This window comes from Limosilactobacillus gastricus DSM 16045, assembly GCF_001434365.1.
Lineage (GTDB): Bacteria > Bacillota > Bacilli > Lactobacillales > Lactobacillaceae > Limosilactobacillus > Limosilactobacillus gastricus.
The window spans coordinates 1-57671 of sequence record NZ_AZFN01000011.1 but is presented as its reverse complement, the minus strand read 5'-3'; the positions used below and the strand labels follow the sequence as shown (position 1 = coordinate 57671).

General features: G+C 42.5%; 67 protein-coding genes (1 of these 67 running past the window's edge). 5 read left to right on the top strand and 62 right to left on the bottom strand.

Annotated elements, in window-relative coordinates; all coding sequences use genetic code 11:
* A protein-coding gene (locus FC60_RS04950) for an NADPH-dependent F420 reductase (RefSeq protein ID WP_056937335.1) crosses the window boundary here: on the top strand, window positions 1-322 show its 3' portion. 248 nt of this gene lie to the left of the window's left edge; only the last 322 of its 570 coding nucleotides appear in the window; its start codon lies off the left edge, out of view; its stop codon occupies window positions 320-322.
* Window positions 323-377: 55 nt separating this feature from the next.
* On the opposite strand, the gene FC60_RS04945 is transcribed toward FC60_RS04950, so the two are convergent.
* The 3 genes from FC60_RS04945 to FC60_RS04935 all read right to left on the bottom strand — a co-directional run bounded on the left by FC60_RS04945 (window position 378) and on the right by FC60_RS04935 (window position 2701).
* Window positions 378-1073, bottom strand: a complete 696-nt coding sequence (locus FC60_RS04945; RefSeq protein ID WP_056937334.1) for a GNAT family N-acetyltransferase — start codon at window positions 1071-1073, stop codon at window positions 378-380.
* Between the two features lie 25 nt (window positions 1074-1098).
* Entirely contained in the window at window positions 1099-1755 is a 657-nt protein-coding gene (locus FC60_RS04940) for a cupin domain-containing protein (protein WP_056937333.1), read from the bottom strand.
* Window positions 1756-1891: 136 nt separating this feature from the next.
* Window positions 1892-2701 (bottom strand): Cof-type HAD-IIB family hydrolase, encoded by an 810-nt coding sequence (locus FC60_RS04935; protein WP_056937332.1) that lies wholly within the window; start codon window positions 2699-2701, stop codon window positions 1892-1894.
* 190 nt (window positions 2702-2891) lie between these two features.
* Here FC60_RS04935 and FC60_RS04930 point away from each other — a divergent pair, with 190 nt between their 5' ends.
* Complete coding sequence (locus FC60_RS04930; RefSeq protein WP_056937331.1) at window positions 2892-3743, top strand: NAD(P)H-binding protein; 852 nt, start codon at window positions 2892-2894, stop codon at window positions 3741-3743.
* Between the two features lies 1 nt (window position 3744).
* Window positions 3745-4158, top strand: coding sequence for an Rrf2 family transcriptional regulator (locus FC60_RS04925; protein WP_056937330.1), 414 nt, complete (start codon window positions 3745-3747; stop codon window positions 4156-4158).
* Between the two features lie 48 nt (window positions 4159-4206).
* Here FC60_RS04925 and FC60_RS04920 read toward each other — a convergent pair whose 3' ends face one another.
* From FC60_RS04920 to rpsL, 52 genes are all read right to left on the bottom strand, one after another.
* Entirely contained in the window at window positions 4207-5061 is an 855-nt protein-coding gene (locus FC60_RS04920) for a CPBP family intramembrane glutamic endopeptidase (protein ID WP_056937329.1), read from the bottom strand.
* 33 nt (window positions 5062-5094) lie between these two features.
* On the bottom strand, window positions 5095-5982 hold the full coding sequence (locus FC60_RS04915) for a restriction endonuclease (protein ID WP_056937328.1): 888 nt from the start codon (window positions 5980-5982) through the stop codon (window positions 5095-5097).
* A gap of 197 nt (window positions 5983-6179) precedes the next feature.
* Window positions 6180-7547, bottom strand: coding sequence for a 23S rRNA (uracil(1939)-C(5))-methyltransferase RlmD (gene rlmD / locus FC60_RS04910; RefSeq protein WP_056937327.1), 1368 nt, complete (start codon window positions 7545-7547; stop codon window positions 6180-6182).
* 77 nt (window positions 7548-7624) lie between these two features.
* Complete coding sequence (locus FC60_RS04905; RefSeq protein ID WP_056937326.1) at window positions 7625-8641, bottom strand: diacylglycerol kinase; 1017 nt, start codon at window positions 8639-8641, stop codon at window positions 7625-7627.
* A gap of 9 nt (window positions 8642-8650) precedes the next feature.
* Entirely contained in the window at window positions 8651-10075 is a 1425-nt protein-coding gene (gatB, locus tag FC60_RS04900; RefSeq protein WP_056937325.1) for an Asp-tRNA(Asn)/Glu-tRNA(Gln) amidotransferase subunit GatB, read from the bottom strand.
* Window position 10076: 1 nt separating this feature from the next.
* Window positions 10077-11549, bottom strand: a complete 1473-nt coding sequence (gene gatA, locus FC60_RS04895) for an Asp-tRNA(Asn)/Glu-tRNA(Gln) amidotransferase subunit GatA (protein WP_056937324.1) — start codon at window positions 11547-11549, stop codon at window positions 10077-10079.
* On the bottom strand, window positions 11549-11866 hold the full coding sequence (gatC, locus tag FC60_RS04890) for an Asp-tRNA(Asn)/Glu-tRNA(Gln) amidotransferase subunit GatC (RefSeq protein ID WP_056937323.1): 318 nt from the start codon (window positions 11864-11866) through the stop codon (window positions 11549-11551). Before gatC ends, gatA begins: the two co-directional genes overlap by 1 nt.
* Before the next feature lie 131 nt (window positions 11867-11997).
* Window positions 11998-13107: a CamS family sex pheromone protein gene (locus tag FC60_RS04885; protein WP_007122444.1), complete on the bottom strand. Its 1110-nt coding sequence runs from the start codon at window positions 13105-13107 to the stop codon at window positions 11998-12000.
* Window positions 13104-15143, bottom strand: a complete 2040-nt coding sequence (gene ligA / locus FC60_RS04880) for an NAD-dependent DNA ligase LigA (RefSeq protein WP_056937322.1) — start codon at window positions 15141-15143, stop codon at window positions 13104-13106. The genes FC60_RS04885 and ligA overlap by 4 nt, the downstream gene beginning before the upstream one ends.
* A 4-nt stretch (window positions 15144-15147) precedes the next feature.
* Entirely contained in the window at window positions 15148-17436 is a 2289-nt protein-coding gene (pcrA, locus tag FC60_RS04875) for a DNA helicase PcrA (protein WP_056937350.1), read from the bottom strand.
* 85 nt (window positions 17437-17521) lie between these two features.
* Window positions 17522-18649: an ATP-grasp domain-containing protein gene (locus tag FC60_RS04870; protein WP_162252176.1), complete on the bottom strand. Its 1128-nt coding sequence runs from the start codon at window positions 18647-18649 to the stop codon at window positions 17522-17524.
* Window positions 18650-18668: 19 nt separating this feature from the next.
* Window positions 18669-19301, bottom strand: coding sequence for a glycoside hydrolase family 73 protein (locus FC60_RS04865; protein WP_056937320.1), 633 nt, complete (start codon window positions 19299-19301; stop codon window positions 18669-18671).
* Between the two features lie 149 nt (window positions 19302-19450).
* A complete protein-coding gene (locus FC60_RS04860) occupies window positions 19451-20224 on the bottom strand; it encodes a (S)-acetoin forming diacetyl reductase (RefSeq protein WP_007121960.1) in 774 nt (257 codons plus the stop codon).
* A gap of 100 nt (window positions 20225-20324) precedes the next feature.
* Window positions 20325-21239, bottom strand: coding sequence for a prenyltransferase (locus FC60_RS04855; protein ID WP_056937319.1), 915 nt, complete (start codon window positions 21237-21239; stop codon window positions 20325-20327).
* 148 nt (window positions 21240-21387) lie between these two features.
* Complete coding sequence (rpsI, locus tag FC60_RS04850) at window positions 21388-21783, bottom strand: 30S ribosomal protein S9 (RefSeq protein WP_056937318.1); 396 nt, start codon at window positions 21781-21783, stop codon at window positions 21388-21390.
* A gap of 13 nt (window positions 21784-21796) precedes the next feature.
* Complete coding sequence (gene rplM / locus FC60_RS04845; RefSeq protein WP_056937317.1) at window positions 21797-22240, bottom strand: 50S ribosomal protein L13; 444 nt, start codon at window positions 22238-22240, stop codon at window positions 21797-21799.
* A 96-nt stretch (window positions 22241-22336) separates the two neighbouring features.
* Window positions 22337-23119 (bottom strand): tRNA pseudouridine(38-40) synthase TruA, encoded by a 783-nt coding sequence (gene truA / locus FC60_RS04840; protein WP_056937316.1) that lies wholly within the window; start codon window positions 23117-23119, stop codon window positions 22337-22339.
* A gap of 10 nt (window positions 23120-23129) precedes the next feature.
* Entirely contained in the window at window positions 23130-23933 is an 804-nt protein-coding gene (locus FC60_RS04835; protein ID WP_007121965.1) for an energy-coupling factor transporter transmembrane component T family protein, read from the bottom strand.
* Window positions 23926-24789, bottom strand: a complete 864-nt coding sequence (locus FC60_RS04830; protein WP_056937315.1) for an energy-coupling factor transporter ATPase — start codon at window positions 24787-24789, stop codon at window positions 23926-23928. Before FC60_RS04830 ends, FC60_RS04835 begins: the two co-directional genes overlap by 8 nt.
* Window positions 24762-25598 carry an energy-coupling factor transporter ATPase gene (locus tag FC60_RS04825; RefSeq protein ID WP_056937314.1) on the bottom strand — a complete coding sequence of 279 codons (837 nt, stop codon included), beginning with the start codon at window positions 25596-25598 and terminating at the stop codon, window positions 24762-24764. Before FC60_RS04825 ends, FC60_RS04830 begins: the two co-directional genes overlap by 28 nt.
* 179 nt (window positions 25599-25777) lie before the next feature.
* Window positions 25778-26158: a 50S ribosomal protein L17 gene (gene rplQ, locus FC60_RS04820; RefSeq protein WP_056937313.1), complete on the bottom strand. Its 381-nt coding sequence runs from the start codon at window positions 26156-26158 to the stop codon at window positions 25778-25780.
* A gap of 35 nt (window positions 26159-26193) precedes the next feature.
* Window positions 26194-27138 (bottom strand): DNA-directed RNA polymerase subunit alpha, encoded by a 945-nt coding sequence (locus FC60_RS04815; RefSeq protein WP_056937312.1) that lies wholly within the window; start codon window positions 27136-27138, stop codon window positions 26194-26196.
* A 76-nt stretch (window positions 27139-27214) separates the two neighbouring features.
* Window positions 27215-27604, bottom strand: a complete 390-nt coding sequence (gene rpsK / locus FC60_RS04810; RefSeq protein ID WP_007121970.1) for a 30S ribosomal protein S11 — start codon at window positions 27602-27604, stop codon at window positions 27215-27217.
* A gap of 31 nt (window positions 27605-27635) precedes the next feature.
* The gene (gene rpsM, locus FC60_RS04805) at window positions 27636-28001 is read right to left on the bottom strand and encodes a 30S ribosomal protein S13 (RefSeq protein ID WP_007121971.1); all 366 of its coding nucleotides are present in this window, start codon (window positions 27999-28001) and stop codon (window positions 27636-27638) included.
* 20 nt (window positions 28002-28021) lie between these two features.
* Window positions 28022-28138, bottom strand: coding sequence for a 50S ribosomal protein L36 (gene rpmJ / locus FC60_RS04800; protein ID WP_040467954.1), 117 nt, complete (start codon window positions 28136-28138; stop codon window positions 28022-28024).
* A 33-nt stretch (window positions 28139-28171) separates the two neighbouring features.
* The gene (gene infA, locus FC60_RS04795; protein WP_003681606.1) at window positions 28172-28390 is read right to left on the bottom strand and encodes a translation initiation factor IF-1; all 219 of its coding nucleotides are present in this window, start codon (window positions 28388-28390) and stop codon (window positions 28172-28174) included.
* Between the two features lie 120 nt (window positions 28391-28510).
* Window positions 28511-29167 (bottom strand): adenylate kinase, encoded by a 657-nt coding sequence (locus tag FC60_RS04790; RefSeq protein WP_338033675.1) that lies wholly within the window; start codon window positions 29165-29167, stop codon window positions 28511-28513.
* A 23-nt stretch (window positions 29168-29190) separates the two neighbouring features.
* The gene (gene secY, locus FC60_RS04785; protein WP_007121973.1) at window positions 29191-30495 is read right to left on the bottom strand and encodes a preprotein translocase subunit SecY; all 1305 of its coding nucleotides are present in this window, start codon (window positions 30493-30495) and stop codon (window positions 29191-29193) included.
* The gene (rplO, locus tag FC60_RS04780; protein ID WP_056937311.1) at window positions 30495-30929 is read right to left on the bottom strand and encodes a 50S ribosomal protein L15; all 435 of its coding nucleotides are present in this window, start codon (window positions 30927-30929) and stop codon (window positions 30495-30497) included. Before rplO ends, secY begins: the two co-directional genes overlap by 1 nt.
* Before the next feature lie 31 nt (window positions 30930-30960).
* Window positions 30961-31143, bottom strand: a complete 183-nt coding sequence (gene rpmD, locus FC60_RS04775; RefSeq protein ID WP_040467955.1) for a 50S ribosomal protein L30 — start codon at window positions 31141-31143, stop codon at window positions 30961-30963.
* 12 nt (window positions 31144-31155) lie between these two features.
* The gene (gene rpsE / locus FC60_RS04770) at window positions 31156-31668 is read right to left on the bottom strand and encodes a 30S ribosomal protein S5 (RefSeq protein WP_007121975.1); all 513 of its coding nucleotides are present in this window, start codon (window positions 31666-31668) and stop codon (window positions 31156-31158) included.
* A 21-nt stretch (window positions 31669-31689) separates the two neighbouring features.
* On the bottom strand, window positions 31690-32055 hold the full coding sequence (gene rplR, locus FC60_RS04765) for a 50S ribosomal protein L18 (protein ID WP_056937310.1): 366 nt from the start codon (window positions 32053-32055) through the stop codon (window positions 31690-31692).
* A gap of 49 nt (window positions 32056-32104) precedes the next feature.
* Entirely contained in the window at window positions 32105-32641 is a 537-nt protein-coding gene (gene rplF / locus FC60_RS04760) for a 50S ribosomal protein L6 (protein WP_007121977.1), read from the bottom strand.
* A 25-nt stretch (window positions 32642-32666) separates the two neighbouring features.
* Entirely contained in the window at window positions 32667-33065 is a 399-nt protein-coding gene (rpsH, locus tag FC60_RS04755; protein ID WP_007121978.1) for a 30S ribosomal protein S8, read from the bottom strand.
* Window positions 33066-33096: 31 nt separating this feature from the next.
* Window positions 33097-33282, bottom strand: a complete 186-nt coding sequence (locus tag FC60_RS04750; RefSeq protein ID WP_056937309.1) for a type Z 30S ribosomal protein S14 — start codon at window positions 33280-33282, stop codon at window positions 33097-33099.
* A 15-nt stretch (window positions 33283-33297) separates the two neighbouring features.
* The gene (rplE, locus tag FC60_RS04745) at window positions 33298-33840 is read right to left on the bottom strand and encodes a 50S ribosomal protein L5 (protein ID WP_056937308.1); all 543 of its coding nucleotides are present in this window, start codon (window positions 33838-33840) and stop codon (window positions 33298-33300) included.
* Window positions 33841-33867: 27 nt separating this feature from the next.
* A complete protein-coding gene (rplX, locus tag FC60_RS04740; RefSeq protein WP_056937307.1) occupies window positions 33868-34176 on the bottom strand; it encodes a 50S ribosomal protein L24 in 309 nt (102 codons plus the stop codon).
* A 26-nt stretch (window positions 34177-34202) separates the two neighbouring features.
* A complete protein-coding gene (gene rplN / locus FC60_RS04735; protein ID WP_007121981.1) occupies window positions 34203-34571 on the bottom strand; it encodes a 50S ribosomal protein L14 in 369 nt (122 codons plus the stop codon).
* Window positions 34572-34629: 58 nt separating this feature from the next.
* Window positions 34630-34896, bottom strand: a complete 267-nt coding sequence (rpsQ, locus tag FC60_RS04730; RefSeq protein WP_007121982.1) for a 30S ribosomal protein S17 — start codon at window positions 34894-34896, stop codon at window positions 34630-34632.
* A gap of 24 nt (window positions 34897-34920) precedes the next feature.
* Window positions 34921-35127, bottom strand: coding sequence for a 50S ribosomal protein L29 (gene rpmC, locus FC60_RS04725; RefSeq protein ID WP_007121983.1), 207 nt, complete (start codon window positions 35125-35127; stop codon window positions 34921-34923).
* Window positions 35117-35548 carry a 50S ribosomal protein L16 gene (rplP, locus tag FC60_RS04720; protein WP_007121984.1) on the bottom strand — a complete coding sequence of 144 codons (432 nt, stop codon included), beginning with the start codon at window positions 35546-35548 and terminating at the stop codon, window positions 35117-35119. The genes rpmC and rplP overlap by 11 nt, the downstream gene beginning before the upstream one ends.
* Window positions 35549-35563: 15 nt before the next feature.
* Window positions 35564-36208 carry a 30S ribosomal protein S3 gene (gene rpsC / locus FC60_RS04715; protein WP_007121985.1) on the bottom strand — a complete coding sequence of 215 codons (645 nt, stop codon included), beginning with the start codon at window positions 36206-36208 and terminating at the stop codon, window positions 35564-35566.
* A 12-nt stretch (window positions 36209-36220) separates the two neighbouring features.
* Window positions 36221-36568: a 50S ribosomal protein L22 gene (rplV, locus tag FC60_RS04710; RefSeq protein ID WP_056937306.1), complete on the bottom strand. Its 348-nt coding sequence runs from the start codon at window positions 36566-36568 to the stop codon at window positions 36221-36223.
* A gap of 14 nt (window positions 36569-36582) precedes the next feature.
* Entirely contained in the window at window positions 36583-36864 is a 282-nt protein-coding gene (gene rpsS, locus FC60_RS04705; protein ID WP_007121987.1) for a 30S ribosomal protein S19, read from the bottom strand.
* A gap of 36 nt (window positions 36865-36900) precedes the next feature.
* The gene (gene rplB, locus FC60_RS04700; RefSeq protein ID WP_007121988.1) at window positions 36901-37746 is read right to left on the bottom strand and encodes a 50S ribosomal protein L2; all 846 of its coding nucleotides are present in this window, start codon (window positions 37744-37746) and stop codon (window positions 36901-36903) included.
* A gap of 26 nt (window positions 37747-37772) precedes the next feature.
* Complete coding sequence (gene rplW, locus FC60_RS04695) at window positions 37773-38066, bottom strand: 50S ribosomal protein L23 (RefSeq protein ID WP_007121989.1); 294 nt, start codon at window positions 38064-38066, stop codon at window positions 37773-37775.
* Window positions 38066-38689: a 50S ribosomal protein L4 gene (rplD, locus tag FC60_RS04690; protein ID WP_007121990.1), complete on the bottom strand. Its 624-nt coding sequence runs from the start codon at window positions 38687-38689 to the stop codon at window positions 38066-38068. Before rplD ends, rplW begins: the two co-directional genes overlap by 1 nt.
* A 21-nt stretch (window positions 38690-38710) precedes the next feature.
* Window positions 38711-39373, bottom strand: coding sequence for a 50S ribosomal protein L3 (gene rplC, locus FC60_RS04685; protein WP_056937305.1), 663 nt, complete (start codon window positions 39371-39373; stop codon window positions 38711-38713).
* 49 nt (window positions 39374-39422) lie between these two features.
* Window positions 39423-39731 carry a 30S ribosomal protein S10 gene (gene rpsJ, locus FC60_RS04680; RefSeq protein WP_056937304.1) on the bottom strand — a complete coding sequence of 103 codons (309 nt, stop codon included), beginning with the start codon at window positions 39729-39731 and terminating at the stop codon, window positions 39423-39425.
* A gap of 288 nt (window positions 39732-40019) precedes the next feature.
* Window positions 40020-42107: an elongation factor G gene (gene fusA, locus FC60_RS04675; protein ID WP_056937303.1), complete on the bottom strand. Its 2088-nt coding sequence runs from the start codon at window positions 42105-42107 to the stop codon at window positions 40020-40022.
* A 110-nt stretch (window positions 42108-42217) separates the two neighbouring features.
* Window positions 42218-42688: a 30S ribosomal protein S7 gene (gene rpsG, locus FC60_RS04670; RefSeq protein WP_007122711.1), complete on the bottom strand. Its 471-nt coding sequence runs from the start codon at window positions 42686-42688 to the stop codon at window positions 42218-42220.
* A gap of 17 nt (window positions 42689-42705) precedes the next feature.
* A complete protein-coding gene (gene rpsL / locus FC60_RS04665) occupies window positions 42706-43119 on the bottom strand; it encodes a 30S ribosomal protein S12 (protein WP_007122712.1) in 414 nt (137 codons plus the stop codon).
* Between the two features lie 236 nt (window positions 43120-43355).
* On the opposite strand from rpsL, the gene FC60_RS04660 reads away from it, so the two are divergent.
* Window positions 43356-44006, top strand: a complete 651-nt coding sequence (locus FC60_RS04660; RefSeq protein ID WP_056937302.1) for a prepilin peptidase — start codon at window positions 43356-43358, stop codon at window positions 44004-44006.
* Here FC60_RS04660 and FC60_RS04655 read toward each other — a convergent pair.
* Complete coding sequence (locus FC60_RS04655) at window positions 43989-45170, bottom strand: DUF998 domain-containing protein (RefSeq protein ID WP_056937301.1); 1182 nt, start codon at window positions 45168-45170, stop codon at window positions 43989-43991. The two genes, FC60_RS04660 and FC60_RS04655, sit on opposite strands and share 18 nt — an antisense overlap.
* A 144-nt stretch (window positions 45171-45314) precedes the next feature.
* On the opposite strand from FC60_RS04655, the gene FC60_RS04650 reads away from it, so the two are divergent.
* Window positions 45315-46043, top strand: a complete 729-nt coding sequence (locus tag FC60_RS04650) for a gamma-glutamyl-gamma-aminobutyrate hydrolase family protein (RefSeq protein ID WP_056937300.1) — start codon at window positions 45315-45317, stop codon at window positions 46041-46043.
* A gap of 55 nt (window positions 46044-46098) precedes the next feature.
* On the opposite strand, the gene rpoC is transcribed toward FC60_RS04650, so the two are convergent.
* From rpoC to FC60_RS04620, 6 genes are all read right to left on the bottom strand, one after another.
* Entirely contained in the window at window positions 46099-49755 is a 3657-nt protein-coding gene (gene rpoC / locus FC60_RS04645) for a DNA-directed RNA polymerase subunit beta' (protein WP_056937299.1), read from the bottom strand.
* Window positions 49756-49794: 39 nt separating this feature from the next.
* Window positions 49795-53373, bottom strand: coding sequence for a DNA-directed RNA polymerase subunit beta (rpoB, locus tag FC60_RS04640; protein ID WP_056937298.1), 3579 nt, complete (start codon window positions 53371-53373; stop codon window positions 49795-49797).
* Between the two features lie 211 nt (window positions 53374-53584).
* Complete coding sequence (locus FC60_RS04635; RefSeq protein WP_007122717.1) at window positions 53585-54175, bottom strand: TetR/AcrR family transcriptional regulator; 591 nt, start codon at window positions 54173-54175, stop codon at window positions 53585-53587.
* An 80-nt stretch (window positions 54176-54255) separates the two neighbouring features.
* Window positions 54256-56721, bottom strand: a complete 2466-nt coding sequence (locus FC60_RS04630; protein WP_056937297.1) for an ATP-dependent Clp protease ATP-binding subunit — start codon at window positions 56719-56721, stop codon at window positions 54256-54258.
* 14 nt (window positions 56722-56735) lie between these two features.
* Window positions 56736-57206: a CtsR family transcriptional regulator gene (locus FC60_RS04625; protein ID WP_007122719.1), complete on the bottom strand. Its 471-nt coding sequence runs from the start codon at window positions 57204-57206 to the stop codon at window positions 56736-56738.
* Window positions 57207-57362: 156 nt separating this feature from the next.
* Window positions 57363-57671, bottom strand: a 309-nt coding sequence (locus FC60_RS04620) for an LPXTG cell wall anchor domain-containing protein (RefSeq protein WP_056937296.1), incomplete at its 5' end; no start/stop codon positions are given.

Below are 57671 nucleotides of genomic sequence, written 5' to 3'. Positions count from 1 at the left end.
GGTACCAAGCGATTCATCCGCCGCTGAAATTCTACAAACGGCTTTACCACAATCTAAGGTTTTGAAGGCCTTTAATACGACCTTTGCTGGTACTTTAAATAGTGGCCAGGTTGGCGACAATCAAACCACCGTTTTAGTTGCTGGTGACGATGAAGATGCCAAAGAATCTTTTACTTCGTCCCTATCAGGAAGTCCATTAGCTGTTATGGATGCTGGTAAACTTAAGCGGGCGCTGGAAATGGAAGCACTCGGTTTCTTACAAATGACCTTAGCAGCCAAGGAAAAAATTTCATGGAATGGTGGCTTTGGCATTAATCAATAATTGATAAAGGCGTTAGCTAGTCCGAATTGGGATCAGTTAACGCCTTTTTAAATATCTAAAATTCATGTAACGACTTGACTTGCTGACCATCTTCATTAAAATTCTCAGGCGCTAGCCACTGTTCAAACTTTGGCTTCATTGCAGCATACTCTTCAGCAAGCAATGAATACCAATCCGTATCCCGGCTCCGTCCCTTATAGACGTTAGCCCGCCGAAAGGTTCCTTCAAACTTAAATCCTAATCGTTCGGCAGCGCGCCTTGATGGGGCATTTAAGTGATCACACTTCCACTCATACCGACGATAGTGAAGATCTTCAAAGACATATTTCATGACCAAGTATTGAGCTTCCGTTGCAAGGCGGGATCGTTTCAATTTAGGCCCATACAGAACCCAGCCCATCTCAACAGAGCGATTCTGGGGATCAATTCGCATTAAGGAAAAAGTACCTACTACTTGACCCGTCTTCTTATCAACCACGGCTAAATAGTAAGGGTCTTTTGAAGCGGCCATTTGGCTAAAATATTTCTTAAAATTGGCTTGGCTGGAAAAGGCCTCCATTGGCAAATAGGTCCATTGCTCCTGAGGACTCTGTGGACCATAAAATTCATAAGCGGATTCGAAGTGCCGATCAAGGTTAATGGGTTCCACAGTCACAAAGTTTCCAGTTAGTTGGTTGATTTGGGGCCATTCACCGGGCGTGAAATCCGGTAAGGCATCACCAATTGGTTGATTAAATTCATTTAATCTCATTTTATTCTCCTTCTCGGCATGATCTTCAAGCAGTTAAATCAATTAATAAGGCCATTTTAAAAGGTGTCGACGCCTGCACTCTGTGGCGGCCATCCTGGGCGAAATGAAAATTCTGTCCCGCTTGAATTTGATGGTCTTGGCCTTCATATGTAATGATGCCCTGGCCATCTAAGGCGAAGATGATCGCATCCCCTGGAGCAGCATGTTCGGCTAGACCCGTTCCCTGATCAAAGGACATAACGACAAGTTTTAACTCATCGCTTTGAATCAGATCCATATTGATAATTTTATCAGCCTGGTAGGGAACTAAATCCGCCAACCGAAAAGTTTCACCAACCTTAAGTACTGCATTGATTTTATCCGTTGTCGGCACCAAGATCTCCGTATAAACAACCCCCGATGCTGTTTTGAAACCAAGTGGAGTATTAATGGGGGTCACAATCCCCTCGCCAGTTGAAAGTAGACAATCTAAATCATCCTCGCCATAAACATTGACCTGGCCATCTGTCACAAGCACCAGTTTATAATACGGAAAGATTTCCGCACTAATATCAGTTCCAGCGGCTAATGAAAAATAAGTTACCTGATGCTCACCTTGGGTCACTGCTTTTGAAATAGTACACCCCGCTACTGGTGGATTATCTTTGGCAATCGAAAATACTTGTCCTACTTTTTCTTTCATCATTGTTTCCTTAATTCAGCTTGTTCATCCGCAAAAATCAGCAAAACCAATATAAATAACGTACCCCAACCAGGTCCTTAAAGTGATCTGGTTTTAGTTTACGATTGAAAATATATGTCACTTACGATATCTAAAACTATTGAATAAACTTTTCAAAAGCTTGAGCGATTCCATCATCGTCATTTGAAGCAGTCACAAAATCAGCCTGCGCTTTGGCTTCGTCCGAACCATTTCCCATGCAGACAGCGATGCCAGCAAAGTCAAACATTGCCAAATCATTTCCTTCGTCGCCAAAGACCATAACTTCATCAGGTGCAATTTGTAATAATTCACTAAGTTGGGCCAAAGCATTACCCTTATTCACCTTGGAATTCATCATTTCGAGGAACCATTTCCCCGCGCGGACCACATACATCTCGTCGCCAAAGGTGGTTTCCACTAACGGCTGAATTTGATCTAAGCGTTCGGGATCCCCCACAAAGGCGCCTTTCGTGATTGTAAAATCAGCTGGTAACTCATCTGGTTGGCGCACCATGATCCCCGCTTCGTTCTCCCAGGCTTGGACGACCGTCACAAAATCAATATCGTGATCGGCTGTATAAATAACCGAATGCTCATCTAACACATTAAAAGGCACTTGATGTTCTTTACCAAAGGCTGTTAAGCGACGGTATTGCTGATTATCAAGTAACTCTTTTGCCAAGATTCGCCCTGCTGCCGAACAAATAATGGCCCCATTGTAGGTCACCGCATATTGACCATCACCTTGGATACCTAATTGATCTAAATAAGGCTTCACGCCTGCTAGGGGGCGCCCGGAACAAAGGACCACCTTAATCCCTTGGGCCAAAGCTTGAGAAATCACTTTTTTTGTGGATTCCAGAATCTCACCTTTGGAATTTAAGAGAGTATCATCAATATCGAGTGCGACTAATTTAATTGCCATGCGATCGCCTTCCTTTCAGGATTAATATTACTTTAGATAATCTTATTATACCAGAAAAGATCATTGACTATCGCTCTCAAATTACTTTTACGCGGCAACATTTTTAAAAGTTATAAAATTTAACTTTACAGATAAAAAGAAAACTTGTATATTATAGATATAAAATATAATTTTACAGGATGGTATAGATATGAAAATTGCAATATCTGGAATTACTGGTCAATTAGGCCGTTTAGTATTAACTGATCTCCTTGAAGAAGGTATGACCCCCGCCAACCTAATTGGGCTGGCTAGAACGCCATCAAAAGCGCAGGATTTTGCGGACCTAGGGATTGATGTTCGACCAGCCGATCTTAACGACTATGAAAGCCTGCTAACTGCCCTTCATGGTGTTGATCGAGCTCTTCTAGTCTCAACGAATGAGCCTGATAACCAAAAAAGATTTATCCAACATCAAAATTTTATCAAGGCAGCGACAGCCAACCACCTTTCCCTTCTGGTTTATACAAGTGGAGTAAATCCTGAACATAATCCATTAGGAACCGCTCACCTGGCTACTGAAAACTACCTGAAGAAATCCGGGATCAACTATATTATTCTCCGTAATGCTCGCTATCTTGAAACCAAACAATTCGACATTATTAATGACAGCCAATGTAAAACGATTTATAATTCAACTGGTGAGGCCAAGTTTGGCTTAGCTTTACGGAGTGATTATGCGGAGGCAGCTGCTAAAGTCTTGAATGGTAACTTTAAAACAAACCAAACTTATAATTTATCAGACAATCTCGTTTCATATGCTGATTTTACGAAGGTCCTTAGTTCAGTTTTCAATCAAGAAGTAAAAGTTCAAGATATTACAAGTGCGCAGTTTGCGGAATTATTAGTAAAAATGGGCCGACCTGAGCCTGTAGCTAAAGTGCTAGCCGCATCAAATGAAGCAGAAAGAAATGGTGTTGCTGACGTTAAGTCCGATGACTTTAAACAAATTTTAGGTCGACCAGTAACCCCATTAACAACGGCAATTAGGAGATTGATATAAAATGCAAGCTTCAACACGTTTTGCGGATGCAATTCACATTATGACTTATATTTACGTAAGACAAAATTTACCTGATCTCTCCAGTAAAACACTGGCCTTTAGTGTTAATACGAGTTCAGTTACCATTCGGCAAATCACTAGCCAATTAAGTAAGGCAGGATTACTAAACACTCGTAAAGGTAGTAAAAAAGTTTCCTTAACTAAGGATCCAAAGGAGATTTCACTTTATGAGATCTTTTTAGCCATTTCTACTGGCCAGGTCTTCAAACGGGATGAAAATACAAGTATCACCTGTCAGATCGGACAACAAATGCCAAATATAATTGATCATGTTTTTAATGACATCGAAGATACTGTCAAAGCTAAACTAAAAACGATGACATTAGACGATGTCATCAAACAAGTCCAACTTTAAGCATAATTCAACAGGGACTGGGAAGTAATGTTACTTCCCCAGTCCCTGTTAGTTTTTACTTATTCTTTTATTTAAACGAATCCAAAACAAACCAATCATCACTAGATAGGCCAGATTGTAAGGCAAGCTACAATCCGAACCATATTGCCCACCCGTCATTAATTGATGATGACTGGTAAAAATTAGTTGGAAGGGCCAATCATGTGACAGACTGGCTTGAACTGGAATCAAGGTTAATATCAAATTATATGTAGCATGAAGGGTAAAGTTGGCCCAAATAGAATGCGCCCAAAGATAGGCCAGGGACAACAAAGTCCCCATTAAAAATCCTGAAACCACCAGTTGAGTAGTGCTGAGCAAATCAAGTTGACCATTCATTAAATGCACTAAGCCAAATAGTAATGATGATACGATGACTCCGGTTACGGTATTCGAACGCCGCGCAACTTGTTCTAGAATGACACCCCGAAAGGCGATTTCTTCAACCAAGGGCGCCACAAAAAACAGCAAGACATTGTTGACTAGATTTTGCGTGAATTCCCAATGATTTAGTGATGGAGTTGCGACCTTTACTCCCACCAGCCAAGTTCCAGCTAATAAGATGGTAATCAGTAAGCAGGCATCGGTAAAATAGTGTCTTTTAAAGCGAACAGGTCCAGTAATAGTCGTAAATTCATGCTGATAACGATGCTTGCAAAGCCATTTAAAACCGGTGTAAAAAAACCATAGATAACCCAGTGAAAGCAAAATATCAGCTACCAAGATATAGCTATGGTTCGTTTTTAAACCCGGTGCAAAAATTTGGGGAAGACCCAAAATTATTTGTGGGATTATTTGAGTAACAATTACTAGTAACAATATCAAAACGATATCAAAGATCGATTGCCATATTTTTTTGATCATTGGTCATCCTTTCGGGGTAATAATAAATAAAAACTAATCTTTATCCCAATAGAAGTCCTTCAACCGATAAGTAGTGACTGGTTCGACGTAATAATGATATTTCGCAACCAAATTACAAATCTGATCACCATTAATCAAGGTGATGATCCGACTTCCTTGGCGAGCCGTTTTCACCGCTTCTCTGGTGAAATCAGAATTAGTAATGAAAATGCCAAATTCAGCGTTAAATTTATCCATTGCTCCGCGGAACTTATCAATCTCCGGTGCCGACACTTTCCCTTGCCAGCGTTTAGCCTGTAAAGCAACTCTGATGGTCCGAAAGTCGTCAGCTATTATATAGCCGAAGCCGTCGATACCTCCATCGGCCACATACTGAACTCCAAGCTCATCATCAGTATTAATGCCCATTTTTGTACGCAAACCGCGGCAAAAGAGCTCAAATTTCTGAGGATTCATTTTAGTTAAGGCATCCAATAATTGTTGGCGCCATGGTTCTTCTAATTCATCGGGATCCTCATGATCGTCAGTATTTATCTTATCAGAGCTAGTAACCTTATTCTGCTTTTCTTGTGCCAACATCTTTTCAACTACCGGTCGAACATCACGAGCTCCATCAAAAGCAGCAACATCTACATTACGTCCCTTTTCTGTTAGCTCAAGCAAATGACCATCTTCATGCAGGTATCCCGTCATGATCAGATATTTAACCGCAAAATTAAGTGTCCACGCAAACGGACTATAATTTTTACCAGTTTTTTTAGAAACTTTAATTCGGTCAACTTCATCTTCTGAAATGACCTCAGAATTATCATGAATATCCTGACGGATTTCCTTTCTTGAAACCTGTCCACCCAAACGGTACATTGATTTTAATACTTCATTCATCGTTTGATCTTCAATCATAATTCTTTGATTTGCCATTTAAATCACCATCTAGATAATAAAAGTCATACGCAATTTTTAATTATATGTGTTTCATGTCAAGGACGATTATTAGCTCTAATTTTACTATTCATCACATTCTCAGCGGTTCAACACAAGCCAATCATTCATCACCATGCTCCTTATTCTTGAGTGACTATCGCATGGATTTGTCACTAGCAATTTCCTCGTCGCTTTCAGCTCCTCGACATTACTGTGATACTCTCAACATGCGTCGTTTGTGGAAATTGATCCACGGGCTGGATAGGCTTTGTTATTTGATAACCTTGGTCCATAAAACGCTGCAGATCACGGACGAGCGTTGCGGGATTACAAGAGATATACACGATCTTTTGCGGTGCCATCTGACCAGCTGCCTCAATTACTCGTTCATCCAGTCCCTTGCGTGGCGGATCAACAATCAACACATCTGGTTTCAGTCCTTGTGCTTGCCATTTCGCCATCTGCTCTTCAGCTTTTCCGACCACAAATTCAGCATTTGCAATCTGATTATGCTGCGCATTTAGTTTGGCATCTTGAATGGCAGCTTCCACAATTTCAACCCCGTAAACCTTTTTTGCATGTTTGGCTACAGCCAGTGAAATCGTCCCAATCCCACAATAAGCATCAATCACTGTTTGATTTCCGTCCAATTCCGCATAATCAATGGCAGTCTGATAAAGGCGTTCCGTTTGTTGAGGGTTAACCTGATAAAAGGACAGGGGTGAAATCGTGAAATCAATCCCTAATAGTTGATCATGAATCGTTTCAGCTCCCCACAGAGTATGATTCTCCCGTCCTAAAACCACATTGGTCGGCTTAGAGTTGATATTTTGAATAATACTGGTAATGCCTGGGACCTGGTCAACGATTCCCTGGACTAATTCAGCTTGGTGCGGTAATTTAGTTGTCCGCGTGACCAACACAACCATCACTTGGTGGCTATAATATCCCCGACGAACCATGATGGATTTGAGATCCCCGGTTTGTTTTGCTTCATCATAAGCTCGGATATGGTACTGCCGTATGAGGTCACGAACAATTTTGATCGTCTCATCGATGACTGGATCTTGAATATAGAAATTCTCAATAGGGACCAGTTCATGGCTCCCCCGTTTATAAAATCCCGTTTCAACTTGACCACGGATAAAACGCACTGGTACTTGCGCCTTATTCCGATATTGGAATGGCTTGTCCATCCCCATAGTTGGCGCAACATCCACGGCTAAATGGGCCTTTTGTAAGAGATCCTGGATCAATTTTTGTTTAAACTTTAACTGGGCGGGATATTTTAAGTGACCTAGAGGTGCGATTCCCGTTTGTAAATAGCGTTGGTCGGGATCCGCAACCCGGTCAGAACTCTTACTTTGCCAATTTAAAACCTGCCCCCAGGCAAAGTTCGTAGTAACTTTAGTAACTTTAGCTGTTACCTTTTCTTCTGGTAAAGCCTCGGGAATGAAGATTGGATAATGATCTACTTTCATCACCCCATTACCTTGATATGTCAAATCCTCAATCTGATCCGTTAATTCCTCACCTTTGTGAACTGGTATCTTAACTTTCATCCTAGCTCCTTTTAAGCAAAAAGAGCGCCGCGAACCACCGAAAATAAGCCTCCCGGTCCGTTGGCACTCCCTTACATTTATTTATTCGATTCCACTTCATGGACTTTATCCACATCCCGGATAAAGTCTTTTTCCATTCGTTGCAATTCTGGCGTCATTTCACTACTAATGGCTTCATTAGGAATCTCAGCCACATTAGCGACCACATTAATATGTTGCCGTAAGTCATGGAATTGCATTGGTGCATCGCCACCATATTCCCCATCAAGGTTAATCATCAGTCGATCTTCCTCATGGACGGGTTCGATGAATACATCTTTGGCTTTAGCATAGATAATCCGATCGTCACCCACGTGGTTCCCCTTTAAGGCTTTGGCCATCAGCTGTAGCATCCCAGGAATAGAACTATCCTTGACGATTAACAAGGAAAAGTTTCCATCGTCTAAAGAAGCATCCGGCACCACCTGTTCAAAGCCACCCACTGAATTAGTAAGGGCTAAGAAGATGGTTGAAACTTCACCTTCGTAGACTTGATCATCATACTTAACCCGGACATCAACTGCTTTCACTCGTGGTAATAATTCGGCCCCTTTGGCAAAATAAGCTAGATAGCCAAAGAGGGACTTCATTTGAGAAGGCACATCATAGGTCAATTCAGTCAAAGTTCCGGCTGCGGCAATATTCATAAAGTAATTATCGCCCGCTTGACCAACATCAATTTTAAAGCGGTTTTCTGGATTCAAAATCACCCGTGCCGCGCCAACGGGGTCCTCCCGTGGAATTTTTAGGGCCCGCGCATAGTCATTGGTCGTTCCCGATGGAATCACCGCTAACAAAGGCCGCTGCTCAAAAGGAGCAATCCCATTCATGACTTCATTGATGGTCCCATCACCACCAGCCGCAACGATCAGATCAAAGCCTTCACGGACAGCCCGGCTGGCTTCCATTTTTGCAGAATTAGGTTCTGGAGTCGTGGCGTAAGCACTAGTTTCGTAGCCTGCTTGTTCATACACGGCGAGAATCTCAACCAGATCCTGCTTAATCGCTTCACGCCCTGAGGTTGGATTATAAATTACGCGTGCTCGCTTTGTCATTAAAGTCTCCTATTGGGCATTCAGTGCTTGCATCAATAACTTGTTGACGACACCAGGATTGGCCTTCCCCTTGGTTTGTTTCATGATTTGACCAACTAAGAAGCCAACGGCCCGATCTTTCCCATTCTTAAAGTCTTCAATCGATTGTTGGTTATTTGCCAAGACTTCGTCCACAATTGGTTGTAATTGTGCTGGATCAGATAATTGAACCAAGCCATTCTTTTCCGCATAGGCTGCTGGTTCTTGACCATCCAAGATTCCTTTAAAGACCTTCTTTGCCATCTTAGATGAAATTGTTCCATCATCGATTAACTTAATCATCCCGGCAAGGTTAGCTGGCGTTAACTTCGTTGCTGGCAGATCAACGTGTTCCGTGTTTAAGTAGCTGTTGACATCGTTCATCAAGTAGTTAGCAACCTTACGGGCATCGGCCCCTTCCGCCACTGTCGCTTCAAAGAAGTCTGACATTTCCTTCGTTTGGGTCAGGACCATGGCATCATAATCGGTCAAACCTAAATCATTAACGTAGTGTTCCCGCCGTTCACCCGGCATTTGTGGCATTTCAGCATTGATTTGATCAATCCATTCATCACTAACATGTACGGCCGGCACATCCGGTTCTGGGAAGTAACGATAATCATCGCTTCCTTCCTTGGTCCGCATCGAAATCGTACTCTTGGTGGCTTCGTCATACCGCCGCGTTTCTTGAACGATTTGGCCACCCGACAAGAGGACCTTTTGGTGGCGTTCTTGTTCAAAGTTTAAGGCATTTCGGACATAGTTAAAGGAGTTGATGTTCTTCATTTCCGTCTTGGTCCCATATTGATCCGAACCAATTGGCCGCACTGAGATGTTGGTATCAACCCGCATTGAACCTTCTTCCATCTTCACATCCGAAATCCCTGTAAATTGGATTCGTTGACGCAGGGCTTCTAAATATGCCACGGCTTCATCCGGAGAAGCAATGTCAGCTTTAGACACTATTTCGATCAAGGGCGTCCCTTGCCGGTTTAAATCCACATAAGAGTATTGACCAGTGTGGGTATTCTTACCCGCATCTTCTTCAATGTGCATTTCCGCAATTCCGATGCGTTTTTTCTTTCCATCAACTTCAATTTCGACCCATCCATCATGGGCAATTGGGGTTTCCGATTGGGTAATTTGATAAGCCTTGGGGTTATCAGGATAGAAGTAGTTCTTCCGATCAAAGTGCATATCCTTGGTGATTTCAGCATGTAAGGCCAAGCCCGCCATAATCCCGGCCTTGACGACCCCTTTATTTAAGGTTGGTAAGACCCCTGGATACCCCCAGTCAAGGGGATTAGTATTGGCGTTAGGTTCTGCACCAAAGTTAACTGGTGAGGGGCTAAAAATCTTGGAATTCGTTTTTAACTCCACGTGGACTTCTAGTCCAATTGTCGTTTCAAAGTTCATTTTATTGGTCCCCTCCTAACTTTGCCGTTTGTTTATGATGATCGGTGGTTTGTTCAAATACGTAGGCCGTCTTATATAAGGTTGCTTCATCGTACTTCTTTCCGATTAATTGCATCCCCACTGGCATGCCATTAACCTTAGAGAAACCAGCTGGAACGGACATTGCTGGAACCCCAGCAAGATTTGCCGTCACCGTTAAGACGTCGTTGTAGTACATCTTCGTTGGGTCGTCAATATTCTCCCCAATCTTAAAGGCGGTTGAAGTTCCCGTGGCCCCGATGATGACATCATGGTCAGCAAAGACTTTTTCAAAATCTTCCGCAATTAAGCGCCGAATTTTCGCCGCCTTATTGAAGTAAGCATCATAAAAGCCGGCTGATAGAGAGAAGGTTCCCAGCATGATCCGCCGTTTGACTTCATCCCCAAAGCCTTCAGACCGCGTTTTGACATAGACGTCTTCCAGGTTCTTCACATCATCGGCCCGGAAGCCATAGCGAATCCCATCGAAACGTTGTAAGTTTGAGGACGCCTCAGAAGATGCCAAGATATAGTAAGCTGGCACGCCGTATTTAGTATGTGGCAAGGAAACTTCATCCACCGTTGCCCCTAGCGATACTAAGTGGTCTAAGCCAGCTTGAATCACTTCGCGAACATCCGCATCAATGGCATCGCTCATATATTCTTTAGGCACCCCAATCCGAAGTCCCTTCACATTAGCTTCATCTAAGCCCGCCACAAAATCCGGTACAGGACGATGAGAAGAAGTCATATCATGATCATCTTGTCCGCTAATTGCGGTCATCAAGATGGCATTATCCTTAACGTTCTGGGTTAACCAGCCAACTTGGTCAAAGCTTGATCCAAAGGCAATCACGCCCCAACGTGAAACTCGCCCATAGGTTGGTTTCATCCCTACAATACCGTTAAAGGAAGCGGGCATCCGGATCGAACCACCGGTATCGGTTCCAAAGGCCCCTAATACATCGCCAGCTGCTACCGCGGCGGCCGAACCACCAGAAGATCCCCCTGGTACTCGACTTAAGTCCCAAGGATTGTGAGTCGTCCCGAAATATGAAGTTTCCGTAGAGGATCCCATGGCGAATTCGTCTAAATTGGTTTTACCAACGTTGATAAAACCAGCCGCATTTAATTTTTCAATGACCGTGGCATCATAAACCGGCATGAAGTTTTCCAAAATCTTGGAAGCAGCCGTCGTCCGCAAGCCCTTGGTTAAGATATTGTCCTTAACCGCTAAGGGAATTCCGGCCAATAATTGGTCTGCCGGAATACCAGCTTCATCTAAGTCCTTGGCCTTGGCTAAAGCGGCTTCATCATTGCGGGTAATAAAAGCTTGTACATCCGCTTCGGTTTCATCCATCCGCGCTAAACTGGCCTTGACTAATTCGGTGGCAGTCACCTTACCCGCCACTAAGTCAGCATGTAATTGGCTAATGTCAGTTTGACGATAATCCATTATTCGCCATCCTCACTTTCATCTAAAATCGCTGGCACCTTGATTAAGCCATCTTCCGTTTCAGGAGCATTGGCCAGTAGGGCTTGTCGCATCTCCTCACTACTTTTAACGGCTTCGTCTTCCCGTAAGACGTTCACTTCATCAGTGGCGGTCGTCATTGGCTTGACCTGTTCAGTATCGACTTCTGCTAATTGGTTAAACAGATCAATAATTTCTTCCAATTGTGGTACAAAATGGTCCAGCTCCGCATCAGTAAATGATAGCTTGGCTAGTTCAGCCACGTGTTGAACTTGTTCACGGTCTAAATTTTCTGCCATGACTTTCGAACCCTCTTTTCTCTAAATTTTAAAACAATACTATATTGAATTTTACCATAAATCAGTCATTTAATTATCATCCTTATCGGATTCCAAATAAAAAATCGTCTCAAAGGACGATTTCTTAAAATCTAATAGGATGAGAAGACGTGGGATTCATAATCATCAGAATTGCTATTCCGATAAACTACAGATTGAATTTCATTATCCGAAGTTTGAATCTTGATTTCAATCGGAATCCCACTTGGAAGATACTTCTTAGCCTGGCGCTCAATGTATTGCGTGAAACTTTGAATTTCACTAGAACTATAGAATTGGGTCGTCACCGAAATATTCATTCCGGATAATTCCCCATTATAGTATTGCGCTTGCGCCGTTACTCCAGAGATGTTCGGGAAGAAGTTTTGGACCTTATTCTTAAAGTTCGTAAAGTTACTATCATCACTTTGATCATCTTCCGTCGTTGAGGTCGCATCACTAGATTTCGGTAAGATCTTCGTGGAGTAATTTAACTTATGCCACTCACTAATGGTGCTCCCGTTGTTCCGACTATATGCAACATAGTTACCACCTACCAGGCTGTCTGAGGAAGCTTGCCGATAAATCGCAATCACAATTGGAATATTCTTCAGCTTACTATTTTTCCGTAATCGCTTCAGAATTTTTGCAGCCGCTTCTTTCCCCTTGGCGAGTCCTTCAGCTTTACTAATGGTCTTGGTATAGTATGGACCATCGGTTTCTTTTTGATATTGATATTCCGAGTTAACAGCAATCCCAATTACCATGCCCCGTAATTTCAAGTTATTACCATCTTGGGTCATGTAATCTTGTTCTTCAATTTGTTGAATATATTCAGGATTGGGATCATCACTGCTCCCCTTTTTAGGGTTTAAGCCCGCCGCATTAGATGAAACCCGGGCCAGCCAATGATTAATGGTAGTCGAACTTAAATATTGTCCCTCTTGGAAAATATAGGTTTTCGTCGAGAAAATTCGTTTGGCAACGGTCGTTAAGCCCGAATCAAAACTCTTTAAACTAGCCGTCGAATTCCCATTACTACTATTAACCCCCCGAGACTTACTGGTTCGGTATTTACCATTTACCACCACGGTCCGGTAATTGCCACTTCCGCCTGACGAAAGGGTCGTCACCTTACTTTTTGAGCTAGTTGAACAGGCTGCCAGGCCAATTGATAGACCGGCTAGCATCCCGACGGTCAGCATCCGTTTCAATAATTTCATGCTTCTGTTGCCCCTTTCATGGCCTCCGCAAATTGTGTTTCATTCCAGATTTCAATTCCCAATGACTGAGCCTTAGTCAGCTTACTACCGGCTTTTTCGCCCGCAATTAGTAAGTCCGTTTTTTTAGAAACGCTCCCCGTTACCGTCGCACCATGTTGACTCAACCAATTAGTTGCTTCCTGGCGGGTCATCGTGGTTAAAGAGCCGGTTAAGACCACGCGGCGATCCTGCCATTCCGCACTAGCCACCTGACCTTGGGGCGCTAAATAATCAAAGTTCAGCCCCGCGGCTTTTAATTCATCTAATAAAGTTTGCACCTGGGGATTGGCAAAATAGGTTTCCACACTTTGTCCAATTGTATCACCTAAATTGTCAACTTGCGCAATTGTTTGGGCCTTGGCAACTTTTAATTCGTCTAGTGAACCAAAGCGTTGCGCTAATAATAAGGCTGCTTTCGCCCCTACATGACGAATGCCTAAGCCAAAAATTAGTCGTTCTACCGAATTATGCCGGCTTTGTTCAATCGAATTAATAAGGTTCTGAGCAGACTTTTCACCAAATTTTGGTAGGTCTAATAACTGTTCACTAGTTAATCGATATAAATCAGCTACATCATGGATCAGTTGATGATCCCACAATTGTTCAATAATTTTGGGACCTAAACCATCAATATTCATGGCATTCCGCGAGGCAAAATGCGCTAACCCTTCCTTAATTTGAGCTGGACACATAGGATTAATGCATCGTAATGCGACTTCATCTGTTAAATGAACCAAAGTAGACCCACAGACCGGACAAGTCGTCGGAATTTGATAAGGCTGACTATCAGCCGGTCGCTTCGCCTTTACCACAGTCGAAATTTCTGGAATAATATCGCCAGCCTTGTGTAACAAGACCGTATCACCGATCCGAATATCTTTCGCCATCAAATAGTCAGGATTATGCAGGGACGCCCGACTCACGGTCGTACCAGCTAATTGGACCGGATCCATAACGGCAGTTGGCGTAACATTACCCGTTCGGCCAACCGTCCATTCAATCTCGCGGACCACGGTTGGCTCTTCTTCAGGCGGGAATTTATAGGCAATTTCCCACCGCGGAACCTTCACGGTGTTTCCTAAAGCCACTTGCGTATCTAAATCGTTGACCTTTTCAACGATCCCATCGATTCCATAGGGTAATTGATCCCGTTGTGCAGTATATTCATCAATATAAGCTTGAATTTCTTCATCATTCTGGACCACCCGATAATTAGGATTAACCGGAAAGCCTAGGGCCGCCATTTTTTCTAAGGCCTGGGTTTGGGTTTGCAGACCTAATTGTTGGTATTCAGGAATGTAGTACATAAAGACCGCTAATTGCCTTTTAGCCGTAATCTTTGGGTCCAGTTGGCGTAAACTGCCGGCCGCCGCATTCCGCGGGTTAGCAAAGACTGGTTCCCCATTTGCTTCCCGTTCTGCATTTAGTTGTGCAAAGGCCGCTTTGGGCATGTAACATTCACCCCGAAATTCCATCGACAGGGGTTCACTTAATTCTAAGGGAATATCTTTAATCGTCTTAACGTTAGCGGTGACGTCTTCGCCAATTTGCCCATTCCCACGAGTGGATCCTTGGACCAAATGACCATTTTCATAAACCAAGGATAAAGATAGGCCGTCGATTTTTAATTCCAAGTTATATTCGGCTTCCACATCTACCTCGGTAGAAGCTTGTTGCCGTTGATTAAATTCAAATAATTCTGCTGGCGAGAACACATCTCCCATCGAAAGCATGGGAATGGCATGATTAACTTTTCCCAGTTGACTTTCCGTTTGTCCGCCCACTCGTTGGGTCGGCGAATCTGGACTCACTAAATCTGGAAATTTACCTTCAATTTCAACCAAGCGTTGGTAGGTCCGATCATAAACATAATCTTCAACAGTTGGTTGATCTTGTTCATAATATTCTTTGCCCCATTGAATTAATTGAGCTCGTAAGGTTGGTAATTCTACTTGTGCTTGATCGTGACTTAAGTCGCTTACTGGAACTTCTGCCATCAGCTCAGTCCTCAACTTTCGTAATTGGGGCAAAACTGGCTAATAAGCGCTTCACCCCTTGTTGTGGGAAGGCAATATCTAATTCCATATCCGTTCCCGTTCCATTAACTGAGACCACCGTCCCTGTTCCCCACTTTTTGTGGGTCACCTTATCACCAGTTTGCCAAGCCTGTTGATCTGCTCCGGTCCCTGAATTTGCGACCTTTGGGGCGACTTTCTTGCCTGGAGTCCGCCGCGGTTTGGCTTTGTAAGTCGTGGCTTGACTAGCCTGACTGGCATAGCCACCATACAAGCCACCTTTTCCAGTTCCAAAGGCCATACCACCTTCATTTTCAGTTTTAATCAAAGAATCATCAATCTCATCGATAAAATCAGATGGTTGATTCCGTTGTACCCGACCATACAACATCCGCGAAAAGGCATTGGTAAGGTACAGCTTGCGTTTGGCCCGCGTGATCCCCACATAGGCTAAGCGCCGTTCTTCTTCCATCTCATCCGTTCTTTCCATTGCGCGAGCCAATGGGAAAATTCCTTGTTCCATCCCAATCAAGAAAATGACTGGGAACTCCAATCCTTTAGCGGCATGTAAAGTCATTAAGGTTACGGCAGGTTCTTGTTCATCCACATCATCTTGATCAGATACCAAAGCTAAGTCAGCTAGGAAGTTAATGATCTTTTCCATTTGTGGGAGGTCATCAGCAGCATGTTGTTTATCATACTCAGCCGTAACGGACTTAAATTCATCCAAGTTCTCCCGCCGAGCTTGGGCTTGCAGACTCTTATCTTGACGCAATGCTTCATCATAGCCAGATTTGTCTAAAATCAATTCAGTTAAATCGGTAATTGACAGTTGACTCGCTTGATCTGTCAAGTCCGCCATTAATTGACCAAATTGATCTAATTTATTGCGGGCGGCGGCACCGATTTGATTAGCATTAATTACATTTTGGGCGGCATATAATAGTGGCCAGTGATTATCATCGGCAAATTCTCGTAAATGATCCACACTCGTGTCCCCAATTCCTCGCTTGGGCGTATTCACGACCCGGGTGAAGGACATTGAATCTTGCGGATTAACAATTAAAGTCAAATAAGCTAAAATATCCCGAATTTCCTTTCGGTCATAAAACTTATGTCCTCCCACCATTGTGTATGGGATACTCGATTTCAGGAAGGTTTCTTCAATCACCCGCGATTGGGCATTAGTACGGTAGAGGACGGCAAAATCATTGTAATGGTATTGATGGTTAGCCCGCTCTTCTTGAATTTTCTTTACGATAAACTGTGCTTCATCGTGTTCGTTTTGCGCGCGATAGTAAGAAATCTTTTCGCCCGCCCCATTTTCCGTCCATAAATTCTTATCCTTACGTTGCAAGTTGTTGATAATCACTTCATTAGCAGCTTTCAGGATGGTTTGCGTCGACCGATAATTTTGTTCCAACATAACTGTTTGGGCTTGAGGGTAATCACGTTCAAAATTCAAAATATTATTCATGTTGGCCCCCCGCCAACCGTAAATGCTTTGATCAGCATCCCCAACCACACAAAGGTTTTGGTACTTTTGGGCTAACAGATTAACCAATTGATATTGGGCATCGTTCGTATCTTGATATTCGTCGACGTGAATGTAATGGAATTTATCTTGATAATAGGCCAAGGTATCCGATGAGGTCTGGAACAATTCAATGGTTTTCATAATCAGGTCATCAAAATCTAGGGATTGGTTATTAGCCAATTCCGTTTGGTAACTTTGATAAACCTTTCCCACCATTTGTTCAAAGGGCCCACGATGCTTTTCTAGATATTGCTCTGGCGTTTCCATAGCGTTTTTAGCATTGGAAATGGCCGATAAGATCGAGCGTGGATCAAATTTTTGCGTATCTATGTTTTGATCCTCACAAATCCGCTTCACCAAAGTCCGCTGTTCACTACTATCCGCAATGGTGAAAGCACGGTTAAAGCCAATCCGATCAATATCACGCCGCAAAATCCGTACACATAAGGCATGGAAAGTCGAAACCCAAACGTCGCGTGCATTTTCCCCCAAGAGTTTACCAACCCGTTCTTGCATCTCGCGCGCCGCCTTATTAGTAAAGGCAATGGCAAGAATATTCCAAGGTAGGACATGCTTTTCTTCAATTAAAAAAGCAATTCGATGGGTTAAAACCCGCGTCTTCCCAGATCCTGCACCGGCCATCACTAATAATGGCCCTTCCGTGGTTAATACCGCTTCTTGTTGCTTATCATTCATTCCCTGTAATAATGATTGTTCAGTCACGCTAATTCTCCTCATTTTTGTTGTCCGAACTACATTATATAGCATGGACTTTTTAGATAAAAACATAAAAAATCCCCAAGAGGATTATTTCTTCTGGGGATCAATCATCCGTCGGCTTGGTTGTTAAATTCAAATCGGCTAATTGCTGCTTTAAGTTGCTTAGTTCATCACCAGTTAACCAGACAAAGCCTTGGACCCGACTTAAGGGAGCGGGTAAATATTCAACTTGCCAATTGGCTTGCTCTAAAACTGCTTGATTAATTGTCGCTTGTTGTTCCTCGTAAATCGGGACCATTACCACTTCTTGCAGTAAATCAACTTCATGGGCAACCATGCCCACGGCCATCCGAACAAGTTGTTCTTCCGGCATGACACTGACTGCTGCTTGTAAAGCGACATTGCTAATCGAAAGTCCCGGCACAATTTCATCAACGTAAAGATTACCAGATTCAGTGGTATAAAATTTCAAGGTTAAGGTTCCTTGATAACCTAAGGTAGTGATGATTTCGCGACTAACCCGTTCGACTTCACTTTCCAAAGCAGGGTCCACTTCTTCAACTACTTGGGCCATCACTAATCGGCGTTGTTCATTATACGATTCTTGCACGATTGGATAGTAAATGAAATGTTCGCCATCATAAGCGACCGTCAAGGCATATTCAGCAGAGTGATCAATCCACGATTCCAGAATATAACTACCAGCCTGAATAAATGCATCCGCACGGGCAATATCCGTTTGCCGATTTAAGCGAAGGATACTTTCTCCCCGTCCCCGTTGAATGGATTTTAAAACTGCTGGATAGCCAATGGCGTCAATTGATTGGTAAACTTCGTCTAAATTAACCACCGTATCATAAGGTGGCATATTCACATTCAGTTGGTCCAACAAGGCTCGTTCCACAATCCGATCCTGCACAATTTCTAAGGCCCCATAACCTTGGGGAACGGTCGTAAATTGCGTCAAATACTTTAAAATAACCGCATCTAACAAAGGATTGGTGTAGATGACTGCATCACATTGTTGCCCAAACTTTTGTAAGGATTCTTTGACCCGATAATTATCAACAATAGTCTGATCAGCCCACTGTTCCAATTGTGGATCATGATGATCTAAATATAAATAAACATTTAAACCCAACTGCTTAACGACCGTGATCAATCGCCATTGATAGTCTTCTAGGCCAATGATTCCCAGAGTCCCCTTATTGGTTAAACTTGCATTATCCACAATCATCCCTCTTTTCTAATTAATTATCATACTGGTCTAAATCGTAAGTTTGAATGATGTTAATTAACTTCTTCGCGTAGTCTGGGTCCGTTGCATAATCGGCATCCTGGAGAGCTTGCGCCGCATCCTTATAGTTCGTTGCGTTCACCACGGCCGAATAATTATTGGAATTATAATAAGTCCCATTCAGCATTAACTTAGTATGATCTGCGATCGAAGCATTCCAACTACTATATACTTTAAAGCGTCCACTAATCGTCACCCATTGACCATTGGTATATTCCTTGGTCGACATGACCTTTGAATTGGCACCGGATCCTTTAATCCCGAAGAGGTTATGATAGTCTTTAGCGAGGCTACTCTTCCCCCAATTCGATTCTAGGATTGCCTGAGCAATGGTAATGGAAGACATGACATGGTATTTAGTTTGCATCTTTTGGGCTTCGGGAGCGATCTTTTTAATAAAGTCACGCTTTTCCTTGGCCTGCTTTTCAATCGTTTGTTGTTGTTCATATTGTTGACGATAACGCATACAAACGTGTCGTCCAAAATAGGCCCCGACTAAGTCTACTAACATTACTAAGATGATAATCGTCCACTTCAGTCCCCGATTCATCTTTCGTTTTTTTGTCCGTCGTCTTCTTTTTGCCACCTTTATTCTCCTCGAATGTAATACTGTTAATATCATACCGTACTTAGCAAGATAAATTAACCATTTTTAATACTTTATTCTGGGAAAAAATAATGAAAATTATTTTAAAGAAATTAAAAACCGACTCCGTCAGGAATCGGTTCAATTTTTTAGTGGAATTGCATCCCACCATCAACTTCAAGGGTTTGTCCGGTAATGTAATCTGAATCTGGTCCAGCTAAAAAGGCAACTGCACTGGCCACTTCTTCTGGTTCGGAAAGCCGGCCTAAGGCAATATCCTTAGCAAAGGTTTGCATTCCCCATTCATCACTCTTTCCAGCATTCTTACCAACTTGGTGAGCAATGTCATACATCATTGGAGTCTTAACAATCCCAGGTGCAAAGGCATTTACCGTGGTTCCTTCTTCTGCTAATTCCCGGGCCACAACTTGAGTAATTCCCCGAATGGCAAACTTGGAACTAGAATAAACGGTTAGGTTCGGGTTACCAACGACCCCGGCTTGGGAAGTCGCATTAATAATCTTACCAGGGTGACCAAGCTTCTTAAAAGCCGCATGAGCAGCTTGGATACCCCAAATCGTCCCACCGACGTTAATGCCATAGACATAATCAAGATCATCTGGAGTAACTGTATCAATCGGCGTTGTTGGAGCAACCCCTGCATTGTTAACCATGACATTTAAGTCACCATAGTGGTCAACCACTTGGTCAACGGCAGCGAATACTTCATCCCGCTTAGCAACGTCAGCTGTAACGGCAAAGGCCTCTCCGCCATTAGCTTCGATTTCTGCCACTACTTCGTTTAGTTTATCAGCATGACGAGCTAAAACAGCCACCGCAAAACCATCTTTAGCTAATCGTTCAGCAATTGCCTTTCCAATTCCTTGACCAGCTCCCGTAACTAAAGCAACTTTCTTAGACATGATTTGTCCTCCGTTTGTGATTTATTTAATATTTACGATTACTATTTTACCGAAATTCACAAACGGTTACAAGTAATTTGTCTATCCTTTCACAAAAGGATTAGATCAAGCTTATCATCAAGCCGATAATCTCACTTACTAAGATTAATAGGATAATTTGAATACTATTCAAAAAAGTAGTTGCTTTATCTGGATAGTGAACAAATTCATTAATCTTCTTTTCTACCATGGGAAAGGTCAAGAAAACCACAATCGTAGAAAATGGTAAAACATGGCTCCCAATCCCAACAGCAATAGCCAGATAAGCTAGATAGTAACAGATGCGCCATAACCGACAGCCATTAACCTGACCAATAAAAGTAATCAAGGTATGCCGTCCCATCCGTTGATCCTCTACTAGGTCACTTATATTATTAGCTAACATGAGATTACTAATCACCAAAATCGTTGGCAAGGCCACTAGTAACATGCGCCCTAAAAAGGCACCATCAACGTGTACTGTTGTCGCAACATTAATGTAAGTCCCTAAAAGCACAATATTGAATCCCATCGTGATTCCAGAAACAGGTTCGCCTAAAGGGGTCTTTAAAATTGGATAAGGGCCACCGGAATAGAAATACCCTACCAGAAAACTAATGATCCCTATAATTAAAAGTAACACACCCGTTTGATAAACCAGGATTAGTCCAATGAGCATGGTAAAAATTGCAAGACTTACAATCGTCAGTTTGGCTACCCACACTGGAATTTGAAACCGTTGAATTACATTATTGTGGCTTCCTTCAATTTGTTGATCTTTATGAAAGCGAAAGTAATCTGACAACTGATTATGGGCATTTACAGCAAAATGAAAAGCCACACAGGCCACCATTAACCAAAATGACCCCCACCAATTGATTTGATGATAAGTTACCCCAGCATACAGAAAACCAATGATAAAAGGCAAGGCTGACACTACTACTGTCTTAGATTGCAGTAAGGCATTGATTTGCGAAAAACGTCCAATTGAAACCATCGATAAATCCTCCCATAGGTAAAAAATTGCCTTTTAAGTATACCGAAATGGAAGACAATAAAGAAGACATATGCTCTGGTATATAAGCCAAACAAAAAACACCTGCCAAAATGACAAGTGTTTTTTGATGGATAAGATAATCGGTATCTTAACGCTTACTAAATTGAGCAGCCTTACGAGCCTTCTTAAGCCCTGGCTTACGACGTTCCTTCATCCGTGGGTCCCGAGTTAAAAGACCAGCCTTTTTCAAGACATCGCGGAAATCTGGATCGACAGCTAACAAGGCACGAGCAATCCCGTGACGAGTAGCACCGGCTTGACCAGAGAAACCACCACCACGAACGTTAACTAAAACGTCATATTGACCTTCAGTCTTCGTTGCTGCAAATGGTTGGTTTACAATGGCACGTAAGTTAGCAAACGGAATGTAATCTTCGATTGCACGGCCGTTCACAGTAATCTTACCAGAACCTGGTACCAAACGAACACGTGCAGATGAATCCTTACGCCGTCCTGTACCGCTATATTGTACTTGTTGAGCCAATTCCGTCCCCTCCTTAAATTAAGTTCGTAATATCTAATACTTCTGGCTTTTGTGCTTCGTGCTTGTGATTTGCATCAGCGTACACGTGCAACTTCATCCCAGTCTTGCGACCAAGTGGGTTGTGAGGAAGCATCCCCTTGATAGTCTTTTCAACCATCCGTTCTGGGGCTAAAGCTAAGTATTCAGCAGCTGACCGCTTCTTCAAACCACCTGGGTGATTTGAGTGACGGTAGTACATCTTTTGGCTTAACTTCTTACCAGTTAACTTAACTTGTGCAGCGTTGATAACGATCACATTGTCACCAGTATCAACGTGTGGGGTAAAGGTTGGCTTGTTCTTACCACGTAAAACTGAGGCAACAACTGATGCTAAACGTCCCAATGGAACGTCAGTAGCATCAACAATGTACCATTTACGGTCAACTTCACCAGGTTTTGCCATGTATGTCGTTCTCACGATTAAGTTCCTCCAATATTTGTCTTTCTTTTACAATTAATTGTGTACCGAGTAATTAATGGAAAAGAAATACCAATTAGTAGTTTACTTGATATTTCAGCAATCGTCAATGTTTTTTGCTGGTGAATCCGCATAATTCACCCTAACAAGATATAGCCCTGTCGCCGGAGCTGTCATCCGTGCCGCTTGTCTATCTTTTGCTGCTAAAACTCGCGGAATATCATCAACTGGCCGTTGTCCATTCCCAATTTCTAATAATAAGGCTACCATAATCCGTACCTGATTATATAAAAAACCATTCCCCTCAAATTCGAAAATGACTTCATGATTGATTTCATCTCGTCTAACCAAAACGTCATCAATCCGCCTTACATTGCTTTGAGCTTGACTACCGGAAGCCACAAAACTAGTGAAATCATGTTCACCTAGCAGGTCTTGGGACGCTCGTTGCATTTTCGCCAAATCCAGCGGATATTTATAATGCGCCGTGTAGAGCCGCTTAAAAGGATCGACAAATTCGCCTTGATCAACGCGATACCGATACCGTTTGCTATGAGTATCATAGCGAGCATGAAAATTATTTGGCACCCGCTCGGCTTTTTTTACCAGAATATCCAAGGGTAAGATACTATTTAAGGCCTTCCGCATCGACTCATCCGGTATCAGATAGGGCATATCAAAATGCGCTACCTGATTTAGGGCATGGACTCCCGCATCCGTTCGTCCTGATCCAATAACATGTAAGGGCGGATCAGGGTTCTTGGCAATTTTATTCACGGCCGTTTTTAATGTTTGTTCTACCGTTCGCTTATGGGGCTGGATTTGAAAGCCAGAAAAGCCGGCCCCATCATAGGCAAAAGTAATTTTATAACGATACAAAGTGCGCCTCCTATAACCAGATTCGTAACAAGCCTAAGGCAATGGTTACCACAAGCATTGCCACCATTGCCTGTGTGTCTTGCCGTTGCCATGCAATGACTCGATACTGACTACGTGCTTGATCTGGATTATATCCCCGTGCTTCCATCGCCGTGGCTAATTCATCGGCCCGTTTAAAGGAACTCACTAATAAAGGGACCATGATCGGTACTAATTGCTTAATGCGTTTAATTAAACTACCTTCATTAAAATTAACTCCTCGCGAGCGTTGCGCATTCATGATCGTCGTCACTTCATTCATCAAAGTTGGGACAAACCGCAACGCAATCGACATCATCATGGTTAATTGATTAACAGGTACTTTCAAAGCCTGCAATGGTTTCATAAGGATCTCTAAGCCAGTCGCTAACTCTAAAGATTCGGTCGTTAAAGTTAAAACGGTCGATGCATTAATAATTAGGACAAAGCGCATAATGATTACTAAGGCCTGTTTTAAGCCGCCACTCGTAATAGCCAGGATTCCCCATTGCCAATAAACGGTCCCGCCGGAAGAAAAGAGGATCTGAATTGCAACCGTAAAGGTAATTAAGCCGATTAACACCTTAATCCCATTCCAATACATTTTAAAGGAAATTTTGGTCATCACCATGGCAATACCTAAAATGAAAGTTAACCATGCATAGGTCCAAAAATTTTTAGCGAAGAATACTAAGATCACAAACCAAAAACAAGCAATGATTTTTGCCCGTGGATCAAGTCGATGTAACCAAGAATTGGTGGGAACGTAGGAACCAAATAGAACTTTATTATTCATCTTGATCCCTCCACATTTGAATTATTTGATCTGCTAACTGATCAGTTGTCAACGGTAAACCATCCCAGGTTATCCCGCGTTGTCCTAAATTAGTGGCTAATTGAATCGCTTTGGGTAAACGTAAATGATTATCAGCGAGCAAATCTGATTGTATAAATAAATCCTGTGGACTGCCTTGGAAAGCCAATTGACCATGATTTAAAACCATGACCTCATCGGCTAATTGCGCCACAATTTCCATTTGGTGTGTCACGATTAAGATCATTAAACCTTGATCCTGCAGATCACGAACTAAGGTTAATAATTCGGCTTGTCCTTCAGGGTCTAAGCCGACCGTTGGTTCATCGAGGATCAGAATCTCAGGGTGCATCGCTAAAACTCCCGCAATGGCCACCCGACGTTGTTGTCCACCCGATAATTCAAATGGTGAATGCTTTAATAATTCTAAGGGAAAGTTTAGTTGTTCGAGGGCCGCTTGTGCACGTTCTTGTGCCTTCTCATCTGATAAGCCTTGGTTTAAGGGGCCAAATTTGACGTCGTCAAGGACTGACTCCGCGAATAATTGTTTTTCTGGAAATTGAAAGACGTAGCCCACTAATCGCCGGAGTTTACCCAATTCTTTTGCTGGTGTTTCATTCGTAATTGTAAAATCACCAAGCGTGATTGAACCAGCCGTTGGAAGAATTAAACCATCAATTAATTGCATTAAGGTCGATTTCCCACTCCCTGTGTGGCCGATAATAGCCGTCGTTGCCCCTTGTTTGAAGGTCGTCGTAATCTTAGTAAGCGCCGGTTGAGCCATAACCGAGTTTGCTTGATAGATGTATGTTAAATCTTTGAATCTAATTGCTTCCATAGCCACATTTCCAATTGTTCACTAGTATTGACATCCGCCGGTGCTGAGATGCCAGCCGCAGTCAAACGATCAAGTAAGCGCCGTACGAAAACCGGTTTAAGGTGATGGGACGCCATCAATTCTTGATTCATGACCGTTTCTTGCGGTGTTCCTACCTTAATAATTTGGCCTTTATCCATTAAAATCACCCGATCAGCTAATAACGCCTCTTCCAAATCATGGGTAATTGAGAGGACTGATAACTTACTTTCTCGGCGTAATTCTACGATTAAGTTCAAAATTTCAGCACGACCTTCTGGATCTAACATACTGGTCGCTTCGTCTAAAATCAAAAGTTGCGGTGCTAAGGCCAGGATCCCCGCGATAGCAACCCGTTGTTTTTGCCCACCTGATAGTTGTTCAGGCTGATGATTAGCAAAATCAACCATATCAACCCGCTTTAGTACTCTTTGGACCTTATCTTGCATGACTGGTCGGCTGATTTGACGATTTTCTAAACCAAAAGCAATATCATCGGCCACCGTTGCACCAACAAACTGGTTATCAGGATTCTGAAAAACAAAGCCGATCTTTTGATGGATTAAAGAAAGATTATCATTGTCTACAGGCAGTTGATCAATCCGAATACTCCCCTGGTCAGGAGACAAAAGGCCATCAATCAAGCGCGCTAAAGTCGATTTTCCACTTCCATTATGACCAATAATGGCAACCCATTCATTTGCTTCAATTTCAAAAGATAGATCATGTAAAACCGACTCATCACTATCCGGATAGGTAAAAGATAAGTTACGGACTTCAACAAGTGACATCTGACACCTCCAAATTGATATCTAAACCATTGTACCAAAAAAAGAGGATAAAAAAAATCACTTACAACTGGGATGCGTCCGTAGACATTCGAGCTAGACTAAAAGATTTCTCTTCATCATCGTAACACTCTATATCACCTGTCATAGTGATTCTTTATTACGTATTTAATTATTAGTGATTAAACCAATTCTAAGATAACCATCTTAGCGCCATCACCACGACGAGGCATCGTCTTAAGGATCCGGGTGTAACCACCGTTCCGGTCAGCATACTTAGGAGCAAGGTCTTCAAAAAGACTTTGTAATGCTGATTGAACCTTGATATCGTCGCCATCTTCTTTAACGTCAGCAACAACATTACGTACAAAAGCAGCCGCTTTCCGACGAGATGCTAAATCACCACGCTTAGCTAAAGTGATCATTTGATCCATTGTCTTGCGAACTTCCTTAGCCCGAGGTTCAGTAGTTGTGATTGAACCATTAACAATCAAACTAGTAGTCAAATCACGTAATAAAGCTTTCCGTTGGGAACTAGTCCGACCTAATTTACGGTAACTCATTAGTTCTCCCTCCTTTTAATCTTTTTTATCTTATATTAGTCTTCTTGACGAAATCCAACGCCAAGATCAGCTAACTTCAACTTGATTTCATCCAAGGACTTTTGACCAAGATTCCGAACTTTCATCATGTCTAATTCAGTCCGTTCCGTTAAGTCTTTTACCGTTTGGATATCAGCCCGCTTCAAACAGTTGTATGAACGTACCGATAAATCAAGTTCTTCGATTGTCTTATCAAGTACCTTTTCTTGATGCGTTTCTTCACGTTCTACCATCACTTGGGTGGTTTGGGCTTCTTCAGTTAAGTTAACAAACATTGCTAAATGATCATTTAGAATCTTAGCAGCTAAACTGATAGCGTCAGTTGGGGTTAAAGAACCATTAGTCCAAACGTCCAAAGTCAATTTATCATAATCATTGCTTTGCCCAACCCGAGTGTTTTCAACAGTATAGTTGACACGATCAATTGGGGTATAAATTGAGTCAATTGGTAAAACACCAATTGCACTCATATCCATGTTAGACTTGTTATCATCAGCTGATGAATATCCACGACCCTTGTCAGCAGTCATCTTAATATGCAATTCTGCACCGTCAGCAACTGTTGCTAAGTGAAGGTCAGGGTTTAAGATAGAAACGTCACCATAGCCTTGAATATCAGCAGCGGTCACTTCAGTTGGACCCTTTACGTCAACTTCAAGATCTTTAGCATCATCGCCATCAATTCTTAAAGCTACTTTCTTAAGGTTCAAAATGATTTGAGTAACATCCTCCGTTACCCCATCAACCGTACTAAATTCATGTAAAACACCATCAATTTGAATGCTAGTAATTGCCGCACCCGGTAATGAAGCTAACATCACTCGACGAAGTGAATTTCCCAATGTCGTTCCGTAACCACGTTCTAATGGTTCAACGACAAACTTACCGAAGTTGTCAGTTTCTTCGATTTTGTGAATGTTTGGTTTTTCGAATTCGATCATTCTACTCTGCTACCCCTTTCAAAACGTGAATCGCAATTGTAAAGGCACCTGCCCGATTAAAACATCGTGGTGCATCTTAAACACGACGACGTTTTGGAGGGCGAGAACCGTTATGTGGCACTGGAGTTACATCACGAATAGCCGTAACTTCAAGACCTGCAGCTTGAAGGGCACGAATTGCTGATTCACGACCGGAACCAGGACCCTTAACTTCAGCTTCAACAGTCTTCATCCCATGTTCCATTGCTTGCTTAGCCGCAGCTTCTGAAGCCATTTGAGCAGCAAATGGAGTTGACTTCCGACTACCCTTAAATCCAAGAACACCAGCTGAAGACCAAGCCACAGCATTTCCTTGAACATCAGTAATCATAATCAAAGTGTTGTTAAAAGTTGAGTGAATGTGTGCAACACCAGTTTCGACATTCTTCTTGACACGACGCTTACGTGTACCTTTTTTAGTTGCCATAAACTAATTTACCTCCTTCTTTAAAAATTGATTACTTCTTCTTACCTGCAATCGCAACAGCCTTCCCCTTACGAGTCCGCGCGTTGTTCTTAGTGTGTTGTCCACGCACAGGTAATCCACGACGGTGACGCATCCCACGGTATGATCCAATTTCTTGGAGCCGCTTGATGTTCATTGAAACTTCCCGACGTAAGTCCCCTTCAACCTTTAATTGGTCAACTTGAACCCGAAGCTTATCTTCTTGATCAGGAGTAAGGTCACGAACACGAACGTCTTCTGAAACGCCCGCAGCTGCACAAATCTTTTGGGCAGTCGTGTTACCAATTCCGTAGATATATGTTAAACCGATTACGATTCGCTTATCACGAGGTAAATCGACACCTGAAATCCGAGCCATTTAGACACCTCCTTTATAAATTATTTACCTTGGCGCTGCTTGTGCTTTGGGTTTTGGCAAATTACCATTACCCGACCACGCCGCTTAACAATTTTACAATTATCGCACATCTTTTTTACTGATGGTCGTACTTTCATCGTGAAAATCCTCCTAATGCTTGATCTATCTGTTTATTTAAACCGGAAGGTAATTCGACCTTTAGTCAAATCATAAGGAGACATTTCAACCCGCACCCGATCACCAGGTAGGATCTTGATATAGTGCATCCGGATCTTACCTGAGACATGGGCTAAAATTTCTACCCCATTCTCCAATTCAACTTTAAACATCGCATTCGGTAAAGTTTCAGTAACCTTACCTTCAACTTCAATAACATCGGCTTTTGCCACTGACAGTTCCTCCTTGAACGTTATAACAAAAAACGTAAAAACGGTGTAAGACACACTGATCCCCCACAAAACTAGATAAACCTTGAATAGTTTAACATAACCGCAAAAGGTTTACAACACCTAGTCCGTTAGGCCTGTTAGAACTTTTTTGACATCGGCATAAACTTTATCGATGTCTTGTTCACCATCGATATTGTAAAGTAACCCTTGTTGTTCATAGAAGTCAATCAATGGCGTATTAAGCTTGATGTTTACATCAAACCGATTCTTAACCGTTTCAGGTTTATCATCATCCCGTTGATAAAAATCATGTTGACCACAAACATCACATGTACCTTCTACCTTAGGCATATTGTACAAACGATGGTAGGTTGTCCCACAATTACGGCAAATGAAACGACCGCTTAAACGTTCCACTAAGATATCAGGGTTAACGTGAATGTTAATCACTGCATCTAATTTCCGTCCTGAATCAGCTAACATTTGGTTCAAACTTTTAGCTTGTACCAAATTACGAGGAAAACCATCTAACATGAAACCTTTGGCCGTATCAGCTTCAGCTAATCGTTCTTTAACGATCCCATTCGTAACTTCATCTGGCACTAATTCACCTTTATCGATGAATTGCTTTGCCTGAATGCCCATAGGTGTTTCGTTCTTAATTGCCGCACGGAAGATGTCACCTGTAGAAATATGAGGAACATCAAATTCCTGAACAATTAATTGCGCTTGCGTCCCTTTTCCGGCACCAGGTAACCCCATCAAAACCAAATTCATAGTACTCATTGGAATTTCCTCCATTATTTATCCTCATGGATGAAACCAACGTATTCACGTTTAGTTGTCATCCCTTTTAATTGTCGAACAACGTCTAGGGCAATTTGGACAACGATTAGCAAACTCGTTCCCCCTAATCCAATTGACTCGCTTAGACCAAACCACACACTGGCCAATAACGGAATCAACGAGATTAATCCAAGGAAGAGTGAACCAACCGTACTTAACCGCATCAAAAGCTTTGAAACAAAATCTTGGGTGCCACGTCCTGGTCGAACACCAGTAATGTAACTACCTTGTTTTTGTAAATTCTCGGCTAGTTTTTCAGGGTTAACTTGCACAAAGGCGTAGAAAAACGTAAATGCAACAATCAAAACAGTGTATAAGGTAATTCCAGGCCCAGACGAAAGGTTAAAAATACTGGTTAAAATTTGATACCAAGTATCCCCAGAATGTGCCTGCTGAAATGCCACTAGAATCGTTTGAGGAGTAGAAATAAATGCTCCAGCAAAGATAACTGGAATCACCCCTGAAACATTTATCTTTAAAGGAAGATAACTGTTAGCAGGAGCAGTGGTTGTGCGACGCGTATATTGAATCCGTAACCGTCGTTCAGCCTGTTGAACCCAAGTCACAAATTGAACAATAATCAATAATGCAATCACAACAACAGCAACGAATCCAATTCCTTCCCAAAGGGCGGAACCAGATTCACCTGCGATTTGATCGTTCCATAATTGAACAATCCCACCGGGAATTTGAGCTAAAATACCCGCGAAAATGATCATAGAAACTCCGTTACCAAGCCCGCGCTCAGTTATCATATCACCAAGCCAGGTTGCAAACATGGTCCCAGCCGTCAATATCAGACCAATGGTAATGTATGAAGTAACCCCCGGAGTTTCAACTAACTTAATTGAGCTTAACGCACTAAAACCGGCCGTAATTCCGATTGATTGAATAAAACCAAGGACTATGGTTAACCAACGCGTGGCTTGATTCAATTTTCGACGACCAACCTCACCTTGCTTACTCCATTCTACAAATTTGGGAACAATATCCATTTGGAGTAATTGCACCACGATTTGAGCAGTAATGTAAGGTGATACCCCCATGGCGAATAGAGAATAATTAGATAATCCCCCACCACTAAAGGTATTTAAAATTGATGCTAATCCAGAATTAGCAAGGGATTGCAATGCACCAGCATTGACGCCTGGAACAGTGATATATGATCCCAACCGGTAAACAAACAATACAAATAAAGTAAAGAAAATCTTACCGCGAATTTCTTTAACCTTAAATGCATCTTTGACGGTTGAAAACATTAGATCACCTCGGTTTGACCACCAGCAGCTTCAATTGCTTTAACAGCAGAATCAGAGAACTTGTTAGCTTTAACCGTTAACTTCTTTTCTAATTTACCGTTTGCTAAAACTTTGACACCACTCTTAACATTCTTGATCACACCATTAGCAACCAATACTTCTGGGGTAACTTCAGCCCCATCTTCGAATTGATTTAAAGTCGTTAAGGAAACTAATGCGTAGTCCTTGTGACTCATGCTAGTGAATCCACGCTTTGGCTTTTGCCGGTAAAGAGGCATTTGGCCCCCTTCAAATCCAAGACGAGTCTTACCATGAGCCTTTTGACCCTTAGTACCACGTCCCGAAGTGAAACCATGACCAGATGATAAACCACGCCCCTTACGTAAACGCTTGAAACGTGAACCTTCTGAAGGCTTTAATTCGTTTAATTTCATTAGGTTGGCACCTCCTTATTCTAATATTTTATTACTTAACTTCTTCTACTGAAACTAAGTGAGCAACCTTGAAAATTGCTCCCCGGGTTGCAGCGTTATCTGGCAAGATATTGGAACTGTTAATCTTACCTAGACCTAAAGCCTGAATCGTCTTCCGTTGAGTTGGTTGGCGGTGGGCAACGCTGTGGATTAAAGTAACTTTAACTTTAGCCATAATTATGTCCTCCTATTTTGCCAAATGGTCAACTGAAACACCACGTAATTGTGATACTTCTTCAGCACTCTTCAATGCCTTAAGTCCTTCAAATGTAGCACGCACAACATTAATTGGTGTGTTGGAACCAAGACGCTTGGAAGTCACATCAGCAACCCCAGCAAGTTCCATGACGTTACGAACCGCACCTCCGGCAGTAACCCCAGTACCTTCAGCAGAAGGCTTAAGCATAATCTTTCCACCACCGAAAGTCCCAATGACTTCGTGAGGAATTGTCGTGCCAACCATTGGGACACTAATCAAGTTCTTTTGGGCAGCTGCGGAAGCCTTTCGAATTGCTTCAGGAACTTCTTGGGCCTTACCAGTCCCAAACCCAACGTGACCATTGTGGTCTCCGACTACAACAAGTGCAGCAAACCGTAAACGACGACCACCCTTAACAACCTTAGTAATCCGGTTGATTGAAACAACTTGATCTTCTAAATCCAATTTAGCTGGGTCGATGTATGATTGTGTTGATGCCATTACTGGAAATTCTCCTTTCAATTAGAATTGCAGTCCGTTTTCACGAGCAGCTTCAGCTAAGGCTTGTACCCGACCATGGTAAAGATAACCACCACGGTCGAAAACAACCACGCTAATGTTCTTCTCAGCCGCACGCTTAGCAACTAAAGCACCAACGCTAGCAGCTTGTTCAGTTTTAGTGTTTCCACTAACTTCACTATCATGTCTTGAGGCACTTGCGAGCGTTACACCCTTCACGTCATCAATTACTTGAGCGTAAATGTTCTTGTTTGAACGGTAAACACTTAAACGTGGGCGCTCGGCAGTACCAGAGATCTTACCACGGACACGCTTGTGGCGCCGTTGACGGATCTTGTTCTTATCTGGTTTAGAAATCACAACTGTCACCTCTTAAAATAATCTTTCTTCAATAAATTTAACTCGTAAGAATTAAAAATTACTTACCAGTCTTACCTTCCTTGCGGATAATGTGTTCGTTTTCGTAACGAATACCCTTACCCTTATATGGTTCAGGTGAACGTACGGCACGAACTTCAGCGGCGAAGTCACCAACATGTTCCTTGTTAATACCACTAATTTCAATAGTCGTGTTATCTGGAACAGCAACTTCAAGATCTTCAGGCTTTTCCATTTCAACAGGGTTTGAGTAACCAACCGTTAAAGTCAAAGTAGTTCCCTTAAATTGGGCCCGGTAACCAACACCGACTAACTTCATTGTCTTCTTGAAGCCCTTAGTAACCCCTTCAACCATGTTAGCAACATTCGCACGGGTAGCACCATGTAGGGCCCGAACAGTATTAACGTCACTATCACGAGTGAAAGTAACCACATTTCCATCAATCTTCATCGTGATTAATGGTGAAATTTCACGAGTTAAGGTTCCTTTTGGTCCCTTAACCGTTACAACATTGCCGTCTTGAGAAATTTCAACACCTTCTGGTAAATCAATTTCTTTATAACCAATACGACTCATGCGTACACCTCCTTCGTATTATATTTTACCAAACGTAAGCAATCACTTCGCCACCGACCTTTTGAGCCCGGGCTACCTTATCAGTTACAACCCCGTTTGAAGTTGAAACAATAGCAATACCCAAACCATTTAAGACCTTTGGCACAGCGTCAGCTTTAACGTATGAACGAAGACCAGGCTTTGAAATCCGCTTAAGGCCAGTAATTACACGTTCGCCATCCTTACCGTACTTCAAGAATACGCGGATGATGCCTTGTTTGTTGTCTTCTACATATTCAACATCGCGAATGAAACCTTCATTTTTTAAGATTTCAGCAATGTCCTTCTTCATCTTTGATGCAGGTGCTTCTACTGATTCGTGGTGGGCCATGTTAGCATTACGAATCCGAGTAAGAAAATCTGCAATTGGATCGCTCATAGACATCTATGTATTTCCTCCTTGTCGTGGATTTAGTTTACCAACTAGCCTTCTTCATACCAGGAATTTGTCCCTTGTGGGCCAAGTCACGTAAACAAAGCCGGCAAAGGTGGAACTTACGGTAAACTGAGTGCGGACGACCACAACGTTCACAACGCGTATAAGCTTGGGTTGAGAACTTGGCCGGACGCTTGTTTTTAGCAACTAATGATTTTTTAGCCAATTGTGGAACCTCCTATTACTTAGCGAATGGCATACCTAATTGTGCCAATAATTCATGTGATTCTTCATCTGAATTAGCCGTTGTAACAATTACAACATCTAAACCACGAACCCGCTTAACATTATCATAATCAATTTCAGGGAAAATCAATTGTTCACGAATTCCAAGAGTGTAGTTACCACGACCATCAAAGGCCTTGTTGCTAACCCCGTGGAAGTCACGAACCCGTGGTAATGAAACATTGATCAACTTATCCAAGAAGTCATACATCCGATCACCACGAAGAGTAACCTTCGCACCAATTGCCATTCCTTCACGAAGACGGAAACCAGCGATTGACTTCTTAGCCTTTGTAATCAAAGGCTTTTGACCAGAAATCAAACCTAATTCTTCAACGGCTTCATCAAGGTTCTTTGAGTTGGTGGTTGCATCACCAACACCCATGTTTAAAACAACTTTTTCAATCTTAGGTGCGGCCATCACTGAAGAGTAGTTAAACTTTTCAATTAATGATGGGCGAACTTCGCTTTCGTACTTAGCTTTTAAACGGTTTTCCATTAGTAATAATTCCTCCTTTCCCTAAAATTAATCAATTTGTTGACCGGACTTCTTAGCCACCCGGACTTTCTTACCATCAACAACTTGGTAGCCAACACGAGTTGGTTCGTTAGTTGGAGGATCAAGAAGCATAACGTTTGAAGCATTAATTGGAGCTTCTTGATCGATAATCCCACCATTAGGATTTACATTGCTAGGCTTTTGGTGTTTCTTGACAACATTAACACCTTCGACGATAACCCGGTTTTCACTTGCAAGAGTCTTCTTAACAGTACCTTCTTGACCCTTGTCCTTACCGGCAATAACGCGAACTTTGTCACCTGTTTTTAAGAACATGTGTGCACCTCCTTATTATCGGTATTTTATAGAACTTCTGGGGCAAGTGAGATGATCTTCATGTAATCATCATCACGTAATTCACGGGCGATTGGTCCGAAAATCCGAGTACCCTTAGGACTCTTATCATTGTTAATCAAAACGGCAGCATTTTCGTCAAACTTAATGTATGAACCGTCAGCACGGTGTAAACCATGCTTAGTCCGTACGACAACAGCCTTGACAACGTCACCTTTTTTGACAACGCCACCTGGTGTTGCTTGTTTAACAGTAGCAACAATAACGTCACCAATATTACCAGTCTTAACACGGGAGCCACCCAGGATCTTAATTACTAAAAGTTCACGGGCACCAGAGTTATCTGCGACTTTTAACCGACTTTCTTGTTGAATCACGGTTAGTGTCCTCCTTCCATCAATATGTAAGAATTAGAATACGAATTTTAGATTTTAATTAAAGCACGATGGCCTTTTCAACGACTTTAACCAAACGGAAGCGCTTCTTAGCTGATAAAGGCCGCGTTTCCATGATTTGAACAGTGTCGCCAATATGTGCTTCGTTGTTTTCATCGTGTGCGTAGAACTTCTTTGAGTACTTAACACGCTTTCCGTAGATCGGTGCACTCTTGTAAGTATCAATCACAACCGTGATCGTTTTGTCCATTTTGTCAGAAACTACACGACCTTGGTACACCTTACGTGCATTACGTTCGTCACTCATGCGTAATCCTCCTTTTCGTATTCGTTATTTGTTTAATTCTTGTTGGCGAAGAACAGTCTTAACCCGTGCAATGTCCTTCCGAACTGTCTTCAGGCTTGCAGTGTTTTCCAATTGCCCGGTTGCTAATTGGAAACGTAAGTTAAACAATTGTTCCTTCAGTTCCTTTTCCCGGTTTTGCAATTGATCAGTGGTTAATCCATTTAGTTCTTGTACGTAATCTTTAGTCTTCATTAGATTCTCCACCTACTTCCCGTTGTAAAATCTTAGTGCGAACTGGCAACTTGTTACCGGCAAGACGCAAAGCTTCACGTGCAACTTCTTCAGGAACACCTGCAACTTCAAACATCACCTTACCACGCTTAACTGGTGCAACCCAACCTTCTGGAGCACCTTTACCATTACCCATCCGGACACCAACACCTTTGCTTGTGTACGAGTGGTGAGGGAAAATCTTGATCCAAACCTTACCACCACGCTTCATATGACGTGTCATCGCAATACGTGCGGCTTCGATTTGGCGGTTGCTAATCCAGTGTGAATCTAAGGCTTGTAAACCAAATTCACCAAAGTTAACAGTCTTACCACCCTTGGCTTCACCACGCATGTGACCACGTTGAACCTTACGGTGTTTTACTCGCTTTGGTACTAGCATGTTTTTCTTCCCTCCTTATGCTTTGTTTTTCTTAGCTGGCAATACTTCTCCACGGTAGATCCAGGTCTTGATACCCAAAACCCCATAAGTCGTGTGGGCTTCATCCCATGAGTAATCAATGTCAGCACGTAATGTATGCAATGGAACAGTTCCGTCAGAGTATGATTCAACCCGTGACATATCAGCACCGTTCAAACGACCAGCAACTTGGATCTTAATACCCTTAGCACCAGCACGCATAGCACGTTGCATTGCTCCCCGCATTGCCCGACGAAAGGCAACCCGATTTTCAAGTTGTTGAGCAACACTTTCACCAACAAGGTGAGCTTCTAAATCAGGCTTCTTAATTTCCACAACATTAATGTGGACACGCTTGCCAGTAAGCGCGTTTAATTCTTTACGAAGTGCTTCAACTTCTGAACCACCCTTACCAATTACCATTCCTGGTTTGGCAGTGTGAATTGAAACGTTCACGCGGTTTGCAGCCCGTTCAATTTCAACAGTTGAGACAGATGCATCAGCAAGTCGCTTTTCAATGTATTCACGGATCCGAAGGTCTTCGTTTAAGTATGCGGCGTAGTCCTTATCAGCGTACCACTTAGCAGTCCAGTCACGAATGACACCAACACGGAAACCAGTTGGATTAACTTTTTGACCCACTATTCGTCCCTCCTACTTTTCAGTTACAACCACTGTAATATGACTAGTCCGCTTGTTAATTGGTGAAGCAGAACCCTTTGCCCGAGGACGGAAACGCTTTAGCGTTGGTCCTTCGTTAGCGTAACATTCACTTACAACCAATGAAGCTTGATCTAAATCAAAGTTGTTTTCAGCGTTTGCAACAGCAGATTTTAATACTTTTTCAACGTCTGAAGCAGCACCATTAGGAGTGAACTTCAGAATAGCAAATGCTTCAGCAACAGTCTTGTTCCGAATAGTATCTAATACTAATCGAACCTTCCGTGATGATACACGTACCATCTTGGCAGTTGCCTTAGCTGAAGTAACGTTTTCAGCCATTTCTTAATTCCTCCTTACTTCTTACCAGTCTTCTTGTCGTCGCCGGCGTGACCGCGGAAAGTCCGTGTTGGTACGAATTCTCCTAATTTGTGGCCTACCATATCTTCTTGAACATAAACTGGTACGTGCTTACGACCATCATAAACAGCAAAAGTGTAACCAATAAAGCTAGGGAAGATGGTTGAACGACGTGACCAAGTCTTAATGACAGTCTTCTTTTCGTTATCGGCTTGAGCTTCAACCTTCTTTAATAGTGAAGCATCAGCGAAAGGTCCCTTTTTTAAACTACGACCCATCTGTGTACCTCCTCTCGGGTATTACTTTTTAATTTTTTAACGAGTATGTGGACCACGCTTACGACCACGAACAATAAATTTGTTTGAACGAGCCTTGTGTGAACGGGTCTTCTTACCAACAGTCTTCTTACCCCAAGGTGAAAGTGGTGATGGTAAACCAACTGGAGCCTTACCTTCCCCACCACCATGTGGGTGATCATTAGGGTTCATAACAGATCCACGAACATGTGGACGTTGACCAGTGTAACGCTTACGACCAGCCTTACCAATCTTAATTAGACCATGTTCGTCATTTCCAATTGCACCAACCGTAGCCCGGCAAGTTGCTAAAATCATCCGAACTTCACCAGATGATAGACGAACTAAGACATACTTTTCTTCCTTACCAAGTAATTGAGCTGAAGTACCGGCAGAACGAGTTAATTGACCACCCTTTCCTGGCTTCAATTCAATGTTATGAATAACAGTACCAACTGGAATATTCTTTAATGGCAATGCATTCCCAACCTTGATATCAGCTTCTGGACCCGATTGAACCGTCATACCAACCTTCAAGCCCTTTGGAGCTAAGATGTATGACTTTTGACCATCAGCGTAAACTAATAAGGCAATGTTAGCAGTCCGGTTTGGATCATATTCAATTGCCTTAACAGTTGCAGGTACATCATCCTTAATCCGCTTAAAGTCGATGATCCGGTATTGACGCTTTGTCCCACCACCACGGTGGCGAACAGTCATCCGGCCAGAGTTATTACGACCAGCCTTGTGCTTTAATGGAGCCAATAATGTCTTTTCAGGAGTAGTCTTCGTAATTTCAGCGAAGTCATATCCGTTCATATTACGGCGTCCATTAGTGGTTCCTTTGTATTTGCGAATTCCCACGTTTTTATCCTCCTATCCTTTAGATTTTATTCGTTATCGTCACCGAATAACTTGATTTCATTTGAGTCTGCAGAAAGCGTAACAATAGCTTTACGACGACGCTTTGTGTAACCAACATAACGCCCTTGACGCTTTTGCTTTCCTTTAACATTCATAATGTTAACCTTGACAACTTTAACGCCAAAGATTTCTTCAACAGCATTTTTAACGTTAGTCTTAGTAGCACGTAAATCAACATCGAATGTGTAACGCTTATTGTCCATCATTGAAGTTGATGCTTCAGTAATGACTGGACGCAAAATAATATCGCGTGCTTCCATTATGCGAGCACCTCCTCTACTTGAGAAAGAGCTGACTTCGTAACCACAATCTTTTGTGCGTCAACAACATTTAAGATGTTAACACCAGCAGGAGTAACCACCGTTAAGTTAGGTAAATTCCGACCGGAAAGTTGGGCATTCTTATCGTCGTCAGTCACAACAACTAAAGTCTTTTCAGTAACTTTTAAGTTGTTCATAACACCAGCAAATTCCTTAGTCTTTGGAGCGTCAAAGTTGATTGAATCAACAACTACAAAGTTTTCAGCATTAACCTTTTGTGTCAAAGCTGACTTAATAGCTAATTGACGAACCTTACGGGGAAGTGCGTAGTTGTATGAACGAGGAGTTGGTCCGAATACAATACCACCACCACGGAATTGTGGTGCCCGGATTGACCCTTGACGAGCCCGACCAGTTCCCTTTTGACGCCATGGCTTCTTTCCACCACCACGAACCGCGGAACGATTCTTTACGGCATGGGTACCCTGACGCATTGATGCACGTTGACGTAAAATTGCTTCAAATTCAGCACTTTCGTTAACTTCAACAGCAAATACACTGTCGTTTAATTCAACGGTACCGTTTTGGCTTCCGTCTTGGTTGTATAATGCAACGCTAGTCATTTAAAACTTCCTCCTTCCTAATTATTTGTTTTTTTGTTTGCTAAGGCTCTTCTTAGTGTTAGCCTTTACAGAGTTCTTAATCGTCACGAATGACTTGTTAGCACCTGGAACATTTCCCTTAATTAAGAGAACATTGTTTTCAGTATCAACCCGAACGATCCGTAAATGTTGGACTGTCCGTGTGTTATTACCCATCCGACCAGGTAATTTCTTGCCTTTGAAGACATGGTTGATAATTGCTCCAAGTGACCCTGGGCGACGGTGGTAACGAGAACCGTGAGCCATTGGTCCACGACGTTGTCCGTCTTTATGAATGTTACCTTGGTAACCATGACCCTTAGTGATTCCTGTTACATCAACAGTTTCACCTTCTGCGAAGAGATCCGCTTTGATTTCGTCTCCAACTTTAATGTCGTCTCCTAATTCTGCGTCGCGGATTTCTGCGATGAAGCGCTTAGGAGTCGTATTTGCTTTTGTAGCATGACCTTGTTCGGCCTTGTTACTCAATACTTCACGCTTATCTGCAAAACCAAGTTGAACGGCTTCGTAACCATCATTTTCGACAGTCTTGATTTGCATTACGACGTTTGGCGTTACTTCAACTACAGTAACTGGAACCAATTCGCCATTGTCAGTGAAGACTTGAGTCATGCCGACCTTTTTACCTAAGATTCCTTTGGTCATGAGTACACCTCCAATTTAATGATTTTTTATTTCGAATCAAAGATTCAAATTATAGTTTAATTTCGATATCGACACCACTTGGCAAGTCAAGCTTCATTAATGAGTCAACTGTCTTTGGCGTTGGATCAACGATGTCGATCAAACGCTTGTGAGTCCGAATTTCGAATTGTTCCCGTGACTTCTTGAACTTGTGTGGTGACCGAATCACCGTGTATAAAGTCCGTTCAGTTGGTAACGGAATCGGGCCTGAAATTTGAGCACCAGTCCGCTTAGCAGTTTCAACAATCTTAGTTGCTGATTCATCTAATACGCGGTGTTCGTAAGCCTTTAAACAAATCCGAATTTTTTGGTTTGCCATTGTTTTCCCTCCTTCGTCAATTTTGAAAATATGACTGGCTCAGTGAAAATTACCGCCACATCCGTGGCAAAGCGGCCGGGTGTGTCGCAACCTTTCACTTCACTGCCTGGCACTTAGAAACCTTGATTTATCGGGCTTTTCGACCCGCTTTCTTCCAAGCACTCTTTCTATAATACACGAACAACCCTTTAATATCAAGGTTTTCATCGACTTTCTTAAATTTAATTTCAATGAGAATTATTACAGACATAAAAAAGAATGCCCAAAATTTTGAGCATTCTTTTAAGATTATTTATTACCACCGTTTTTTTCGATGATTTCTTCTTGAATGGACTTAGGAACAGCTGAGTAGTGATCGAAAGTCATTGAGAAGGTCCCCCGACCTTGCGTTGCCGAACGAAGGGTCGTAGCGTAACCAAACATTTCAGATAGTGGAACGAAGGCATGAACTAATTGTGCATTACCACGTTCTTCCATTCCATCGATACTCCCACGACGAGCAGTAACGTGACCCATGACATCACCAAGGTTGTCTTCTGGAGTCACAATATCAACTTTCATGATTGGTTCAAGGATGGTTGCACCACCCTTTGGAGCAGCATTCCGAAGAGCTAAGGAAGCAGCAACCTTAAAGGCAGCTTCAGATGAATCGACTTCGTGGTAACTACCATCGTATAACTTAGCCTTTAAGTCAACTAATGGGTAACCAGCCAAGACACCATTTTCCATAGCTTCCTTTAAACCTTGTTCAACAGCTGGGATATATTCACGTGGAACAACCCCACCGACGATTGCATCTTCAAATTCGAAACCGGCACCTTCTTCAAGTGGCGTAAATTCAATCCAGACATCCCCGTATTGACCTTTACCACCTGATTGACGAACGAATTTACCTTGAGCTTCAACCGTATTGGTAAAGGCTTCCCGATAAGAAACTTGTGGCTTACCAACCGTAACTTCAGCGTTAAATTCACGACGAAGACGTTCAACGATAATGTCTAAGTGTAATTCACCCATCCCGGCAATTAAAGTTTCACCAGTTTCAGGATTAGTTTCAGCCTTGAAAGTAGGATCTTCTTCAGCTAACTTTTGGAGACCCTTATCCATCTTATCTTGGTCAGCCTTTGACTTAGGTTCAACTGAAACTTGAATAACTGGTTCAGGGAATTCCATTGATTCAAGTTGGAGTGGTTTGTCAGGATCAGTTAATGAATCGCCAGTAGTAGTGTTCTTTAGACCGATTGCTGCAGCAATATCACCAGAGAAGACTTCTGGAATTTCATTTTGTTGGTTGGAGTGCATTTGAAGCAAACGACCAACCCGTTCCCGCTTACCTTTAGTAGCGTTCAAAACATAAGAACCAGATTGTAATGAACCTGTGTAAACCCGTAAGAAAGTTAACCGACCAACAAATGGATCCGTCGCAATCTTAAAGGCTAAAGCAGCAAATGGCTTATCATCACCAGCCGTTAATTCAATTTCGTTTCCATCTTCATCAGTGGCAACAAATGGCTTAACATCAAGTGGGGATGGTAAGTAATCCAATACCGCATCCAACATCATTTGAATCCCTTTATCCTTGTATGCTGAACCAGCTAATACCGGGAATAATTCTTGGTTCAAAGTTGCTTGCCGAATAGCTGCCTTGATTTCTTCAACGGAAATTTCTTCCCCTTCAAGGTACTTAGCCATGATGTCATCATTAACATCAGCGAGAGTTTCGATCAATTCTTCGTGTTGTTGTTCTGCTTTGTCCTTTAGGTCAGCTGGAATTTCCACAGTATCCCAAGTAGCCCCTTGATCATCGTTATCATAAAGGTAGGCTTCCATTGTTACCAAGTCAACCAAACCGATAAAATCATCTTCGGCCCCGATCGGTAACTGAATTGGTAGTGGCGTAACATTTAAACGATCTTTAATAGTAGAAACTGTGTAATCAAAGTTAGCCCCCATCTTGTCCATCTTGTTAGCAAAGACAATCCGTGGAACATTAAAATCATCAGCTTGACGCCAAACAGTTTCCGTTTGTGGTTCAACACCAGCTTGTGCATCTAAAACCGTCACAGCTCCATCAAGCACCCGGAGTGAACGTTCAACTTCGACCGTGAAGTCAACGTGTCCTGGGGTATCGATGATGTTAATCCGGTGATTCTTCCATACGGCCGTTGTAGCGGCAGAAGTGATCGTGATCCCACGTTCTTGTTCTTCTTCCATCCAGTCCATTTGGGAAGCCCCATCATGGGTTTCACCAATCTTGTGAATCTTACCAGTGTAGTAAAGAATCCGTTCTGTAGCAGTGGTTTTACCGGCATCAATGTGTGCCATAATCCCAATGTTACGAGTCTTTTCAAGAGGGTATTCACGTTTGTTAGCCATCTTAAAAATGTTCTCCTTCCATTTAAATCAATGAATGTATCTATATTTGACAAAAGGGCACGACCAAGATGCGTCCCCTTAATTTACCTAAGCAGCTAGGTAATAATTGATTACCAACGGTAGTGAGCAAAAGCTCGGTTGGCTTCAGCCATCCGTAAAGTATCTTCCTTCTTCTTAATTGAAGCACCAGTATTGTTAGATGCATCAATAATTTCGTTGGCAAGACGTTCTACCATGGTATGTTCTCCACGCAAACGTGCGTATTGAGTTAACCAACGGAGTGCCAAGGTCCGTTGACGATCTGGACGAACTTCGATCGGCACTTGGTAGTTAGAACCACCAATCCGACGAGCCTTAACCTCAAGGGCAGGCATGATGTTTTCCATAGCTTGTTCAAATACTTCTAATGGATCATTACCAGTTTGTTCCTTAATTTGATCAAGAGCTTGGTACAAGATCTTAGAAGCAGTTCCCCGCTTACCGTCAAGCATCAAGTGGTTAATTAAGCTAGTAACTAACTTGGAGTTGTAAATTGGATCTGGTAATACTTCTGGTTTTGCGATATGTCCCTTACGTGGCATTACTCAATTCTCCCTTCTTATTTCTTAGGCTTCTTAGCACCGTACTTAGAACGGCTTTGCATCCGACCTTCAACACCGGCCGTATCAAGCGTCCCACGGATGATGTGGTAACGAACCCCAGGCAAATCCTTAACACGTCCACCACGAATCAAAACAACTGAGTGTTCTTGAAGGTTGTGGCCGATCCCAGGAATGTAAGCAGTAACTTCAATCAGGTTTGAAAGACGAACACGGGCGTACTTCCGTAAAGCTGAGTTAGGCTTCTTAGGAGTCATCGTTCCCACACGGGTAGCAACCCCACGCTTTTGTGGAGATGGTGTCTTAACTTCTTCCTTCTTGAAACTGTTGTATACGTAACCAAGAGCAGGTGACTTTGACTTGCCCTTGTGGCTTTTACGTCCTTTACGAACCAATTGGTTAATTGTAGGCATAATATTTTCCTTCCTTATTTTAGTCCACACATCCAGGCGGTTCTTTTTTCTGAATAAAAAAAGCGCTCAGATGATATTTAATTATGTGCTATCGCCGCCAGATTATCATCTGTCATGCGACAGACACCTTGCTGCTTCAAAAAGCACCTCTATTAAACTATCACGAAGCCCTTATAATGTCAATTACTCTTTGGATATTTTACGATTTCTTCCGTATTTTATTTTAGGAGGTCATCATGCAAGTTTGTTTAATTTTTGTTTTCATTATTTGTTGGATTTCATTTATAGTTGCATTCACACATCGAACGCTTTTAAATCCACTCAAGTATACTTCAAGTTTTTCACAATGTGATCATTGCCTGCACCCTTTAAACTGGTGGCAATTAATTCCAGTTGGCGGTTGGGTTTTCCAAAAAGGTCGTTGTCATTGGTGTCAGCAGCCGATCGATGCTTTTAATCCCATGATTGAACTAATCTTAACAGCTTGGTATCTAAGTAAATTTCAAATTTATGGAGCCATTCCAACTTTGATCATTCTTACCACCATAACAATCATTACGACAACTGACTGGTATGAACAATGGATTAACCCGGTCTTTTTATGTGGTTTTTTGCCCTTTCGGTCGGTCATGTTAGCTGATAGCCATTGGTTTATCTACCTAATTGAAGTCAGCTTAATCCTTTTTTTATTAGGAATGAATTATCATCAAAAACTGGGCTTTGGTGATACGGCTTACCTCATCATTATCCTTTTTTCCGTGGGTTTAACTGCCACCTGCTGGATCATACTTTGTGCTTGCTTACTAATTTTATTGACTAGTCGTTATCAAACTAAATCACTGCCATTTATTCCTTACTTAAATTTAGGCCTAATCTTGATTATCTGACTCATGTTTAATGACAACTAAATTAACATCTAAAATTTCGCTATCCGATTGAATCAAATATTCTAGATTTTGGAATAACAATAATGTCCACGATAAGGCTAAACCAAAGGAAAGTAATTCAAATGCCGTTAATGACAAATAACGCACAAATTTAAAAGCAATATACTCCGCTGCCATCACTGCGCCCATTAGATAAGAAAGCCGAAGAAAATTTTTACTAATCATCGGTAAGATCCACCGTAAAATGATAATCAAAATTAACAGCAGATAGACTAACCACATTGAAATTTGATCATGCAAATAGTGAAATTCCTGATTATTAGGAAATAATCCCACTCCCGCCAAACAGGCCGCCAACCCAAAGAGCAACCACCGGCTAATTTCGATCCGCCAATTATGGTATCTGCGTTTCAGATTAACAAATAAGTAATCAACCAGGGTAGCCATTAGGATCCCGGTAAAAATCAAGGTCAAGTTAAACTGCATTGAAGAACCACTCTGAGCAGTTCCCAGGTAACTGAAGTTATAACGCCACCAATTCTTCCGACCATTAGTGAGCATCGAAAATAATACCCCACCTAAAATCATGATGGTCATCAAATTGGTAATAATCCCCGGTGACAGCGTCATTGATAAATTAATCATAATATAATTAATCACTGCAATAGAGATCGCAATCATGATACAAGCAGTATAGATGTCAAAAGTTGCTCCTCCAAATAATTGAGATAAGACCCAAAAGAGAGCATAGACTGTAAAGACTAGAATTAAGCCACTGGCCATCGCAATCGGTAGTAACATCCGCCAAGAAAATTGCTGAGCTGGGCCTGTTCGTCTTATTTTTTCAGAAATAAAGGTAATAATAAAAGCCCCAATCCCACATAGGCCACCAAAAGCCGTAATGATATTGCCAAGTGAACTTGCTGGCCCACTTAATGGGACCAGTTGAATCCGATCAGCATACAATTGAGAAAATACTAAAATCGCTACTAAGATTGCCGGTAAAATATACCAGCGCATTTTAATTTGTGGAACGATTGAGGCCAAATTTTCAGGCTCAATCACCAATTGATGGCGGTGAACACGCATCACCAGAGGTCCTGATTTGGGAATCTCGGTATTTTCCATTGCCTCTTGGGGAATTTCAACTCGATATTTGCTCATGCTTTCACTCCTCTTCTATTTAGTAAGGATAGCACAATTATGATTTAATAACGACGCTCTCATCATTTTCTAATTCTTTTAATTGACATGCATATATAAATCCAATAAACTATTTTTATAAACTTTTTTTAGGGTGGAAGTTTCATGAGAAAACCTATTATCGCGATGCCTGCAGATACGTTTACCGAGGCAACTAACATTATTAACTTACGTAATGCTGCCTTTGCGCCAGACCCTGCAATTCAAGCGATTACAAAATCAGGTGGAACCCCTCTGATTTTACCGACCGTTGCTGCCGAATCAGCTCCCGACTATGTACACTTGTTTGATGGACTGCTCTTATTAGGTGGTTTTGATGTTGACCCAACCTTTTTCGGCGAAGAACCCCATTATGAATTAGGCGAAACCTTTCGCAAACGGGATCTCTTTGAAATCGCCTTATTAAAGGCTACAGTTGAAGCTGGAAAGCCAGTTATGGGTATCTGTCGCGGTCTACAATTAATCAATGCTGGCTTGGGCGGAACTCTTTATCAGGATTTATCAGAAGATCCATCTGCTAAGTTAAAGCACCACCAATTAGCACCCGGTAATTTACCCACTCACCACGTTAACACCGAACCCGGTTCTAAACTAAATGAATTATTGGGTGATCGAGTATACGTAAATTCCCGTCATCATCAAGCCGTAAAGCGGATTGCTCCTGGCCTGCGCATCACTGCCACTGCTGATGATGGGGTGGCCGAAGCCATTGAAAGTGAAGATTCAGATCAAGTAGTAGCAGTCCAATGGCACCCAGAAAACATGTTCAAGCATAATGAAGAAGCTCAAATGCTCTTTAAAGACCTAATTACCCGTAGTCAAAAAGCTGAATAAACCGTAAAAGGCACTCAATCTCATTTCGATTGAGTGCCTTTTGTATACAAAGAATTTAATCTTCCTGATTTAATTCAGCTTCCATTTCCCGAATTGAAGCTGTTGGGGTAGTAGCATAGGCCGTTTCCGGTTGTTCAACGCTAACTTCCCGTGGCTTAATTCCACGGTAAGTACCCATCCCCGTACCGGCAGGAATAATCTTACCGATAATAACATTTTCCTTCAAACCAACTAATGGGTCATTCTTACCACGAATAGCAGCATCCGTTAAGACCCGCGTAGTTTCTTGGAATGAGGCTGCAGACAAGAAACTATTTGTTTCAAGGGCTGCCTTAGTGATCCCAAGGATAACTGGACGAGCTGTAGCTGGAACCCCACCAGAAATCAAGGTCTGGTAGTTAGCATCACGGAATTGGCTAATATCCATTAATTCACCTGGTAAGACATCCGTATCACCTGGATCCATAACCCGAACTTTCCGGATCATTTGCCGAACCATGATTTCCACGTGCTTATCAAGCAAATCAATCCCTTGCATCCGGTAAACCTTTTGGATTTCAGCTAACATGTAAGTTTCAGTGGATAATACATCCCGAACTCGGATCAATTCCTTTGGATCAATTGAACCTTCATTCAAGGCATAACCACGGCGGATTTCATCGCCTTCACCGACCCGCATCCGCGTCGTAATTGGTAAAGTATAAGTACGCGTATCGGCATCACCCTTAACGGTGACATCCTTCGTTTGGTCAGCTGGGTTTTCTTCGATTGATTCGATAACCCCAGTAACCTCGGAAATAACGGCCTTCCCTTTCGGGTTCCGTGATTCCACAATTTCTTGGATCCGAGGAAGCCCTTGAGTAATATCATCATCACCGGCCACCCCACCAGTGTGGAAGTTCCGTAAGGTCAATTGTGTCCCAGGTTCACCAATTGATTGAGCGGCCACCGTCCCGATTGCTTCACCGGCCTCCACTTGGTCTCCAGTCGCTGCGTTTCGGCCGTAACAACGTTCACAGACCCCATGGTCGGTGTTACAAGTGAAGGCCGTCCGAATGGTAACCTTTTGTACCCCAGCATCGACAATTTCTTGGGCCATTGCTTCGTCAATCAAGACATTCTTACCAACAATCTTTTCGCCAGTTTGTGGGTCAAAGACTGACTTCATGGTGTAACGTCCTAAGATCCGGTCATATAGTGGTTCAATCATTTCATCACCATTAGTAATGGCCGTCACGTCTAAACCACGATCCGTTCCACAATCTTCTTCCCGTACAATTACATCTTGGGCCACATCAACCAACCGCCGGGTTAAGTAACCAGAGTTTGCAGTCTTGAGGGCCGTATCAGTCATCCCTTTACGAGCCCCATGTGATGAAAGGAACATTTCCAAGACGGAAAGCCCTTCACGGAAGTTTGACAGAATTGGTAATTCCATAATCTTACCAGATGGTGAGGCCATTAAGCCCCGCATTCCGGCTAATTGGGTAAAGTTTGAAATGTTACCACGCGCTCCGGAATCAGACATCATGTTGATTGGGTTATGGATGTCCATATGTTCAACTAATTTTTCTTGGACTTCATCCTTAGCATCATTCCAGACACCAATTACCCGTTCATACCGTTCATTATCAGTAATCAATCCCCGACGGAATTGCTTAGTAATCAAGGCAACCTGTTTATGGGCCTCATCTATAATCTCAGGCTTTTCTTTCAAATCGGTAACGTCAACGATCCCTACAGTTACCCCTGAAATCGTGGATTCGTAGTAACCCAAGTCTTTCATCTTATCAAGTAATTGGGAAGTAATTGTCACCTTGTACTTCTTGTAGACTTCAGCAATGATGTCAGATAAGAAGCCAACCTTAAATGGTGCTACTAATGGTGCATTTTCCAAGTAATCGTTAATATCTTCCCCTTTATCAAGGAAGTAACGATCGGGAACCCCATTAGTTAGGTTTTCCATCGTTGGTTCATTAATGTAAACATAATCTTCTGGCATGATGTTGTTGAAGATTAACTTCCCAACACTCGTCACCATAACTCGATTACGTTGATCATCAGTAAATGGTTTCTTTGGATATGCGGAGGTTTGTACCCCGACCCGGGTTTGTAATGAAACATACCCGTTCTTGTATGCCATGATGGCTTCGTTCATATCCTTGAAAATCATCCCTTCACCTTCACGACCTTTATCTTCAATGGTCATGTAGTAGTTCCCAATAACCATATCTTGTGAAGGCGCCACAATTGGTTCTCCATCCCGCGGACTCAGAATATGGTGAGCCGCCAGCATAAGCAAGCGAGCTTCCGCTTGGGCTTCATCAGACAAAGGAACGTGAATAGCCATTTGGTCCCCATCAAAATCGGCGTTATAAGCTGCACAAACTAATGGGTGTAACCGCATCGCTTTTCCTGAAACCAAGATTGGTTCAAAGGCTTGAATCCCTAGTCGGTGAAGGGTAGGGGCCCGGTTAAGTAATACTGGGTGTTCCTTAATAACATCTTCGAGGACATCAAAGACAACTTCATCTCGGTTATCAATCATCCGCCGAGCAACCTTAGGGTTATTAACTAATTCGCGCTTGGTCAATTCATGGATAATAAATGGCTTGAATAATTCCATCGCCATTTGCACTGGCAAGCCCATTTGGTTCATCTTCATCGATGGACCAACATCGATAACAGAACGACCAGAGTAGTCAACCCGCTTCCCAAGTAAGTTTTGACGGAAACGCCCTTGCTTCCCTTTAAGCAAATGAGAAAGGGACTTCAATGGACGATTACCAGGGCCGGTAACTGGACGACCCCGGCGACCATTGTCAATCAGGGCATCGGCCGCTTCTTGAAGCATCCGCTTTTCGTTTTGGACGATAATTCCCGGAGCATTCAGATCTAATAACCGCTTCAAACGGTTATTCCGGTTAATTACCCGCCGGTATAAGTCATTTAGATCAGACGTTGCGAACCGACCACCTTCAAGTTGAACCATTGGTCGTAAGTCAGGTGGCATAACTGGTAAGACATCCATCACCATCCATTCTGGGCGATTACCCGACTTCAAAAAGGCTTCAAGGATATCAAGCCGGCGTACTGCCCGCGTTCGCTTTTGGCCAGTTGCTTCTTTTAGCACTGCCTTCAATTCAGCCGTTTCCTTTTCGAGGTCCACATCGGCTAACAACTTTTGTAAAGCTTCAGCCCCCATTTGAGCTTGGAAACGATCACCATATTCAGCTTTCTTTTCCCGGTATTCAGGTTCGGATAAAAGTTGTTTCTTTTCCAGTGGAGTATCACCAGCATCAAGCACAACGTATGAAGCAAAGTAAATTACTTCTTCTAATGAACGTGGACTCATGTCTAAGACCAAGCCCATCCGACTTGGAATCCCCTTAAAGTACCAAATATGAGTAACTGGGGCAGCTAATTCAATGTGTCCCATTCGTTCCCGACGAACCTTTGAACTAGTAACTTCAACCCCACAACGATCACAAACGCGACCCTTGAAACGTTGGCGCTTGTACTTACCACAAGCACATTCATAATCCTTAGTTGGCCCGAAAATCCGTTCATCAAAGAGCCCGTCTTTTTCAGGCTTTAATGTCCGGTAATTAATCGTTTCCGGCTTTTTAACTTCACCGAAAGACCAACTACGGATCTTTTGTGGAGAGGCTAACCCAATCTCCATACTTTCAAAATTATTGACATCAATCAAAGGATAATCCTCCTATTTCAATCACGATTACACTTTTCATTAGTTTGAAGGAACTTCGTCGGTTGCTTCGCTCGTTTCCGTTGCGGTTGCTTCAACAGGTTTTGCCTTTTGAGCCACCTTCCGAACATCCATGACGTCTTCGTCCATGTTCTTCAATTCCACTTCTTGATGGTCGTTATCAAGCACCTTCATATCTAGCCCTAGTGATTGTAATTCCTTCACTAAGACCCGGAATGATTCCGGCACCCCTGGCTTAGGAATTTGTTCACCGTTAATAATCGCTTCATAAGTATTCACCCGACCAACGACATCATCTGATTTGTAAGTCAAGATTTCTTGAAGCGTGTAGGCTGCTCCGTATGCTTCCAGGGCCCAAACTTCCATTTCACCAAACCGTTGACCACCGAATTGGGCTTTCCCACCAAGTGGTTGTTGAGTAACCAAGGAGTATGGTCCAATCGAACGAGCGTGAATCTTATCGTCAACCATGTGGGCTAACTTAAGATAGTGCATGACCCCAACGGAAACCCGTTGTTCAAATGGTTCACCAGTCCGTCCATCATAAAGAATGGTCTTCCCATCTGATGGTAATCCAGCTTCCTTAACGGCATCCCATACATCCGCATCAGTTGCCCCATCAAAGACAGGCGTAGCAATATGAATTCCCAATTCACGAGCAGCCATTCCAAGGTGCAATTCAATCACTTGACCAATGTTCATCCGAGATGGAACCCCCATTGGACTAAGCATGATATCAATTGGCGTCCCGTCTGGCATATATGGCATATCTTCTTCCGGAACAACGATTGAAACCGTCCCTTTGTTACCATGCCGACCGGCCATCTTATCCCCAACTTGGATCTTCCGCTTTTGGGCAATGTAAACCCGAACCATCATGTCAACGCCAGGGGCCAATTCATCACCATTTTCACGAGTGAAAACTTTAACGTCTTGGACAATTCCGCCACCACCGTGTGGTACCCGGAGTGAAGTATCCCGTACTTCACGTGATTTTTCACCAAAGATGGCATGCAGCAAACGCTCTTCAGCTGATAATTCGGTCACCCCTTTAGGCGTTACCTTACCAACTAAAATGTCGCCATCATTAACTTCGGCCCCAACACGAATGATCCCGCCTTCGTCAAGATCGCGTAAAGCTTCTTGACCAACATTAGGAATTTCTCGCGTCATTTCTTCAGGACCTAATTTGGTTTCCCGAGCTTCTGATTCGTAGGATTCGATATGGATAGACGTGTAAACATCGTCCTTCACTAGACGTTCGTTAATCGCAATGGCATCTTCGAAGTTATAACCTTGCCATGTCATAAAGGCAATCAATGGGTTTTGCCCTAAGGCTAATTCACCTTGTTCCATTGATGGGCCATCTGCTAAAACATCGTCAACATCAATGTGTTCACCGACTTTAACAATTGGCCGTTGATTATAGTTCTTACCACCATTGGAACGGCGGAACTTCATTAGTTTATAAGTATCAAGCGAACCATCTTCTTGACGAATCCGGATTTCCTTGGCATCAACAAATTCTACAGTTCCGGCATTCTTGGCAATTAACGCAACTCCAGAATCATGAGCGGCCTTGTATTCAATCCCCGTTCCAATTAATGGAGCATGTGGGTTGATCAACGGTACCGCTTGCCGTTGCATGTTGGCCCCCATCAAGGCCCGGTTAGAGTCATCATTTTCCAAGAAAGGAATACATGCTGAAGCGACAGAAACTACTTGCTTTGGCGAAACGTCCATGTAATCAACATTATCTGCTGACGTTTCGATGTAGTCTTCCTTGTCACGACACATAATCGTTTCTTCAGCAAAAGAGCCGTCTTCGTTTAACTTAGTGTTTGCTTGGGCAATGATATAGTTATCTTCTTCATCGGCCGTCAGGTAATCGATCCGGTCAGTAACCTTGTGAGTGTCCCATGAAACGCGACGATATGGAGTTTCAATAAAGCCGTATTGGTTAACTCGTGCATAGGAAGACAAACTGTTAATCAAACCAATGTTAGGACCTTCCGGTGTTTCAATTGGACACATCCGACCGTAGTGAGTATAGTGCACATCCCGCACTTCATATCCAGCCCGATCACGCGTCAAGCCACCTGGCCCTAAGGCTGACAACCGCCGCTTATGCGTCAATTCACCCAATGGATTGGTTTGATCCATGAATTGGGACAATTGGGAAGAACCAAAGAATTCCCGAATTGAAGCTACTACTGGACGAATATTAATCAATTGTTGTGGCGTTACAGTATTGATATCTTGGATTGACATCCGTTCCCGTACCACCCGTTCCATCCGAGCTAACCCAATCCGGAATTGGTTTTGCAACAATTCACCAACCGAACGAATCCGCCGGTTACCTAAGTGGTCAATATCATCGGTCGTTCCGATCCCTTCTTGTAAGTTCAAGAAGTAGTTTACAGAAGCAATGATATCAGCTGGTTGAATGTGCTTCAGATCTAAGGAAATATTACCGTTTGAAACGATCGGCACAACCTTTTCAGGATCATCCTTGGAATAAACCAAAATCTTTTGTAATTGAACTGGTTCAGTCACAACCGCATCATCAGATGGTGTGTACGTGATCATCTTAAAATCATCACTTTCCAATGCTGATTCAAGATCCTTAAGCACTTCTTTGGTTACCACGTCACCCTTATTAGCGAGGATTTCACCAGTTTCAGGATCGGCTAAGGTTTCAGCTAAAGTTTGTCCCAACAGGCGGTACTTCATCTTTAACTTCTTGTTAGTCTTGTAACGACCAACTGGTGCCATGTCATAACGCTTTGGATCAAAGAAGCGGGTAATTAACAGACTACGTGCTGAGTCTGCTGTCTTTGGTTCACCAGGACGCAAACGTTCATAGATATCCTTGAGGGCTTCTTCAACTCGTGAGTCTTCAGGTTCTTTGTGCACATCCTTATCGATAGTGGCGTTAAGGGACTCACTTTCATCCCCTAACATATCGATGATCTCATCATCAGATCCAAACCCAAGTGACCGTACTAATTCCGTAATAGGCAACTTCCGGGTCCGATCGATCCGAACATAAGAAATCCCCTTGGCATCGGTTTCGTATTCTAACCATGCCCCTCGGTTAGGAATGAAGTTAGCGCCAAAATTAGACCGACCATTCTTGTCAGCTTCTTGACTGAAGTATACCCCTGGTGACCGCACTAATTGAGAAACAATTACCCGTTCGGCACCGTTAATGATAAAGGTCCCCTGGTCAGTCATTAATGGGAAGTCCCCAAAAAAGACATCTTGAGACTTAATTTCACCAGTTTCATGGTTAGTAAGCCGCAAAGTTACATGCAAAGGTGCTGAGTAGTTAGCATCATGTTCCCGGGCTTCATCCACCGTATATTTAGGTTCTAATAATTGATAATCAACGAATTCTAAGGAAAGTTTTCCTTGAAAATCATCGATCGGCATAATGTCATTAAACATTTCCCGGAGACCGGTATCCATAAACCAATTATAAGAATCGGTTTGGATCTCGATCAAATTCGGCAAGTCTAAAACTTCCCGAATCCGAGAGTAACTTCGCCGTGTACGGCGCTTACCATACTTAACTAAATGTCCAGCCAAACTGTTCACCTCTCTAATTCGCTAGTCGAACTCACGCCAAATATTACATTTTGATTACATTTTGTATAATCACCTGATTTTTGGCAAAAAAAAGCCAAAAGCAGTTGAACACTGCCTTTGGATTTTTATAAAGACGCCGGTGGACAATAGATCACCGACCTCACTGAGTCCTAAATTACATACAGATTAATTGTACTCAGTTACTATTCAAATGTCAATTCTACCGAGCAATAAACCCATTTAAAATACAATCAAGCAAAACCCGCTGCCGTTGCTCGGGACTAACGGCATGTCCTCCCAGCGATAAAACCGTTCCATGTAACGGTTGAAGCTCCGCTAAGTATAATTCGGCGGCTTCACGCGGTCTAACATCGGGTCGCAGATTAACGATATCTTGCGCAAAGTATTGTGCCAACGGATTAATATAATCCATCGTAAAAATAGTATCTAGCTTTCGACGCGAGCTCAATGATAATTGACGACGAGCCTCTTGATAATAGCTATATACACTTTGCGGATGCAACTTAAGATACACATTCGTGATCTCTTGTAATTGTTGTTTAATATCTAAATTTTTATTACGAAGTACCCGTTGGATTTCTTGGCGAACTCGGGTTCCATGCTCATTCATCACATCCAGATATAAGACTTCTTTATCCTTAAAGTGATGATATAAAGCCGGTTGGGTAATGCCAATTTGTTTAGCAATATCACGCGTGGACGTTTGGGCATAACCACGATTTAAAAATAGTTTGGTCGCCGTTTTTAAAATCGCCTTATGGGTCCGTTCTAATTTTTCTTCCCTTTTCATTTCTATACCTATTTTTAACTAGTTTTAATGCTTAACGGAATTGTATTAGAAACCGTCCATTTTAGCAAGATTATCGATCATTAAACCGTTACAAGTTGACCATTTTGTTTAAAGTCTAGTTGGCCTTTATGGGCACCAACCGTAATCTGATCGCCCGCTTGAATATCCCCGTCAAGAATCAGCATACTCAAGGGATTTTCAACCAGTTTCTGTATTGACCGCCGTAACGGTCGTGCTCCATAAGCTGGATTATAGCCGTCCTCTGCAATCGTATCTAAAGCGGCTGTCGTTAATTTTAATTTAATTCCTTGGTCAGCTAAGCGGTGGATTAATTGGCTCGCCAGCAGCTTAACGATTTGACGTAATTCAGGCTTGGTTAATGAATGGAAGACAATCGTTTCATCAATTCGATTTAAAAATTCCGGTCGAAAAGCTAATTTAAGTTGTTCATTAACCGCAGCTTTCATCGCCGCATAATCCTCATGCACATCTGTAGCGCCAAAGCCAACCGTTTTAGTGTCTTGAAGTTGAGTAGCGCCTAGGTTCGAGGTCATAATTAAAATCGTGTTACGAAAATCGACACGCCGTCCTTGCGAATCCGTTAAGAAACCATCATCTAAAACTTGTAATAGTAAATTAAAGACATCTGGATGAGCTTTTTCTACTTCATCCAATAAAACTACTGAATAAGGATGGCGACGAACCTGTTCCGTTAACTGGCCACCTTCTTCGTAACCAACATAGCCTGGTGCGGCGCCAACTAGCCGACTGGTACTGTATCGTTCCATGTATTCAGACATATCAATCCGAATCATTTGATCACGCGAACCAAACATCTCTTCAGCAAGCGCTTTTGCTAGTTCCGTTTTCCCAACCCCGGTTGGACCTAGGAACATAAATGAACCGATCGGCCGTTGCGGGTCTTTTAGACCACTTCGACTCCGGCGAATAGCTTCTGAAATAACCCGAACGGCCTCTTCTTGTCCAATCACACGTTGATGTAAGTTTTGCTCCAAGTTCACTAACCGCTTACTTTCCTGCTTTTGTAATTGCGTTACCGGAACACCAGTCCATTCTGCAACCACAGTTGCCACATCATTAGCAGTAACTTTCAACCGATAGTGACCATCATTGGCAGCCCGTTGGCGTTTGGCCTCGTATGTTTCTAATTCGACCTTTAATTTTAATTCGCTTTGCCGTAAGTCCGCAGCCAAATCAAAATTTTGTTCTAATATAGCCTGTTCCTTTTGGTTTCGAACCTCAGCTAATTGTTGGGACAATTGAATATCTTTATGGGGATGATTTTCAGCATTAATCCTAATAGTAGCTGCTGATTCATCCATTAAATCAATCGCCTTATCTGGCAGATAACGATCATTAATGTATCGTTTTGATAATTCAACGGCTGATCGCAAGGCATCATCAGTAATTTCAACTTGATGATATTGTTGATACTGTTCGCGCAACCCTTCCAAAATCGTTAAGGTTTCTTCCGTTGACGGTTCTTCGACCATTACAGTAGAAAAGCGCCGTTCTAAAGCTGCATCTTTTTCAACATATTTTCGATATTCATCAAGGGTGGTGGCCCCAATTAATTGAATTTCTCCTCGAGCTAGAGCTGGTTTCAAGATATTAGAAGCATCTATTGCCCCTTCCGCTCCTCCAGCACCAATCAAGGTATGAATTTCGTCGACAAATAAAATAACGTTCCCGTCTTCAGCAATTTCATTGATCACTTTTTTAAGCCGGTCTTCAAATTCACCCCGGAATTTAGTTCCTGCAACTAGCGAGCCCATATCCAAAGAAATCAAGCGCTTATTTTGCAGCGTTTCGGGCACTGACCCCTTCACAATGCGTTGAGCCAATCCTTCGACTATCGCTGTTTTCCCGACCCCAGGTTCACCAATAAGAACGGGATTGTTTTTGGTTCGCCGACTTAAGATCTGTAAGGCTCGTTGGATCTCTTTATTTCGCCCGATGACTGGGTCAACATCTTTCTCGTTAGCCAACTTAGTCATGTCGCGACCTAGTTTATCAAGTGTTGGCGTCCCTTCAGCTGGCTGATTATTCTGTCGATTAGACCGGTTCATGTTTCGTTCCGAAACTCCTAAGCGCTTCAAAAGTGCCTTTCGAGCAGTTTTGGGATCGGCACCTAAATTATAAAGAATTCGCGAAGAGAGGATCGAGTCATCACTTAATAAACTTAGTAACAAATGTTCCGTACCGATGCGACTATTTTGCAGACGTTGAGCAATGGTTGCGGCCCGCCGCAGGACTTCACGTAATTTAGGTGAATTTGGAACATAAGTAGATGGATCGACACTTTGAACGCTACCGTAACCTGTAAAACGTTCAATTTCTTCACGAATATCATCACTTTTTACGTTGTATTGATTCAAGACATTAGCAGCAACCCCTATCTCTTCCATACTCAAAGCTAATAAAAGGTGCTCTGTCCCAACAGCTTGGTGGCGAAACATACGCGCCTGTTCTTGAGCAACCTGCAAGCTATTTCGGGCGCTTGGGGTATACAAATATTCATCCATCAGTAAATCTCCTCTTAACTCTCATACCGTAGCCGGTTTAACAACATCTTCATCACGTGAGCCCGAAAGCGTTGTTGATCATAACGATCTCTGATAATCAAAGTTTGTTTTGAAATCATTGTCATCATCAAATCGCCTTCACGACGAGTAATCAACTGTTCTTGATATAAAGTCTTAATCACTGCAGCGGCATCTCGTTCTGTTAATAAATCACCAATTCCATTAATTAGAGTTTCTAAAACATCAACCCCATCTAATAGACTGACCTTTTCAATCCGAATGTAACCACCGCCGCCACGCTTACTTTCAACAAAGTAACCACGTTGAGGGGTAAACCGGGTTTTAATTACATAATTAATTTGTGAAGGTACCACATCAAAGTGATCAGCAATTTCTGAACGACGGATCTCAATTTGAGAAGCATCACCCAAAACAGATTTTAAGTATTGTTCAATCACATCAGACATACTTTTTTCTTCTGCCATTTTAGGAACCTCCTTACATCTGACTATTATTGACCTTTATTTTAACATATCTAATTAGCGCTTGCCGATTAATACGCTTTCTCACCTTTTAAAAACAGGAGTGACAATTCCACCAAGGAAAGTCACTCCTGTTTTATTAACAGCGAATACGCTTGTTTATTTCTTCTTTTTCGATCGCTTGATCCCCGCCAATGTAGCAATACCCGCCATTATAAGTCCAATTGTAGCCATCGAACTCGAAGCTGTATTACCAGTTTGCGGTAATTCTTCAGTTTGTTTCGTCGCGGAAAGGTTGTTTACATTATGTTTGATAACCTGATCTGCATCCTTCCAAGTGTAAACTCCGGAATGATATTGAATATCAGTTACTCGTGACATGGAAAGTGACAGACTAGTTGATTGACTTGAGCTTTCGTTCATTGAAGTGCTCAAGGATTCACTCGTTGATGCGCTCAAGGATTCACT

Excerpts from the sequence above, each read along its gene's own strand:
- FC60_RS04945 (WP_056937334.1), bottom strand. The coding sequence starts at position 1,073 with ATGAGATTAAATGAATTTAATCAACCAATTGGTGATGCCTTACCGGAT.
- FC60_RS04940 (WP_056937333.1), bottom strand. The coding sequence starts at position 1,755 with ATGAAAGAAAAAGTAGGACAAGTATTTTCGATTGCCAAAGATAATCCA.
- FC60_RS04935 (WP_056937332.1), bottom strand. The coding sequence starts at position 2,701 with ATGGCAATTAAATTAGTCGCACTCGATATTGATGATACTCTCTTAAAT.
- FC60_RS04930 (WP_056937331.1), top strand. The coding sequence starts at position 2,892 with ATGAAAATTGCAATATCTGGAATTACTGGTCAATTAGGCCGTTTAGTA.
- FC60_RS04925 (WP_056937330.1), top strand. The coding sequence starts at position 3,745 with ATGCAAGCTTCAACACGTTTTGCGGATGCAATTCACATTATGACTTAT.
- FC60_RS04920 (WP_056937329.1), bottom strand. The coding sequence starts at position 5,061 with ATGATCAAAAAAATATGGCAATCGATCTTTGATATCGTTTTGATATTG.
- FC60_RS04915 (WP_056937328.1), bottom strand. The coding sequence starts at position 5,982 with ATGGCAAATCAAAGAATTATGATTGAAGATCAAACGATGAATGAAGTA.
- rlmD (WP_056937327.1), bottom strand. The coding sequence starts at position 7,547 with ATGAAAGTTAAGATACCAGTTCACAAAGGTGAGGAATTAACGGATCAG.
- FC60_RS04905 (WP_056937326.1), bottom strand. The coding sequence starts at position 8,641 with ATGACAAAGCGAGCACGCGTAATTTATAATCCAACCTCAGGGCGTGAA.
- gatB (WP_056937325.1), bottom strand. The coding sequence starts at position 10,075 with ATGAACTTTGAAACGACAATTGGACTAGAAGTCCACGTGGAGTTAAAA.
- gatA (WP_056937324.1), bottom strand. The coding sequence starts at position 11,549 with ATGGATTATCGTCAAACTGACATTAGCCAATTACATGCTGACTTAGTG.
- gatC (WP_056937323.1), bottom strand. The coding sequence starts at position 11,866 with ATGGCAGAAAATTTAGACCGTGAACAAGTTCAACACGTGGCTGAACTA.
- FC60_RS04885 (WP_007122444.1), bottom strand. The coding sequence starts at position 13,107 with ATGAAATTATTGAAACGGATGCTGACCGTCGGGATGCTAGCCGGTCTA.
- ligA (WP_056937322.1), bottom strand. The coding sequence starts at position 15,143 with ATGGCAGAAGTTCCAGTAAGCGACTTAAGTCACGATCAAGCACAAGTA.
- pcrA (WP_056937350.1), bottom strand. The coding sequence starts at position 17,436 with ATGAGGAGAATTAGCGTGACTGAACAATCATTATTACAGGGAATGAAT.
- FC60_RS04860 (WP_007121960.1), bottom strand. The coding sequence starts at position 20,224 with ATGTCTAAGAAAGTTGCTTTAGTTACGGGAGCTGGTCAAGGAATTGGA.
- FC60_RS04855 (WP_056937319.1), bottom strand. The coding sequence starts at position 21,239 with ATGGTTTCAATTGGACGTTTTTCGCAAATCAATGCCTTACTGCAATCT.
- FC60_RS04835 (WP_007121965.1), bottom strand. The coding sequence starts at position 23,933 with ATGAATAATAAAGTTCTATTTGGTTCCTACGTTCCCACCAATTCTTGG.
- FC60_RS04830 (WP_056937315.1), bottom strand. The coding sequence starts at position 24,789 with ATGGAAGCAATTAGATTCAAAGATTTAACATACATCTATCAAGCAAAC.
- FC60_RS04825 (WP_056937314.1), bottom strand. The coding sequence starts at position 25,598 with ATGTCACTTGTTGAAGTCCGTAACTTATCTTTTACCTATCCGGATAGT.
- rplQ (WP_056937313.1), bottom strand. The coding sequence starts at position 26,158 with ATGAGTTACCGTAAATTAGGTCGGACTAGTTCCCAACGGAAAGCTTTA.
- FC60_RS04815 (WP_056937312.1), bottom strand. The coding sequence starts at position 27,138 with ATGATCGAATTCGAAAAACCAAACATTCACAAAATCGAAGAAACTGAC.
- rpsK (WP_007121970.1), bottom strand. The coding sequence starts at position 27,604 with ATGGCAACTAAAAAAGGTACACGTAAGCGTCGTGTCAAGAAGAATGTC.
- rpsM (WP_007121971.1), bottom strand. The coding sequence starts at position 28,001 with ATGGCTCGGATTTCAGGTGTCGATTTACCTCGTGATAAGCGAATCGTA.
- rpmJ (WP_040467954.1), bottom strand. The coding sequence starts at position 28,138 with ATGAAAGTACGACCATCAGTAAAAAAGATGTGCGATAATTGTAAAATT.
- FC60_RS04790 (WP_338033675.1), bottom strand. The coding sequence starts at position 29,167 with ATGAATTTGGTTTTGATGGGGTTACCTGGTGCCGGAAAAGGGACGCAA.
- secY (WP_007121973.1), bottom strand. The coding sequence starts at position 30,495 with ATGTTTTCAACCGTCAAAGATGCATTTAAGGTTAAAGAAATTCGCGGT.
- rplO (WP_056937311.1), bottom strand. The coding sequence starts at position 30,929 with ATGAAATTAAACGAATTAAAGCCTTCAGAAGGTTCACGTTTCAAGCGT.
- rpmD (WP_040467955.1), bottom strand. The coding sequence starts at position 31,143 with ATGGCTAAAGTTAAAGTTACTTTAATCCACAGCGTTGCCCACCGCCAA.
- rpsE (WP_007121975.1), bottom strand. The coding sequence starts at position 31,668 with ATGGCATCAACACAATCATACATCGACCCAGCTAAATTGGATTTAGAA.
- rplF (WP_007121977.1), bottom strand. The coding sequence starts at position 32,641 with ATGAGTCGTATTGGTTATAAAGAAATTGATTTACCAGAAGGTGTTGAA.
- rpsH (WP_007121978.1), bottom strand. The coding sequence starts at position 33,065 with ATGTCTATGAGCGATCCAATTGCAGATTTTCTTACTCGGATTCGTAAT.
- rplE (WP_056937308.1), bottom strand. The coding sequence starts at position 33,840 with ATGGAAAACCGTTTAAAAGCTAAGTACGAAAGCGAAGTTCGCCCATCA.
- rplX (WP_056937307.1), bottom strand. The coding sequence starts at position 34,176 with ATGTTCTTAAAAACAGGTGACAAAGTTCGCGTTATTGCCGGTAAGGAC.
- rpsQ (WP_007121982.1), bottom strand. The coding sequence starts at position 34,896 with ATGAGTGACGAACGTAATGCACGTAAGGTGTACCAAGGTCGTGTAGTT.
- rpmC (WP_007121983.1), bottom strand. The coding sequence starts at position 35,127 with ATGAAGACTAAAGATTACGTACAAGAACTAAATGGATTAACCACTGAT.
- rplP (WP_007121984.1), bottom strand. The coding sequence starts at position 35,548 with ATGCTAGTACCAAAGCGAGTAAAACACCGTAAGGTTCAACGTGGTCAC.
- rplV (WP_056937306.1), bottom strand. The coding sequence starts at position 36,568 with ATGGCTGAAAACGTTACTTCAGCTAAGGCAACTGCCAAGATGGTACGT.
- rpsS (WP_007121987.1), bottom strand. The coding sequence starts at position 36,864 with ATGGGTCGTAGTTTAAAAAAGGGACCTTTCGCTGATGCTTCACTATTA.
- rplW (WP_007121989.1), bottom strand. The coding sequence starts at position 38,066 with ATGGAAGCACGCGATATTATTTTGCGTCCAGTCATTACTGAAGCATCA.
- rplD (WP_007121990.1), bottom strand. The coding sequence starts at position 38,689 with ATGACTAGCGTTGCATTATACAACCAAGACGGAAGCCAAAACGGTACC.
- rplC (WP_056937305.1), bottom strand. The coding sequence starts at position 39,373 with ATGACCAAAGGAATCTTAGGTAAAAAGGTCGGCATGACTCAAGTCTTC.
- rpsJ (WP_056937304.1), bottom strand. The coding sequence starts at position 39,731 with ATGGCAAACCAAAAAATTCGGATTTGTTTAAAGGCTTACGAACACCGC.
- fusA (WP_056937303.1), bottom strand. The coding sequence starts at position 42,107 with ATGGCTAACAAACGTGAATACCCTCTTGAAAAGACTCGTAACATTGGG.
- rpsG (WP_007122711.1), bottom strand. The coding sequence starts at position 42,688 with ATGCCACGTAAGGGACATATCGCAAAACCAGAAGTATTACCAGATCCA.
- rpsL (WP_007122712.1), bottom strand. The coding sequence starts at position 43,119 with ATGCCTACAATTAACCAATTGGTTCGTAAAGGACGTAAAAGCCACAAG.
- FC60_RS04660 (WP_056937302.1), top strand. The coding sequence starts at position 43,356 with ATGCAAGTTTGTTTAATTTTTGTTTTCATTATTTGTTGGATTTCATTT.
- FC60_RS04655 (WP_056937301.1), bottom strand. The coding sequence starts at position 45,170 with ATGAGCAAATATCGAGTTGAAATTCCCCAAGAGGCAATGGAAAATACC.
- FC60_RS04650 (WP_056937300.1), top strand. The coding sequence starts at position 45,315 with ATGAGAAAACCTATTATCGCGATGCCTGCAGATACGTTTACCGAGGCA.
- FC60_RS04635 (WP_007122717.1), bottom strand. The coding sequence starts at position 54,175 with ATGAAAAGGGAAGAAAAATTAGAACGGACCCATAAGGCGATTTTAAAA.
- FC60_RS04630 (WP_056937297.1), bottom strand. The coding sequence starts at position 56,721 with ATGGATGAATATTTGTATACCCCAAGCGCCCGAAATAGCTTGCAGGTT.
- FC60_RS04625 (WP_007122719.1), bottom strand. The coding sequence starts at position 57,206 with ATGGCAGAAGAAAAAAGTATGTCTGATGTGATTGAACAATACTTAAAA.